The following is a 56,415-nucleotide window of genomic DNA, read 5'->3' as shown; positions in this document are numbered from 1 at the left end:
ACGGCCATCTACACTGTCGACGACCTTGCGCTGCGCGCATCGGCCGGGATGAGCATCTTCTGGGATTCTCCCTTCGGCCCGGTGCGGTTTGACCTGGCGCATGCCTTCATCAAGGAAGATTACGACCAAGGGGCGTTCTTCCGCTTCAGCACTCGAACGGGGTTCTAGACTCATGAAACGTCAGTTTTTCGCCGCCATGCGCCCGCTGCGCATGCTTTCAGCCGCGCTGGTCCTGAGCCTCGGCTTCAGCGCCGCGAGCTACGCCCAGAGCGTGCTGGTCATGAACGAACAGCGCATCCTGCGTGAAAGCGCGGTCGGTCAGCACATCGCTACCCGCCTGGAGGCCATCGGCCAGGAAATCCAGGCTGAGCTCGAGCCGCAACAGGCTGCGATCCAGTCCGAAAGCGAAGCGCTGAACGCCGAGCTCTCCGCGCTGTCTGAAGACGCGATCCGTCAGCGCCCGGACCTGGCGGCCCGCTATGAAAGCCTGCAACGCGACGCCGCGACCTTCGAGCAGACCCGCCGTCTTCGCGGTCAGGAGCTGGCGGCCACCGAGCAGCAGGCCATGCGCCCGGTGCTGCCCGTGCTGCAGGAAGTGCTGCAGGAGATCGTCAACGAGCGCAATGCGGACGTTCTGATTGACCGCTCCGCGATCGTGTACGCTCGCGACTCCGTGGACATCACCCAGTCCGCCATCGAGCGCCTGAACCAGCGCATCACCACCACGCCGGTGAACCGCGTTCGCGTGCCGACCCAGCAAGCTCAGCAACAGCAGCAATAAGGTTGGTCTGACATGGGGGCCGACCCGCGATTTTTTGAGCGGCTCGGTCCGCTCAAGGCTTCCGACATCGCCGCGCTTATCGGATCTGATCTGATAGGCGACGGCGATGTCGCTGTTTCTGACGTGTCCACGCCGGACTCCGCCGGAGAGGGCGATCTCATCTTCCTGGCGGGCAAGGCGCCGCCGGAAACACCGCCCATGGCCGGAGTGGCGATCGTGCCGGACGCCAGCTGGGCGGAGGCGCTGCCCCATTGTCAGGCTGTCCTTGTGCACCGGGTGACCCGCGCTGGATTCGCCAAGGCCGCAGCCCGCCTTCTGGCGCCCCGGTTTCATGACGGCCCGGACTTCATCCATCCGACAGCGACCATCGCAAACAGCGCGCGTCTCGCGCCCGGCGTCATCGTCGGTCCCGATGCGGTGATCGGCGAGAACGCCCGCATCGAGGCCGGCGCCATCATCGGTCCGGGCGTGGTCATCGGAGATCACGCCCGAATTGGCGTGCGCGCGAATGTCCAGTGCGCCCTGGTCGGCGCGCGCTGCGAGATTTCCGCCGGGGCGGTTGTGGGCGAAGCGGGCTTTGGTCTGGCCTATGAGAATGGCGAGGTCTTCACCTTGCCGCATCTCGGTCGCGTGATCATCGAGGATGAGGCGACGCTCGGCGCGAATGCGACCGTGGATCGCGGCATGCTCAAGGACACCCGCATCGGCAAGGGCGCGCGCATCGATAATCTGTGCCATATCGCGCATAATGTGGATGTGGGCGAGTATGCTGTCATGGCTGCTTTCGCCGGCATTTCAGGCAGCACGGTCATTGGCGCCGGCGCCCAGTTTGGCGGTCGGGTCGGCGTGGCGGACCACCTGAAGATCGGGCAGGGCGCCCGCCTTGCGGCGGACGCGGCCGTCATGAAGGACGTGCCCGCAGGTGAGACCTGGGCGGGTTCGCCGGCCCAGCCGATTCAGAGTTTCATGCGCGAAACGGCCTGGCTGCGCCGCGCAGTGAGCCGCAAATCCAAACCCGAGCGCAAAAAGGAAGACTGATGAGTGATCTTGAGACCGCGATCGGGCCCGACGAAATCCTGCGCCGCTTGCCGCACCGCTATCCCTTTCTGCTGGTGGACCGCGCTGAGCGCTATGTGCCAGGCGAGTCCATTGTCGGTTTCAAATGCGTGTCTGCCGCCGAGCCGCATTTTCAGGGGCATTTTCCTGAAAACCCGGTGATGCCGGGCGTCCTGATCATCGAGGCGATGGCCCAGACCGGCGCGATCCTGATGTCCAAGACGCTTGATGCGGATATTTCCAATACGCTGATCTATTTCATGGGTGTGGAGCAGGCGAAGTTCCGGCGCCCCGTGCGCCCTGGCGACGTGCTTGAAATGCCGGTCGAAGTCACCGCCAATCGCCGCGGCGTTTTCAAGTTCAAGGGCGAGGCGCGCGTGAATGGCGTGAGATGCGCGGACGCGACCTTCTCGGCCACGTCTGCGCCGCGCGAAGCCTGACGGAGTTCACATGACCACCAGTATTCACCCGACCGCCATCGTGGACGAGAGCGCCCGCCTGGGCGAAGGCGTCGAGATCGGTCCGTATTGCGTTGTCGGTCCGAACGTTCAGATCGGAGACCGCACGCGACTGCATTCCCATGTCAGCCTGAACGGCAATCTGGAAGTTGGCGCGGATTGCAAGATCCACCCCTTTGTCGCACTTGGCGAGCCGCCCCAGGACTTCAAGTTCAAGGGCGGCGATGTGCGTCTGATCATCGGTGACAACAACACCCTGCGCGAGCACGTGACCATGCATATGGGCACGGAAGGCGCGAAGGGGATCACCAAGGTCGGTTCAAACAACTTCTTCATGGTCGGCGCGCACGTCGCCCATGACTGCACCGTCGGCAACCATGTTGTGTTCGCCAACAACGCCACGCTGGGCGGGGATTCCTCGGTCGCCGACTATGTGATCATGGGCGGCCTCTCGGCGCTGCACCAGCAGTGCCGGATCGGCAAATACGCCTTCATCGGCGGCGGAGCGCCGGTGACAGGCGATGTCATCCCCTATGGCATGGTGGACAATCTGGGCGCGCTGGCCGGGCTGAACCTTGTGGGTCTCAAGCGCCGCGGCTTCTCGCGGGACGCCATCCACGATCTGCGCGCCGCCTATCGTCTGGTCTTCGCCAATGAAGGCGCGTTCCACGAACGGGTCGAGGATGCGGCGCGACTGTTCGAGAACCGGCCGGAAGTCATGGACATCGTCGAGTTCATCCGCACGCCGGCCAAGCGCCCGCTCTGCTCGCCGGAAGGGCGCTAGGTGTGGCGGTCTACCAGCGTCTCGGGCTGATCGCCGGGGGCGGGGATCTGCCCGTCTACGTGGCGCGTGCGGCGCAGACAGGCGATCGACTGGCCTGCGTGATCGCTCTCAAGGGGTTCGCCGATCCCACGCGCTATGACAGCCCGGTCATTCGCGGCATCGCCCAGCTGGGACAGGTGGTGAAGGATCTGCGTCAGGCCGATTGCGACGCCGTCTGCTTTGCCGGCATTGTGACGCGGCCGGATTTCTCGGCGCTGAAACCCGATCTCAAGGGCATGGCCTTCCTGCCTCAGGCGCTGGCAGCAGCGGCGCGTGGCGATGACGCTCTGTTGAGGGTGATCGTGGGCTTCTTTGAAAAAGAGGGTTTCACGGTGATTGGCGCCAATGACATCGCAGACGAGCTTCTGGTGGAGCCCGGGCTGATCGGCTCGATCAGACCTGACGCCATTGCCGAGGCTGATGCCAAGAAGGCGTTGCATGTCGCGGGCGTTACGGGCGCTGAGGATATCGGGCAAGGGGCCGTGGTCTGCAAGGGGCTGGTGCTGGCCGTTGAGGCGCAGGAAGGCACCGATCAGATGCTGGCCCGGGTCGCACGCCTGCCGGCCGAATTGCGGGGCGATGAGCTCAACCGCTCGGGAGTACTCGCCAAGCGACCCAAGCCGGGTCAGGAGCGCCGCATTGATCTGCCGGTCATCGGCGTGTCGACCGTGCAGGGCGCGGCCAGGGCCGGGCTGGCCGGCATCGTGATCCCGGCGGGCGGCGCAATGGTGCTGGGCCGCGCAGCGGTCGGTCAGGCGGCTGACGCGGCGGGCCTGGCGGTATGGGCTGTAGAGATGGATGGGCCAGCGGATGACGCAAACGCCTGAAACCCCATCAGATCTGGCGAGAGCACCGCGGATCTTCCTCGTCGCTGCAGAGCCATCCGGTGATGCGCTCGCGGGCGATCTCATGGACGCGCTGCGCGCGCTTCGACCGGATGTGGAAATCGCAGGAGTCGGAGGCCCGGAAATGGCCAGACGCGGCGCACTCTCGCCCTTTGATATTTCAGAGCTTTCGGTCTTTGGCCTGTTTGATGGGCTGAAGATCATCAACCTCGTTCATCAACGCGCGCAGGAAACCGCAGACGCCGCAAAAGCCTTTAAGGCCGACGCCGTCATTCTCATCGATTCCTGGGGGTTCATGCTACGCGCGGCCTGGAAACTGCGTGAGGTCCTGCCTGACACGCCGCTGATCAAGTACGTCGCGCCGCAGGTCTTCGCCGCCCGACGGGAGCGCGCCAAGGTGGCGGCTGACACCTTTGATCATTTGCTGGCGATCCATCCCTTTGACGCGCCCTATTTCACCGAGCACGGCATGGATGTGACCTTTGTGGGCAATCCGGCGCTGGAGCGCGATCTCAGCGGTGACGGGCCCGCCTTCCGGGCGCGCCATGGGGTTGCAGAGACGGATCCGCTTCTTCTCATTCTCTTTGGCAGCCGCAAGTCCGAGCTCACGCGTCTGTTCCCGCGCTTCGCCGACGCGGTGAAACGACTGAAAGCCGACCGCCCGGGCCTGAAATTCGTCACCCCGCTCGCATCCTCCATCGCGGCTCAGGCGCAGGAGATGATTGCAGCGGAGACGGCCTTTGCGGATCTGATCGTGGTCGAGAGTGATGAGCGGCGAGACGCCTTCCATGCCGCCGATGCGGCGCTGGCCTGCTCGGGCACCGTAACGCTGGAACTGGCGAGGTTGGGCGTGCCGACCGTGGCGGCCTACCGGCTGGGCTGGCTCGCCTGGGCGGCGGCGCGGTTCTTCCTGATGAAATCGAAATACATTTCGCTCGCCAATATTGCGGCGGATGAAATGCTGATCCCCGAACATGTCCAGACCCGGTGCCGCGGGGACGTGCTGGCGCAAAGCGTCGGCGAGTTGCTGGATGACGCTGGACGCCGGGCCGATGTGTCCAAACGGTTGCGTGAGGTCACCGAGCACATGCGCGGCGCTGGCGGCTCGCCTTCGGCCAACGCCGCTCAAGCGATACTGGGCCTCGTAACTTCCTGACTTGTTTGCCCAACTCCCATGACAGAAGCAATGCATTGCATAACGTAGCATATATGCTACGTTATGCTTTGTATTAAGGAGGAAGTCATGTCAGTACGCGGTCCCTTGCACGCCTTTCATATCGCTGATGCGGATGATGATCCGCAAAAGGCGAAGAACTGGGCGTCAGTGTCCAAGCGCCGGACGCTGGTCATTTGCATCATGGTGTTGATGGGGGTGATCGCGCTTGCGCTTGGCGTGGTGCTCGACGGCGTCGCCGGAGTGCTGACAGAGGGTGAGGGCCTGACGACCTCTGTCACCACCCTGTCGCCGCTATTGTTCGTCTTCGTGTTTCTCGCGATGCGGCTTGATCGCAACCTGTTTCTGGCGAGCCGCCCGGCCTTTTCCTTGCCCGGTGAACCCCATGACGAACGTCAGCAGGCTTTGGTGAGCATGGCCACGCGACGGGGCTTGAAGCTGGCCCTCATCGTGCTCGTGCTGATCACGGCCGTGGGTGTGAGCCCGCTGCCGGCCGCTTACGTCCTGTCCGTGGGGGTTGTCGGCGTCTCGCTCGTTATCGCCGGGCCGCAACTGATCCTGGCCTGGGCCTTGCGCCCGTCCGACTTTGACTTTGACGGTCTGGAGGACGAGGACAGTGATGGCTGAGCCTGTGAATTTCCAGAACCGTGTGAAGACCTATCGCGTGGATCGCGGTCTTTCCCGACAGGAGCTCGCCACACGGGTGCAAGTCCATCCCCAAACGATCGGGGCGATCGAGCGGGGTCAGTTCAATCCCACCATCGAAGTGGCGTTGAGGCTGTCAGAAACGCTGGGCGTGGGGCTGGACGCTCTGTTTTCCCGACAGGGTTTCGGCCCCCTGCAAAGCTGATGTTCAGACAAAAGAAAACCGGCGAAGCACTTGCTTCGCCGGTTCTTTTTGGTTCGGGCTTGAGAAGCGTCTAGCGCTTGTCGATCGCCACGAAATCGCGCTGCGTCGCGCCGGTGAAGGCCTGACGCGGACGACCGATCTTCTGGCTCGGATCCTCGATCATTTCCGACCATTGCGCGATCCAGCCGACGGTGCGGGCCAGGGCGAACAGCACGGTGAACATCTCGGTCGGGAAGCCCATCGCCTTCAGGGTGATGCCCGAATAGAAGTCGATGTTCGGATAGAGCTTCTTCTCGACGAAGTACTCGTCCTCAAGCGCGATCTTCTCCAGCTCCATGGCGACAGCCAGCAGCGGATCATTGCGCACGCCCAGCTCGTCAAGCACGGCGTGGCAGGTCTCGCGCATCACCTTGGCGCGCGGGTCATAGTTCTTGTACACGCGGTGACCAAAGCCCATCAGACGGAACGGATCGTTCTTGTCTTTGGCTTTCGCGACATATTCGGGGATATTGTCCACCGAGCCGATCTCACGCAGCATGTTCAGAGCCGCTTCGTTCGCGCCGCCATGGGCCGGGCCCCACAGCGAGGCGATGCCGGCTGCGATGCAGGCGAACGGATTGGCGCCCGAAGAGCCGGCCAGACGCACGGTCGAGGTCGACGCGTTCTGTTCGTGGTCGGCGTGCAGGGTGAAGATCTTGTCCATGGCGCGGGCGAGGGTCGGGGACACCTCGTATTTTTCCGCCGGGACAGCAAAGCACATCTGCAGGAAGTTCGACGCATAGTCGAGATCGTTCTGCGGCGCCACGAAGGGCTGGCCGATGTGGTATTTGTAGGCGCGCGCCGCGATGGTCGGCATCTTGGCGATCATGCGGTGGGACGCGATCAGGCGGGCCTGCGGGTCATTGACGTCCGTGGAGTCATGATAGAAGGCCGACAGCGCGCCAACCGTTCCGACCATGATCGCCATCGGGTGGGCGTCACGGCGGAAGCCGCGGAAGAACTGGTCGAACTGGTCATGCAGCATGGTGTGGCGGCGGATCGTCCAGTCAAACTCTTCGAGTTCCTTGGCGTTCGGCAGCTCACCGTTTTGCAGCAGATAGGCCACTTCGATGAAGCTGGCGTTGTCGGCCAGCTGATCGATCGGATAACCGCGATACAGAAGCGTGCCTTCATCGCCATCGATATAGGTGATCTGGCTTTCGCATGACGCGGTGGAGGTGAAGCCGGGGTCAAAGGTGAAAACGCCCGCATTCTTGTACAGCGCGCGGATGTCGATCACGTCCGGACCCAGCGAGCCGCCATACACAGGCAGGTCATAGGTCTCGCCATTAATCGACAGTTGCGCGGAACCTTTCGGTTGAATCTTGTTTTCCATATCTCCAACCCCTTTTGTGTGGGTCATGACGGACGCGGCCTGAATAGGGGCGCGGCCTAGTCCATCACGTCATTGAGCCGATCCAGAACCTCATCGCGTCCCAGAACAGCCAGTACGAAACTCATGTCCGGCGCTGGCGCGCCGCCGGTGAGGGCCGCTCGAAGCGGTTGACCCACCTTGCCGAAGCCAACCTCCTCAGCCTCTGCGAAAGCGTTAAGCACATCGCCCAAAGCCGCCTCGGTCCAGTCCGGCGTATCCCTTAGCACGTCCGCAAGACGCGACAGCCGCGCCCGGGCGTCATCATTGATCGCCTTGGCGGACTTGCCCGTCAGTTCGATCGGGCGCGGACGAATAAGGAAATAGGTTTGATCCTCCAGCTCTGCGAGGGTCGCCGCGCGTTCTTTCAGCACTTTCATCGCTGAAGAAACCCAGACTTTCGCCTGATCATCAAGACGCAGATCGTCGCGGCCTTGAAGGCGGTCCCAGAGCAGATCCGTCAGACGCGCATCCTCGGCGCGTTTCATATGCCAGGCGTTCACGCTCGACATCTTGTCAAAATCGAGCCGCGCCGGGGCCTTGCCCAGACCCTTGAGGTCGAAGGCCGCGGCCATCTCGGCGTCGGTGAAATATTCCTGATCGCCCTTGGACCAGCCCAGCCGCAGCAGATAATTGCGCAGGCCTTCGGGCAGATAGCCCATATCGCGATAGGCTTCGACGCCCAGTGCGCCATGGCGCTTGGACAGCTTCTTGCCATCGGGCCCATGGATCAGCGGGATGTGGGCAAAGACCGGAATCTCCCATCCCATCGCCTGATAGATCTGGGTCTGACGACCCGCATTGGTCAGGTGATCATCGCCGCGGATGATGTGGGTGACGCCCATATCGTGGTCATCGACGACCACGGCGAGATTATAGGTCGGGTTGCCGTCACCGCGCAGCAGTACGAGATCGTCAAACTCCTTGGCGCCCCAGCGCACCTGACCCTGAACCGCATCCTCGATCACGGTGTCGGTATCGGCGGCGCGGAAGCGGACGACGAAAGGCGTATCGGCGGGCGCTTCAGAGGCGTCGCGATCCCGCCAGGGCGAGCGCAGGGCGCGGCCCTCGGCGAAGGCCTGTTCGCGCAGGGCCTCGGTTTCTTCCGGGGTGCAATAGCAGCGAAAGGCGGCGCCTTTTTCGATCAGGGCGTCCACGACGTCACGGTGACGGTCGGCGCGGGCGAATTGCGAGACCGCCTCGCCATCCCATTTCAGACCCAGCCAGCTCAGCCCGTCTAGAATCGCCTGAACGGTCTCGTCGGTCGAACGCGCGCGGTCGGTATCCTCGATACGAAGCTTGAATTCGCCGCCATTCGCCTGGGCGAACAGGGCGTTGAACAGCGCCGTACGCGCGCCGCCGATATGCAGATAGCCGGTCGGTGAGGGCGCGAAACGCGTGATGATTTTCATGGTGTCTTGCAATTGCGAATTCATGCTGCAGTGCGAAGGGAGGTGCTCTTTAGCACGCCAAACCGTCTCCGTCATAGCCTCCGCCTGATGTTCACGCCATGATGAAGGTGTGAAATCGCTAAAGTTTCCACTCCTGGGGGAATTCCCGGCCTTGCGTCGAGCCGTAGCGGCTGGACTGGGCGGGCCATTGGCGCTCACTTCACCTGATCCCTATCGTCTGATCCTGTGGGCTCCGGTCGCGCTGGCGATTGGAGCGGCCGCCTATTTCTCCTGGCCCTCCGAGCCTGGATTGGCGCCTGTTCATGCCGGACTGGGCCTGAGCCTGTCGGCGGCGGCGCTATGGGGCGCGCGCCGGGACGCAGTCACCCTTTATGCGATGGTGCTGATGTTGGGCCTGACTGCCGGTTTCGCTTTGGCGCGCGAGAGGGCCCACGCCTTGGGGGCGCCGAACCTTGAGGCCTTTCAGTCCGAGCGCAGCGCTCAGATCACAGGCTGGATCGAGCGGGTTGAGCGAATGGAGGGTCGTGCGCGTCTTGTGATCCGGGTTCATACGCTGGGACATGCCGATACGCCGCCTTACAGGGTCCGCATCCGCGCCGGACTGGACGGTTTCGAGCCTGGCGACGCGATTCAGGTGCGCGCCCGGCTCGCACGGCCGTCTGCACCTGTGGCGGCGGGCGGCTATGATCCGGCGCGTGCGGCCTGGTTCGATCAGATCGGTTTGACGGGCTACGCGATTTCAGATCTGGAGCGCGCCGTGATCGGGGCGTCTGCGCCTCCTGGCCTGATCCTGGCGCGTTTCCGGTGGCGCTTGTCCGAGCACTTGCAGTCCCGCACAGACCCGCGCACCGGTGCAGTCGCCGCCGCATTGCTGACTGGCGAGCGCGCCCGGGTCAGCCGCGAGGACGCCGAAGCGCTGCGCCTGTCAGGGCTCGGCCATATTCTCGCGATCTCCGGCCTTCACATGGCGCTGTTCGCGGGCGGAGCCTATTGGTTGATCCGTCTGGGGTTTGCTATGTGGGAGCCTTGGGCGCGCGCCCATGACCCGCGAAAACCCGCCGCCCTTGGCGCGCTGATCGCGGCGAGCCTCTATCTGGTCATCTCGGGCGCCGCGGTCTCTACGCAGCGCGCCTACATCATGGCGTTCGTGGTGTTGATGGGCGTCCTGTTTGACCGTCAGGCCTTCTCCATGCGCTCACTGGCGCTGGCGGCGATTCTGATCCTGCTCATCGCGCCAGAAAGCGTTATCGAGCCGGGCTTCCAGATGAGCTTCTCGGCTGTGGCGGCCCTGATCGCTAGCTTTGACGCCTATAAGCGCTGGCGGCCCGAAGGCGGCTTCTCGACTTCGCTTATCGGCAAGGTGAAGGATGCGCTCGCCGGGCTCAGCGCCACCTCCCTCATTGCCGGGGCGGCGACAGGCGCGTTCGCCGTTTTCCATTTCCAGCGCATGGCCGCCTATGGGCTCATCGCCAATCTGCTGGCCATGCCGGTTTTCACCTTCTGGGTCATGCCCGCTGGCGGCGCGGCGCTTGTCTTCTCGCCTCTGGGACTGGAGCGGCCCTTTCTCTGGCTCATGGATCAGGGGCTGAGGCGGGTGCTCGACATCGCCTACTGGGCGTCATCTCTGGACGGCGCCGTGGTGGGGGCGAACGCTGCGGACCCGGCGCTGGTGGCGCTCTACGGGCTGGGCTTTGCGTGTCTGGTGATCGGGCTCGGATGGATGCGGGTGACCGGAGGCGCGCTGATTGCGATCGCGATCGGCCTGTTCATGGTCCAGACCCCGCCCCAGATGATGATCACCGATGGCGGCGTGGTGCTGGCGCGTTTTGAAGGCGGGGGCGAGGAGTTCGCGGTCTCGGACCGAAGGCGCGGTCGCTTTGATGCGCGCGTCTTCCTGCAGCGCGCAGGCGTCAGCAGCACACCCGAACGCGCGGCGCTCCGCTGTGACACTCTGGGCTGTACCGGTCGAACGGCCGAGGGATTGCTGCTGGCTGTCACAGGATCTGCGGAATCACTGGAGTCGGATTGTGCCTACGCGGATCTGATCGTGTTTGACGGCGAGGTCTCCGCGTGGCGCAAGCGAAGATGCCGGGCGCTGGTGCTGGATGACGCCGCCCGCGCCGAATTGGGCGGAATGGAGTTCTGGGTTCAGGACGGGCAGGTCGTGCGCATGCGCAGCGCTCAGGCGATGCGGCGGGAACGCTTGTGGGGGAGAGGTTCTGAAACCTGATCGCTAGAGCGCTTGCAGGCCGCGTTGCTCCATGCGCCAGAGCAGGGCGTCAACCCGGTCCTGGCCAAAGAAGGGTTCGCCCTCAAAGACCATCAAAGGCACGCCCCAATGGCCGGCGGCGTCCTGGTTGGCTTCATTCTCGATGATCTGCCTGTCGATGCGGTCAGACTGCGCATCGGATTCGGCATTGAGCCAGTCCGCATCCAGTCCGGCCGTGCTGGCGGCGTCATCCAGGGCGCCGTCATCGGTCCAGGGGGTGTTGAACCCGGCGCTGGTTCCGCCCCAGATCCGGCGGCTGGCGGCGGCGATATAGGCGAGCCCATCGCCGGCTTCAGCGGCGAGAACGCCCAGACGATTGAGATAGGCGATACGCGGCTGATCGGCCGCGATCTTCAGGGTCGCGAGATCCTGAACAATGGGATCGGGTGAGGGCGCAGAGATGGGCAGCCCCAGACGCTCCGCCTCGCGCGCCACGTCGATGAGGACATAATGGATCCACCGCGGATCGCGCTCTTCAAAGAAGTGCGGACTCCTGACGGCCAACGGACGAACGATGCGGACATCCACCGTGAAGGCGTACCGCTCCCGCAGCTCAAGAAGTCGTTGCGCGGCGATATAGCTGTAGGGGCTTCGGAAGGACCAGTAGAGGTCAAGGCTGAGCGGTGCGGCGTCGGTCATGAGTCTGGCGTCCTCAAAAGGGTGCGCCAGACTATCCTCGCTCGATCAGCGCGCCTAGTGATAGCGGCGGATGAGGCCCACGAGACGCCCCTGAACCTTCACCTCGTTCGGGCCGAAGATACGGGTCTCATAGGCGGGGTTCGCCGCTTCGAGCGCAATCGAGCCGCCCTTCTTGCGCAGCTTCTTCAATGTGGCTTCCTCGTCATGGACGAGGGCGACCACGATGTCGCCGGTATTGGCGGTGTCGCCGCGCTTGATGATCACAAGGTCGCCATCCAGGATTCCGGCCTCGATCATGGAATCGCCGTGCACTTCCAGCGCGAAGTGCTCGCCGCCCGAAATCATCTCGGCGGGAACGGGCAGGCGATCGGTTTCATGCTGGATCGCCTCGATGGGCACGCCCGCAGCGATCCGGCCGAGAACCGGCACTTCCACGCCATGGCTGCGCTCGTCAGAGGCGCTGGATCCGAAGTCCGCGCTGACGACGTTGGTCTTCAAGGGGGCGGGCGAATTGCCGGACCCGCCCTGGGGCAGCTTGAGCACTTCCAGCGCGCGGGCGCGATGAGCGAGGCGGCGGATGAAGCCGCGTTCCTCGAGCGCCGAGACCAGACGGTGAACGCCGGATTTGGAGGCGAGGTTCAGCGCCTCCTTCATTTCATCAAAGGAAGGCGATACGCCGTCTTCGGACAGACGCTTGTTGATGTAGAGCAAAAGCTCGTGCTGCTTTTTGGTCAGCATGATCGCCTCTTGGAACAAAATAGAAACTCTAGAAGTGTTCTATGCATGTTCCATCTTAACGTCAAGTGAAGGCCCAGCGTCAGGCGCGCCCCATGAGGGTGCGCGTCGCCAACGTCACATCCTCCTGCCGCATCAGGCTTTCGCCCACCAGCAGAGCCTTGGCGCCAGCCTCCTGCAAACGCACCGCGTCGTCACGGATGAAAATGCCGCTTTCGGCCACCAGAACGCGATCATCGCCCACAATGGGAGCAAGGGTTTCAAAGGTTTCCAGGCTGGTTTCAAAGGTGCGAAGATTGCGGTTGTTCACCCCCACGAGCGGGCTCGGCAGGGCGAGGGCGCGCTTCATTTCGTCCGCGTCGTGCACCTCGACGAGGGCATCCATGCCCCATTTGAACGCTTCCTCGATCAGGTCCGCGGCGAGGGAATCATCCACGCTCGCGAGAATCACCAGAATGCAGTCCGCACCCAGCGCCCGTGATTCGGCCACTTGCCACCGATCATAGAGAAAGTCCTTGCGCAGGACGGGCAGGTCGACCGCCGCGCGGGCGGCGATGAGATAATCGTCATGGCCCTGAAAGCTCGGCGCGTCGGTCAGCACGGACAGGCAGCTTGCGCCGCCGTCCTCATAGGCCTTGGCGAGTACCGGCGGATTGAAGTCCGCCCGGATCAGGCCTTTCGAGGGGCTGGCTTTCTTCACTTCCGCGATCAGGCCCAGACCGTTCGCGTTCGCATCGCGTTCCAGCGCCGCCTTGAAGCCGCGGACTGGGCTGGCGTCCTGCGCCCGCTCGCACACCGCTTCATAAGAGAGGCGGGCTTTGCGCTCGGCGACATCGGCGCGCTTGTAGGCTTCGATACGGGTGAGGACATCGCTCATGGGAGACTCTTCAGGCTGGGTCAGGCGTTGCTGGCGCGAACAAGCGCGTCGAGAGCGGATTGCGCGCGGCCCTCATCAATAGCGCTGGCGGCGAGCGCCGCGCCGGATTTCAGATCATCGGCGAGCCCCGCGAGTTTCAGCGCCGCCGCAGCGTTCAGAAGCACGATATCGCGATAGGGGCCTTTTGCGCCCTTGAGCAGATCGCGGATCGCCTGGGCGTTCTCTTCAGGCTCACCCCCCTTGAGATCTTCAAGACCTGCGCGGGGCAGACCGGCGTCTTCGGGTATGGTCTCGTATTCGCGGATGGCGCCATCGGGGAAGAGCTCTGCCACATGGCTGACGCCCGTGGTGGTGATCTCATCCAGCCCGTCCTCGCCGTGCACGATCATGGCCGCTTCCGCGCCGAGCCCCCGCAGGGCTTCAGCCATGGGAACCAGCCATTTGCGATCAAACACGCCCAGCAGCTGACGTTTTGCACCCGCCGGATTGGAGAGCGGACCGAGCAGGTTGAAGATCGTGCGCACGCCCAGGATCTTGCGCGCCGGCCCCACATGGCGCACCGCGCCGTGATGGGCCTGCGCGAAGAGAAAGCCCACCCGGGCTTCAGACAAGGCCGCTTCCACCTGCGCCGGGCTGGCGAACAGGTTCACGCCCAGACTTTCGAGCACTTCAGCGGAGCCGGATTTGGAGGAGGCGGCCTTGTTGCCATGCTTGGCGACAACCGCGCCTGCGCCCGCAGCGACCAGAGCGGCGGCGGTCGAGATGTTCCACGTGCCCCGCGCATCCCCGCCCGTGCCGCAGGTGTCTATGGCGGTTGCGGGCGCCTTTACGGGCGTCATGCGAGCGCGCATCGCCTTTGCGCCGATCATCAGGGCTTGCGGGCTTTCTCCAAGCGCGGTCAGCGCCAGCAGGAAGCCGCCAATCTCGACCGGATCAGCCTGACCTTCCATCAGGGCGTCAAACGCAGCCTCAAGCGCAGGCGCCTCCGGCTCCTGTCCCTGAGCGAGGGCGTGAATGGCGGGACGCATGCGGCTCATGCCGCCTGCTCCGACGCCATACCCGCCAGACGCAGGAAATTGCCGATCAGGGCATGGCCGTGTTCAGAGGCGATGGATTCGGGGTGGAACTGCACGCCATGAATGGGACGGGTCTTGTGCATCAGTCCCATGATCTCGCCATCGGCTGTATGGGCGTTGGCGACAAGCTCGGTGCCGTCGGGCAGATCAACGGCGAGCGAATGATAGCGCGTGGCGTTATAGGGCGAGGGCAGGCCCTCGAACACGCCGGTGCCGTCATGTTCGATCGGGCTGGTCTTGCCATGCATGATGGCCTTGGCTTGAACCACCTTGCCGCCAAACACCTGACCAATGGACTGGAACCCCAGGCAGACGCCGAAGATCGGCAGGTCTTTCGGGGCCGTCTTGATCAGGTCCAGACAGATGCCCGCCCGATCCGGATCACACGGGCCGGGGCTGATCAGAATGCCCTTGGGATCAAGCGCCAGCGCTTCGGCGGCGCTCATGGCGTCATTGCGGATGACGCGCGTCGGCGCCCCCAGCTCCTGGACATAGTGGACCAGGTTGAAGGTGAAGCTGTCATAATTGTCGATGATCAACAGCATGGGCGGCTCGCGCATCGGTGAAATGAGCTGTGGAACTTAAGCAAGCCCGTGCGCGCCGCCAACCGCGACTCGCTGTAAATACGCTTTGATGATGCGAACTGCTTCATATGCGCCGCACCTGGGTTCGGCTCTGGCCGCTGGCTTCATGCTGGTCGCAGCGCTCGCCTATAATCTGGGCGCGCAGTCAGGTGAGCCTGAAGCGGTCGCGTCCGAGATCGGCGTGGCGTCTGAAACCGGATCGGCATTCTGGCCCGGCGTTATCCGTGTCGAGGCGACGCAGCGGATTGAAGCGGAGGTTTCGCTTCGCGGGGAAGAACCCATCCCGGTCATCGAGTCTCCGACCCCTGTCGCAGCGCCGATGCTGACCCCGCGTCGTCCGCAACTGGCGATCATCATGGATGATGTGGGGCTGGATGTGGCGGCGGCTGAGCAATTGCTGGCGCTGGACGCACCGCTGACCCTCTCGATCCTGCCCTATGCGGAGGCCGCGCCCGTGATCGCCCGCCGAGCGGCGGATGCGGGGCGTGAAGTCTTCGTGCATCTGCCCATGGAGCCGGTTGGCGTGGAGGATCCGGGTCCGTACGCGCTGACGGAATTCCAGAGTGCGGACGAAATGTCCTCTCGCATACGCTGGGCCTTCTCGCGCGTGCCGGGAGCGACAGGCTTCAACAACCATATGGGCAGCCGTCTGACATCGGACCGCCGCGCCATGGACGCTTTGTTCACAGCGGGGGCATTTCCCTCACAGCTGATCTTTGTGGATTCCCTGACCCATCCCCGCTCGCAGGCGGCGCGCTCTGCCCGGGCTGCGGGCCTCAACGCGCTGACGCGGGATGTGTTTCTGGATCATGCGCCTGATGAAGCCTCGGTCAGCGCCCAGCTCAATCTTGCACTCGCTCTCGCGCTTCAGAACGGTCAGGCGATCGCCATTGGCCATCCAAGGCCGCAGACCCTGGCCGTGCTCGCCGACCTGACGCGTCGCGCCGAGGCGGTCGGTGTGGAGCTCGTGACCGTCCAGGCGCTGAGCGCGACCGCGTCTTCCGAAATCGAGAGCTAGACGAAACGCCAGGCTTCGGATGCGGCCCGGAACAGGGCGCGGGCCTTGTTGACCGTTTCCTGATGCTCGGACTCTGGATCGGAATCGAGCACGACCCCTGCGCCAGCCTGAACATGCATGCGCCCGTCCTTGACGATGGCGGTGCGCAAGGCGATGGCCATGTCCATATCCCCATTGGCGCCGAAATAACCCACAGCGCCCGCATAGATGCCGCGGCGATGGGGTTCGAGCTCGTCGATGATCTCCATGGCGCGCACCTTGGGGGCGCCCGACACCGTGCCTGCCGGGAAACCGGCCATCAGGGCGGAAATGGCGTCTTCGCCCTCGCCAAGCTCGCCTTCCACATTGGAGACAATGTGCATGACATGGCTGTAGCGCTCGATGATCTCGCGCTCCGTCACTCGGACCGTGCCCGCCTTGGCGACCCGGCCCACATCATTGCGCCCGAGATCGAGCAGCATCAGGTGCTCGGCGCGTTCCTTGGGATCGGCGCGCAGATCGGCCTCATGGGCCTGATCGGCTTCTTCCGAATTGCCGCGTGGACGCGTGCCTGCAATGGGGCGGACGGTGACGGTGTCGCCGCGCAGCCGCACCAGGATTTCCGGGCTCGAGCCGACAATGGCGAAGCCGGGCAGGTTGAAGAAGTAGAGGAAAGGCGAGGGGTTGGTGCGCCGCAGGGACCGGTAGAGTGACAGCGGCGTCGCCGTGTAGGGCGCGGAGAAGCGCTGGCTGGGCACGACCTGGAAAATGTCGCCTGCGCGGATGTAGTCCTTCGCCGTCTCGACATTCTGACGGTATTGCGCCGGCTCCATATTGCTGACGGGCTCTTCCAGCGTCCAGGGCGCGGCGGAACCCGCGATCGGCGCCGGCGCGTCCAGTCGTGCGAAGACCGCTTCGATCCTGCGGCGCGCAGCATCGACCTGCAGTTCGGCTTCCATGCCCGGCTTGGGACGCACTGGCGCGGCGACAAGGATTTCCTGACGCAGGGCGTCAAACACCACCATGACGCGCGGACGCAGCAGCTGTCCCTCAGGCAGGTCCAGCGGATCCGGTCCGGCATGGTTGGGCAGACGCTCGACCTGACGGATCGTGTCATAGCCGAGATAGCCAAAGAGACCCGCCGCGATCGGCGGCAGGCCGGAGGGCAGGGTGAGGCGGCTCTCGTCAATCAGTTTGCGCAGCGATTGCAAGGGCTTGTCTGCGCTGGGCTCGAATGCGCCCGGCGCAACGCCGGGGGCGGGCGCGGTGGCGATCTCGGCCACATCGCCCCGGCAACGCCAGATGAGGTCCGGATCAAGCCCGATGGCGGAGTACCGCCCCCGGAAAGCGCCGCCCTCGACGCTTTCCAGCAGGAAGGTGTTGGTGTTGTGCGACGCCAGTTTGAGATAGGCGGAAACGGGCGTTTCCAGATCATCCACGCGCGTCGCGGTCAGAAGGGCGGTCTGCCCGCGCGCGCACAGCTCTGTCGCCGTCTCGAGATCCGGGGCGAAAGCGGTCATGACGCGCCTGTTATTGTGCGGTGGTGCGTCCCAGAGCCTGATCGATCAGGTCCTGGTTCTGACGCACATCGTAGGCGTTGATCAGCGCATTGGTGACGATCTGGGTCGCATCATCGCGCAGTTCGCCCGTCATCTCGTTGCGCTGGGCCTGGGTCACCGCGCCGCCCTCGGCTGCAATCACCTCATCCACGAGCACCAGGGCGCGGGTGGTCTGGTTGTCAGCGCGGGAAACAAAGCGTCCGCCTTCGGGTTGACGGAAGGCCTGAGCGACAAGCTGGGCGTTGAACGGGCCCGCGGTTTCTTCCCGCCCGAGCACAGCCGATTCAACCCGTGCGCCAGCGCCTAGGGATGCTGCAATGGCGTCAAGGGTTTCACCGGCGTCGAGCCGGGCCTGCACGTCGTCGACCACCTCCTGAAGGCGGTTGTCGGTTTCCCGCATGACCCAGAAACGCGTAGCGTCTTCACGCACTTCGTCCAGCTCGTAGAGACGGGCGGGTTCAATCTCGTCCACGCGGACCACGAAATACCCGCCATCCTCGCCATAGCCTTCAAGATCCGTCGCAAAACCCTGCTGGGCCGCGAAAGCGGCGGACAGGATGTCCGGGTTCTGTAGCAGGGTCAGGGCCGGCTCGCGGTCGGGCGAATACCCGTTTGCGCCGACAAAATCGATGCGCTCGGCGAACAGTCCCGCCTCGCGCGCAGCCTCTTCCAGCGTCGCGCCATTGCCGCGCGCTTCCTCGAAGACTCCCAGCGCGTCCAGCATCATGCCTTCTGCGGTGTCGCGCGCCAGTTCCGTGCGAAGCTCGCTCTCAACGGCGGCGAAATCGGGCGTGTCGGGATCATTGGCGGCGTCAATGCGCAGCACGCGCCAGCCCAGCTGACTCTCCACGGCCGCCAGCTCACCCGCCTGCATCTGGAAGGCGCGTTCGGCGATCTGGGCGTCCGGGACCTGATAGGCTTCCACATCCGCCAGAGCGACTTCGTCTCCAAGGCCGAGCTCGGCGACGACAGAGGCGACGGACTCGCCGGCGCCCAGACGCGCGGCGGCGGTTTCCGCGGTTTGCTGATCCGGGGCGGGCCATTGGGTCAGGGAGCGCGTCGCCGGATCGGCCAGCTCGCCGTTTTCAAGGCGATAGTCATAGAGCGCCTGCAGGTCTTCCTCGCTCACCTCAACATCCCGCAGCAGATCTGTCGGGGTGATGCGGACCAGGGTCAGCCGACGTTGCTCGGCGCGTTCGAAAATGCGGGCGTTCTCGCCGATGAAGGCGGTCAGGGTCTCATCATCCGGGGCTTCAGGCGTTTCAACCAGAACAGGACGCAGGAAAAGCGCGCGCAGGCTGCGGCGTTCATTCTCGTAAGCCGCCCGGATTTCGGCGTAGATGTCCGGCGCGCGGACGCCGCCCAGCGCAGCAGCGACAAACTGGGCGCGGCGCAGTTCGCTGGTGATGTCGGATTCAAACTGACGCTCGGCCATGGAGCCGCGATAGCCGTTTTCGCGCAGGATGGAGGCGTAGGTGCCCGGATCGAACTGATTGGTGAACGGGTTCTGGAAGGCCGGGATCGACCGCAGGGTTTCAAACAGCGTGTCGTCAGAGATCGTCAGGCCCATCTGATCCGCCTTGGCGTCCACCGCGGTCTCGGCGATGAGGCGGCGCACCACAGAATCACCCAGGCCCATCTGGTCCGCCTGCTCACGCGTGATCTGGGGATTGTCGCGCTGGATCTGGAAGAGCTGGCGCTCATAATTGCGCTGCACCTCGGATGCGCTGACGGTCTGGGGACCGACGACGAGCGCAGACGTGCCGCCGCCGCTGAAAATGTCGCTGACGCCCCACAGCGCGAATGCGGCGATGAGAAGCGCGATGATCATGCCGCCGATAATGGGCGAACGGGCGAGCGAGCGGATAAGCGAAAGCATGGAGCGTTCCAGATCAGGCCTAGGGGCGGGTGGGTATGCGGCGGGACCGTAGCCGGGCGGGGCTTGTGCGGCAAGCAGGCCAGTGCGTTGCAGCCGGGTTCTTGCACTGCTATCCCAGCGCGCCGCTTCTTCTAAGCGGCCAAACAAGAACGCAGGACGGGGATGGCGACGATGCGGCGCAAGCTGGTGGCGGGCAACTGGAAGATGAACGGGCTCTTGGCTGACCGGGCGTTCCTGACCGAACTTTCCGCTGCGCTGTCGCAGACTCCAGACGCGGATATCCTTTTATGTCCGCCCGCAACCCTGATCCTGGCCATGGCGCAGACCAAGCCCGAATGGCTGATGCTGGGCGGGCAGGACTGCGCCATGACGCAATCGGGCGCGCATACCGGAGATGTCAGCGCGCGGATGCTGGCGGATCTGGGCTGCAGCCATGTCATTGTCGGGCATAGCGAACGTCGCGCCGATCATGGCGAGGACAATGCGATTGTGCGCGCAAAGGCGAAAGCGGCGCTGGAGGCGGGGCTCACGCCCATACTCTGTGTCGGGGAAACGCTCGAGCAACGCGAATCGGGAGACGCTGAAGCGGTCGTCATCACCCAGATGCGCGCCAGCCTTCCCGAGTGCGCCGCAGACCAGATCGTCATCGCCTATGAACCGGTCTGGGCGATCGGCACCGGGCGCACCGCCAGTCCTGAGGACGCCCAGGCCATGCACGCCGCCTTGCGCGCGGCCTGGCCGGGTTCTGATGGCGACGCGCTGCGCATTCTCTATGGCGGTTCCATGAACCCTGCGAATGCAGACGCGCTGTTGTCGCAATCTGATATTGATGGCGGCCTCATAGGCGGCGCCAGCTTAAAGCCCGAACAGTTCGCCTCAATAATCCGTACGCTCCGGTAAGGCGTTCTTCAGAGTTTTTATTTAGTCTCCCCGGTTGAATAAGGAATTGGCCTGATCAACAGGCGGGGTGGTGCATGAGCGAAATCGATTACAGCCGCGCGAGCGTGGCGCTCTACGATCCGGTGTCCGTCAACCAGCGCACAACGCGATATTCTCTCCACGAGATTGGTTTTCGCGACATTTTCCAGCTCAACACCCTGTCAGAGCTGCGCCGGATCGTGCAGGACGACGCGCCGCATCTGATCATTGCGGAAACCGCGGATCATGAGGCGGAAGTGTTCAGGCTCGTGCGTGCGATCCGCTCGGGCGAACTGTCCAACAATCCGTTTGTCGCGCTCTTGCTGACATCCTGGCGTCGCGACGCCGATCTGGTGCGCAACGCCATTGGCTGCGGCGCGGATGATCTACTGATCCGGCCGCTCTCCAACAGCTTTGTCGAAGACCGCATTCGCACCCTGATCCGGGCCCGCAAGCCGTTCATCGTGACCAGTGACTATATTGGCCCGGACCGTCGTCGCGACAAGGAACGCGGCGCGGGCGCCGTGAAGCCGATCGAGGCGCCCAACGTGCTCAAGGCGGTCGTCACCAACGACATCGAGGCGCTGCAGAAAGCTCATGCCTGGATCGATGAGGCTCAGCGCACGGTTGAGGGCGAACGCCTGCGCCGCCTGTGCATGCGCATCATTGTGGGCGCGGAAGCGGGCATGCGGGAGATGAAGGTCGGCCGCCAGCCGGCGATCGATCTGTCGGAGTTCGAAAACAGCGCGCGCGAGCTTCGGGCTCGCATGGCGAAGTTCCGCTCCAGCGAAGCCTCCCGTGTCGCCAAGGCCTTGGTCGACGTCTCTCAGGAATTGCGTGAACAGGCCGGCCTTACCCACGCCAACCTCTCGCTGGCCAAGGAGCTCTCCATGGCCGCCTATGTCGCCTATGCCGGAGATGACGGTATGGAGCGCTCCCAGGAAGAGATGGCCAAAGCGGCTGAAGCGCTCCAGAGGCGCATGGCGGCGGCGTCCAAGCGCAAGATACAGGTGGAAGGTGGCGCTCCGCCTGAAGCTGAGCTAAAACGCGCGGCCAACTAGTCCGTCGCGGTCCTCGCGCGGACGAACTCTGTTTATTCGGAAACGCCGCGCAATGACTGCTGTCCTTCTGATCATCCACGTTCTTATCGCCGCCGCGCTGACCGGCGTCATCCTGATGCAACGCTCTGAGGGCGGCGCTCTGGGCATTGGCGGCGGTGGTCCCGGCGGCATGATGAGCGGCCGCGGCGCGGCCAACCTGCTGACGCGCGTCACCATGATCCTGGGCGCGCTGTTCATCGGCAACTCCATCCTGCTCGCCATCATTTCGGGCGTCACCACGTCCTCCGGTTCGGTCCTGGACCGCGTCGGCGAGACCCAGACCAATTCCGATCTGCCCTTTGGCGATCTGGAAGGGCTTGAAACCGATGTGCCTGCGCCGACTGATGAAGCGCCTGCCGACCCTGCACCGGCTTCCGATGACGCTCCTGCGCAGGATGAGCCGGCCCAGGACCCTGATTTGCCGAACTGATAAGCGATAGGGGCGCGCGATGTTCACATTGCTCGACCCCGTGTCCGCACTGCTCTGGCCGTCAGCCGCCCATTTGGCGCTGACGGCCTTTCTGTATCTGTGGCTGACGCTTGAGCGCGCTGGCGCCGTCATGTCCCGGCGCAATCGCTATGACGATTTCACGCGGGTGGACGCCGATCAGGGGCGCGGCGCGCGCGTAGCGGCGAATCTGCGCAACCAGTTTGAAGCGCCGCCCTTCTTTCACATGCTGGTTCTGGCGCTGGTTCTCGCTGGCGAGCCTCTGTTTTTACAGCTCGTTCTGGCCTGGATCTTTGTGGCGGGGCGTCTCGCACACACGCTGGTTCAGACTATGACGGGCAATGTGGTGCTGCGCGGTGTCGTGTTCTCCATCAACTTCCTCGCGCTCTGCGCGATGTGGGTGATTTTCTTCGTCCGCATGCTCAACAGCGCTTAACCGCGATTTCCACGGTCAAGTTCAGATCGGGCGCTTTTGTCGGGGACGATTCTGCGCTAAGCAGTCCGCCCATGCCGCGATACATTTTCATAACCGGCGGCGTGGTCTCCTCCCTTGGTAAAGGCCTCGCTTCCGCCGCACTCGGCGCGCTTTTGCAAGCGCGCGGGTATAAAGTCCGTCTGCGTAAGCTCGACCCGTATCTCAATGTGGATCCGGGCACGATGTCGCCTTATCAGCATGGCGAGGTCTACGTCACCGATGACGGGGCCGAGACCGATCTCGATCTGGGCCATTACGAGCGCTTCACCGGCGTGTCCGCCCATCAGAGCGACAACATCACCACGGGCCGCATCTATTCCGAGATCATCGAGCGCGAGCGTCGCGGCGATTATCTGGGCGCGACCGTGCAGGTGATCCCGCACGTCACCGACGCCATCAAGAATTTCGTCCTGTCGGACGCCGGCGATGTGGATTTCGTCCTGTGCGAGATCGGCGGCACGGTGGGCGACATTGAAGGCCTGCCGTTCTTCGAGGCGATCCGTCAGCTTGGTCAGGAGCTGGGCCGCGACAACGCCATCTTCATCCACGTCACGCTGTTGCCTTTCATCAAGGCGGCGGGCGAGATGAAGACTAAGCCGACCCAGCACTCGGTCAAGGAATTGCGCTCCATCGGCATCCAGCCCGACATCCTGCTGTGTCGCTGCGAAATTCCGATCGACCCCAGCGACAAGCGCAAGATCGCGCTGTTCTGCAATGTGCCCGAGAACGCCGTCATCGAGGGTCGCGACGCGGCCTCGCTCTATGACGTGCCGCTCGAATATCACGGGCAGGGGCTCGACAAGGTCGTGCTCGAGCGCTTCCGCATGGAAGACGCGCCCGAGCCGGACCTGACTATCTGGAACGGCATTTCCGAGGCCGTGAACAATCCCGATGGCGAAGTCACCATTGCGGTCGTGGGCAAGTACACGGTTCTGGTGGACGCCTACAAATCGCTTCTGGAAGCCCTCAACCATGGCGGCATCGCCAATCGGGTGAAAGTGAAGGTGAAATGGCTCGACGCCAGCCAGTTCGAGAATGCGGACAACCTCATCGAGCTTGAGGACATGCACGCCATTCTGGTGCCCGGCGGCTTTGGCGAGCGCGGCGCGGAAGGCAAGATCGCGGCGGCGCGCTTCGCCCGGGAACGCAAGATCCCGTATTTCGGCATCTGTTTCGGCATGCAGATGGCGGTCATCGAGGCGGCGCGCAATCTCGCCGGTCTTGAGGGCGCGAGCTCGTCAGAATTTGGCGAACCCAAAGTGCCGCTCGTGGGCCTTCTCACCGAATGGGTGAAGGATAACGAGACCATTCGTCGACACGCCGGCGGCGATCTGGGTGGCACCATGCGTCTGGGCGCGTTTCCGGCAGCCCTGAAAGAAGGCAGCAAGGTGCGCGAGATCTACGGCCAGGCCGCGATCCATGAGCGTCACCGTCACCGCTATGAAGTGAACATCGCCTACAAGGACGAGCTGGAAAAAGCCGGTCTGGTGTTCTCCGGCCTGTCGCCGGACGGGGTTCTGCCCGAGATCGTGGAGTATGCCGACCACCCCTGGTTCATCGGCGTTCAATACCATCCCGAGTACAAGTCCCGCCCGTTTGATCCCCATCCGCTGTTCGCAAGCTTTGTGGCGGCGGCCAAGGAACATAGTCGTCTGGTGTAACAGCCCTGTTGCATCAGGCCGCGCAAACCGGTATAGCCCGCGGCTCATTCGCGCGAAGTGTTCTTTGTGCGATCCCGAGTCATTCGCGTTTGAGAACGTAAGGAGAGACCGATGGCGGTCCCTAAGCATAAAGTCACCCGCTCCAAGCGCGGCATGCGTCGCGCGCACGACGCCATCGGCACGACGGCGTACATCGAAGACAAGGATTCCGGCGAACTGCGCCGTCCGCACCACATCGATCTGAAGACCGGCATGTACCGCGGTCGTCAGATCCTGGACGGCCAGGACGACTAAGCCGGACGCCGCGCCGCATTGGCGGCGCGCAGTCTGACAGAAAAAGCCCTGCACCAGACCCGGTGCAGGGCTTTTCGCATTTGCATGCCTCGTTTATGAAGCGCGCAGCAAAAGCACCAGAGCCGGGCAGGGGATGCGCGGCTTGATCCGATCAAAAGGACCTCCGCGCCATGACCGCCATCGTTGATATCGCCGCCCGTGAAATCCTCGACAGCCGGGGCAACCCGACCGTTGAAGTGGACGTCTTCCTGGAAGACGGCTCCATGGGCCGCGCGGCCGTGCCGTCCGGCGCCTCCACGGGCGCTCACGAAGCGGTTGAAAAGCGCGATGGCGGCGACCGTTACAAGGGCAAGGGCGTGCTTGAGGCCGTCACCGCGGTCGAGACCGAGATCTTTGAAGCCATCGCCGGGATCGATGCGCGCGAGCAGCGCACGATCGACGAGATCCTGATCGGGCTGGACGGCACCGAGAACAAGGCGCGTCTGGGCGCGAATGCGCTTCTGGGCGTGTCGCTGGCGACCGCCAAGGCCGCGGCGCTGGCCTCCGGCCTGCCGCTCTATCGCTATGTGGGCGGGGCGAACGCCCGCGTCCTGCCGGCGCCGATGATGAATATCCTCAATGGCGGCGCACACGCGGACAATCCGGTCGATTTTCAGGAATTCATGATCATGCCGACCGGCCTTGCGACCTTTTCCGAGGCGCTGCGTTGCGGCGCGGAAATCTTCCACGCCCTCAAATCCCAGCTTAAAGCGGATGGCCTGAACACCAATGTGGGCGATGAGGGCGGTTTCGCACCGGACCTTAAAAGCGCCGAGGCCTGCTTGGACGCCATCATGAAGGCGATCGAGACCGCAGGATACGAGCCGGGCTCTGACGTGACCCTGGCGCTCGACGTGGCCTCCACCGAGTTCTTCAAGGACGGCAAATACGTCATGGAAGGCGCGGGCCGCACCTGCACCTCTGATGAGTTCGCCGAATATCTCAAGGAACTGGCCAGCGCCTATCCGATCATCTCCATCGAGGACGGCATGGCCGAAGACGACTGGGAAGGCTGGAAGGCCGTCACCTCCATGCTGGACGGCGATGTGCAGCTGGTGGGCGATGACCTGTTCGTGACCAATCCCGAGCGCCTGGCGCACGGCATCGAAGTGGGCGCGGCCAATGCGCTGCTGGTGAAGGTCAATCAGATCGGCACCCTGTCGGAAACCATGGATGCGGTCGAGATGGCCCTGCGTTCGGGCTATGGCGCAGTGATGAGCCACCGCTCGGGCGAAACCGAGGACACCACCATCGCTGATCTGGCCGTCGCGCTGAACTGCGGTCAGATCAAGACCGGCTCGCTGGCGCGTTCGGACCGTACGGCCAAGTACAACCAGCTCCTGCGCATCGAGGCCGAGCTGGGCGATGCGGCCATCTATGCCGGCCGGACGGCCATCGCCGCCGGCTAGCGTGCGGCCGGATATGCGTTCTACAGAACGGCCCGGAGCGATCCGGGCCGTTTTTTGTTTCCCGCAAAACGGGAACGAATCAACACTTTCTGATTCGGCCTAACGCTTCCTTTACTGAGTTTGCCTAATCTGCCAATCGAACGATCCGCAAAAGGCGGGCGGTGGATGGATGGGTCATGATGAAGGTGCTGAAGCGCTTCATCCCCTTGATTGGGCTGGCTTTGGTGATTGGCTATCTCAGCTATCACGCGCTCCATGGTGAGCAGGGCTATCTCAATCATCTGCGCATTCAGGCGCAAATCTCGGCGGCTGAAGCCGAGTTGGCTGACGTGCGCTCAACCCGGGAACAGATGGAAGATCGCGTTGCGCGCCTGAAGGCGGACGGCCCGGACGCCACGGTGGACGTGGACTATCTCGAAGAACGCGCCCGCGCCGTCCTGCGCTTTGCCCATCCCGACGAAATTGTCGTCCAGATTGACCGCGGCGCACAGCCCGATCACGGCGGCTGAACCTCCGTTCACGGTTAATTGTTCGCACGCGCAACATAATCTATGCGCTTTACGGCATATTATCATCCCTGTTAAAGGCTGACGTGACGTCAACAGGGAGTGTGAGCCAATTGGTTCGCATGTGAAATATATGGCGACGAAACGCTCTTCCAGCGCTGCGAGCAAATCCGCCTCCGCGCGCAATAACAAAAACGATGTGAGCCAGGACCAGCTGATGGGCTGGTACAAGGACATGCTCCTGATGCGCCGCTTCGAGGAGAAGGCCGGCCAGCTCTACGGCATGGGTCTGATCGCGGGCTTCTGCCACCTCTATATCGGCCAGGAAGCGGTTGTCGTCGGCGTGCAGGGCGCTCTCGAAGAGGGTGATCAGGTGATCACCGGCTATCGCGACCACGCCCACATGCTGGCCACCGGCATGGATCCGAACGGGGTGATGGCTGAACTGACCGGTCGCGAAGGCGGCTATTCCAAAGGCAAGGGCGGGAGCATGCACATGTTCTCCCGTGACAAGCAGTTCTTTGGCGGTCACGGCATTGTGGGCGCGCAGGTCGCGCTCGGCACCGGGCTCGCCTTCTCTGACAAGTACAAGAAGAACGGCAAGGTTTGCGCGACCTATTTCGGCGATGGCGCGGCCAACCAGGGCCAGGTCTATGAGAGCTTTAATATGGCCAAGCTCTGGAACCTGCCTGTCGTCTACATTATCGAGAACAACCAGTACGCTATGGGCACCGCCGTCGCGCGCGCCAGCTCTGAAACGCATCTTTACAAGCGCGGCGCGTCCTTCGGCATTCCGGGCGAGGAAGTGGACGGCATGGACGTCACCGCCGTCTATGACGCCGCCAAGCGCGCCGTCGAGCATGCGCGCTCGGGCGAGGGGCCGTTCATCCTCGAGATGAAGACCTATCGCTATCGCGGCCACTCCATGTCCGACCCGGCGAAATACCGCACCCGCGACGAGGTCAACGATATTCGTGACCACAAGGATCCCATCGATCTGGCGCGCAAGATCATCCTGGAAAAGGGCTGGTCTGACGAGGACGCGCTCAAGGATATGGACAAAGAGGTCAAGGCCATCGTCAACAAGTCGGCCGACTTCGCCAAAGAGAGCCCGGAGCCTGATCCGTCCGAGCTCTACACCGACGTTCTGATCGAGGGTTAGGCGATGACTGTAGTCAACTTCGCTTTGCTCGCCGGACTAGCGGTCGCTCAGGCCGGCACGCCTGATGATGCTGAAAGCGGTGGATTTTCTACATGTATACCAGAAACTTATGAAGACGCGCTTGATTGTCTAGCGGAGGTGCTCGACGCGGAAAACGAGGCGCGTCTACTTGGTTACCGTTTTAATGAACTGTCACTGCTCCACCATGGCTTTGGAACTGGCTTGAGGAACGCTTGGCTCTGGGGCGAACGTAGCCCGGCAGCGTCCGACATGCTTGAGCGTGGATTTGTGCATCCCGATGATATGTCGAGTGCGATCATTACCGGTTTCTGGGCGCGCGAAAATGGCTGTGATTATCCCATCGAACCGGTAATCGCTTGGTACGCCGCCTATTGGACAGCTTCCGCCCAAGAGCGGGAAAATACTCATGAGGGAGAAGCTGTCGTGACACCAAATGAAGACAACAGTTTTACGATGCCACTGCCAGTCTGTCCGTTTGATTTATCGGGGTATCCGCCTGGCCGAGAACCGACAGTTGTTGAGTATTAGAATGTTTGCCCCTCAAGCGTCATCATCGCCGGTTCAACGCCGCGCCTTTACCGTTAGACCTGGAGCAGTTTGATGCCCATCCAAGTTCTCATGCCCGCGCTCTCACCCACCATGGAAGAGGGCACTCTGGCCAAATGGCTGGTGAAACCCGGCGATCAGGTCAGTTCCGGCGATGTGATCGCCGAGATCGAGACCGACAAGGCGACGATGGAAGTCGAAGCGGTCGAAGAGGGTCGGGTCGGCAAACTCCTCGTCGATGAGGGAACCGAAGGCGTTCAGGTCAACGCGCCCATCGCCATCCTTCTCGAAGAGGGGGAAGATGACAGCGCCCTTGAGGGGTATGATCCCGAAGCCTCGGGCGAAGATTCCGCGGCGTCGGGAGATGACTCAAAGGCTGACCAGAAAGACGCGCCGAAGTCTGAAGCGAAATCAGACGACAAGGCCGACGCGCCGCAAAAACCCAAAGGCAAGACCCTCTCTGATCCTGACATCCCCGAAGGGACCAAGATGAAGGAGATCACCATTCGCGACGCCCTGCGCGACGCGATGGCGGAGGAAATGCGCGCAGACGAAGCGGTCTTCGTCATGGGTGAGGAAGTCGCGCAATACCAGGGCGCCTACAAGGTGACCCGCGAGCTTTTACAAGAGTTTGGCGACCAGCGCGTGGTGGATACCCCGATCACCGAGCACGGCTTTGCCGGTCTCGGCGTCGGTGCGGCCTTTGGCGGTCTGAAGCCGATCGTCGAGTTCATGACCTTCAACTTCGCCATGCAGGCGATTGACCACATCATCAACTCGGCGGCGAAAACTCTTTACATGTCAGGCGGTCAGATGGGCTGCCCGATTGTGTTCCGCGGCCCGAACGGCGCGGCCTCCCGCGTCGGCGCCCAGCACAGCCAGGACTATTCCAGCTGGTATGCCCATGTGCCGGGTTTGAAAGTGATCGCGCCCTATGACGCAGCGGACGCCAAGGGCTTGTTAAAAGCCGCTATTCGCGATCCGAACCCGGTCGTGTTCCTGGAGCACGAGCTGATGTATGGCGAGACGTTCGAAATTCCCGACATGGATGATTTTGTCCTGCCCATCGGCAAGGCGAAAGTGCGCCGCGAAGGCTCTGACGTCACCATCACCGCGCATTCGCGCATGGTGGGCTTTGCCCTGCAAGCGGCTGAAAAGCTGTCTGAAGAGGGCATCGAGGCCGAGGTCATCGACCTGCGCACCCTGCGTCCGCTCGACACCGACACGATCATTCAGTCCGTCAAGAAAACCAATCGCATCGTCTGCGCGGAAGAGGGCTGGGGCCAGCATGGCGTCGGCGCGGAAATCGCTGCGCGGGTCACGATGGATGCGTTCGATTATCTCGATGCGCCGCCGACCCGGGTTTTCCAGGAAGACGTGCCGCTGCCCTATGCCGCCAACCTTGAAGCCTTGTCGCTGCCGGGCGTTGAGGACATCATCAAGGCCGCCAAGCAGGTGTGCTACGTGGAGTAGGGACCACCGTCATGACCGAGGCTGATGTCATCGAACAGATGGTGGAGTACCAGGACATCCTTCTGAACGGAGTCCAGGTCTTCTTCACGGTGGTGTCGGCCTATGTGGTCGCGGTCTGGGTCTTCCTGCGTCATGCCGGCTTCGGGCTCAGGCTCTTCTCCTTCTTCTTTCTCACCCTGGTGCTCGCCTTTCTCGGGCGCGTCGCCTACGGCTCGCAACGCATTCATGACGGCTTTGTCCAGACCCTGATCGAGCTTGATCAGACAGTCGGCCTCTCGCCCACCGGGCAGGCGGCGCTGGACAATGCCCTTACTGGCATTGACGAGCTGATCCAGAATTCGATGAACGGGGCCTTGGTAGTCGTCTACATCGCGCTGTTCTTCTTGACCTTTTTCGCCCGCTCGACACTGCGCTCGAAAGCGCAGACCAGCGGATCTGCCTGACGGAGCCTTCTGATGCCCATCGAAATCCTGATGCCCGCCCTGTCGCCCACGATGGAAGAGGGCACGCTGTCCAAATGGACGGTGAAAGAAGGCGATACGGTCAATTCCGGCGATGTGATCGCCGAGATCGAGACCGACAAGGCGACGATGGAAGTCGAAGCCGTCGATGAAGGCGTGATCGGCAAGATCCTGGTCGACGAAGGCACCGAAGGCGTGAAGGTCAATGCGCCTATCGGCCTGCTGCTCGAAGACGGCGAGGACAAGAGCGCACTGGAGGGCTATGAGCCCAAGGGCGCCGAAGGCGCGTCTTCGGGCGATGCTGACGCCAAGTCGTCTGACAAGACGTCCAAAAGCGAAGGCGAGGCGTCCGAGAGCAAGTCCGAACCCGCTTCAAGCTCTAAATCCGAAGCCCCGGCCGCCCCGTCCGATGACGATGGCGAGCGCATCAAGGCGTCACCATTGGCGCGTCGCATGGCGAAGGATGCCGGGCTTGATCTCAAGGCGCTCGATGGTTCGGGTCCCAAGGGCCGAATCGTCAAACGCGATATCGAAGAAGCCAGGGAGCAAGGCGTCGGCAAGGCGGACGACAAAACCGCCGCGAAATCCGAGGCGCCGAAATCCCAGCCCTCCAAACCGGTCGATGAGAACGAACCGCTGGCCCAGTACGGCATCAGCGCGGACCGCTATGAGATCAAGAAGGCGGACAATATCACCAAGATCTCGGCCAAACGTTTGTCCGAGAGCTTCCGCGATATCCCGCACTTCCCGCTCAATGTGGATTGTCGCCTCGATGCGCTGCTGAAATTCCGCAAGGAGATCAACGCCAAGACGCCTGAAGGCGTGAAGGTGTCGGTCAATGACATCCTGATCAAGGCGTCCGGTCTGGCGCTGAAGAAAGTGCCGCAAGCGAACGCCAGCTGGATCGAGGATGGCCGCATCGCGATGCACAAGCATGCCGACGTATCCGTCGCCGTGGCGATCGAGGGCGGTCTGATCACCCCGATCATCAAGGACGCCGACCAGAAGGGCCTGGCGCAGATTTCCACCGAGATGAAGGACCTTGCGACCCGCGCGCGCGACCGCAAGCTCAAGCCCGAGGAATATCAGGGCGGCACCTTCTCGCTCTCCAATCTCGGGATGTTCGGAATTTCGTCCTTCTCCTCCATCATCAACCCGCCCCAGGGCATGATCCTGAGCGTGGGGGCTGGTGAGGAGCGTCCGGTCATCACCGATGGCGCACTGGCCAAAGCCACCGTGATGACGGTGACGCTGACCTGTGACCACCGTGTAGTGGACGGCGCGAACGGCGCACGCTGGCTGTCCGCCTTCAAGGGCTTCATCGAAGATCCGATGACCATGCTGATGTAAGCGCTGCGGCGCGCCTGTCATTGTCTGCACCCAATCGCAGGCGCGCCTGCATCCTTGGAAGAGACGAAAACTCCAAAGGATAGAAGATCATGCGCTTGTCCCATCTCTGCCTCGCCAGTTCGCTCACGCTTCTCGCTGCGGGCTGCGCCACGACCTCCGCTCCCATGCCTGCGCCGACGGGCGAGGAGATGGCGTTTGCGCGCTGTGAGGATGCCTCTGATTTCGCTGAGCTGTCGGGCAGCTTGTGCGCAATGGTTGAGGCGCCGCTTCATCCTGGAATACCGGGCGCGGGCCATGTTGATCTCTTCGTGCGCAAGTTTCCGGCTCTGGGCGAGCGTGTGGGCGAGATCTGGATGCTGGCGGGCGGGCCGGGCGAGACCGGGCAGAGCTATTACACCGAGATTGCGGGCTTCCGCACGGCGTTCCCCGGCTATGACGTCTTCATTCCCGACCACCGCGGCACGGGACAATCAACACGGCTTTGTTCCGGAGAAACACCCGATAGCCCTGCCGGAACCGCGCTTGCGGGCGAGGAGTTCGGACCATGCTTTGGCGAGATTTGGCGGAATTCCGAGCGCAGCGCAGCGTTTTCCATGACCAATGGCGCCCAGGATCTGGATCATCTGATCGACGTGCTTGGCGGCGAGGGGAGGCGCTATGTCTATGGCGTCTCCTACGGCACAGGCTTGGCCATGCGGTTCACTCAGCTGCGCACGGTCTCTGTGGACGGGATCGTGCTCGATTCGCTCGTGCCCGCACTGGATGATGCTGAGCTCGATCTAAGCCATCGCTCTCACACCTATGATGCAGTGGGCCGAGAGGTGATTGCGCGCTGCGCGGCGGATGCCGCCTGCAATGCCCGGTTTGAGGGCGGGGTCGAGGCGGCGTTTGCTCAGCTGATCACCGAGATTGATGCGGGCGAGCGTGAAGACCTGGCTGAATATGTTCCCGGCGGCAATCTCAAGCACGCGCTCGGCATGATGCTCGATACGCCGGAAAGTCGCGCGCTGATCGCCGACGCTCTGGTGCTGGCGATCGAGACGCCTGAAGCCTTGCCGGGTTTCTTCGAGACCGAGGTGACGCCCGCCTTTGATCTGTTCGCGGCCGTGGCGGAGTATCCTGACACCGCCTTCTCGATCACGCTTGCAGGTCTGATCGGGGAATCCGAAACCAATCGCCGTCCCGACATGACCGCAGAAGACGTGGCGCGCGAGGAGGCCGGGATGGGTTTTACGTCCAGCCTGACCACCGTTCAGACCTTTACCCAGATGCCGCTTTACGAGCGCGACGCCTATTTTGACGCGCCCTATGAAAACCTGCCGCCGATCCTCGTGCTGCACGGCGACCTGGATCCCAAAACCCATATCGAGGGTGCGCGTCGCCATATCGCTGACATGCGTGAAGCCGGCGGCGATGTACATCTCACCGTGGTCGAAGATGCGCCGCATGCGGTGTGGTTCTTCGCCCAGAATTGCGTGCAGCAGAGCCTCCACGCCTTTTTCATTGCCCAGTCGCCCGCCGCGAGCTGTTCGCTCGATCCGGCGATGCGCCCCTCATAGTTCCGGGAGAGCCCCATGTCGGAAAACAGCTTTGATGTCATCGTGATCGGCTCGGGTCCGGGCGGCTATGTGGCCGCGATCCGGGCCGCGCAGCTGGGGCTCAAGACCGCTATTGTCGAGCGCGAGCATCTCGGGGGCATCTGCCTGAACTGGGGCTGTATTCCGACCAAGGCGCTTTTGCGTTCGGCGGAAATCCTCGATCACGCCAACCACGCCAAAGCCTATGGCCTGGTGCTCGACGGGCAGATGAAGCCGGATGTGGATGCGGTCGTGGACCGATCCCGCAAGGTGTCTGCGCGTCTCAACGGCGGCGTCGGCATGCTGATGAAGAAGAACAAGATCAGCGTCATCTGGGGCGAGGCGAAGCTGACCAAGCCGGGCGAGATCAAGGTGTCGAAACCCTCCAGGCCCGCCGTGGAGCCTCAGCATCCCGCGCCCAAGAACACGCTGGGCGAGGGGACGTATTCCGCCAAGCATATCATCTTGGCCACGGGCGCGCGTCCGCGGGCCTTGCCGGGGATCGAGCCCGATGGCGAGCTGATCTGGACCTATTTTGAGGCCATGAAGCCCAAGTCCTTGCCCGAATCCCTCGTGGTGATGGGCTCGGGCGCGATCGGCATCGAGTTCGCGAGCTTTTATCTCTCCATGGGCGTGGATGTGACCGTGGTCGAGCTGATGGACCAGATCATGCCGGTCGAGGATGCGGAGGTTTCCAAGATCGCTCGCAAGGCGCTCGAAAAGCGTGGGCTGAAGATCATCACCGGCGCCAAGATCTCCAAGGTCGACAAGCACAAGGACGCTGTCACCGCCCATGTGGAGACCAAGGACGGCAAAACCGAAACGATCAAGGCGGATCGCCTGATCTCGGCGGTGGGCGTTCAGGGCAATATAGAAAATCTGGGCCTTGAGGATCTCGGCGTGAAGACCGATCGGGGCTGTGTGGTGATCGACGGCTATGGACGCACCAATGTGGACGGCCTGTATGCGATCGGCGATGTGGCCGGTCCGCCCATGCTGGCGCACAAGGCCGAGCATGAAGGCGTGATCTGCGTGGAGAAGATCGCCGGCGTGGAAGGCGTCCACCCGATGAACAGGAATCACATTCCGGGCTGCACCTATTGCAATCCGCAAGTCGCCTCGGTGGGCCTGACCGAAGCCCGGGCCAAGGAGGCGGGCTATGACATCCGCGTCGGGCGCTACAACTTCGCCGCCAATGGCAAGGCCATTGCGCTGGGCGAGGATACAGGTCTGGTCAAAACCATCTTTGACAAGAAGACCGGCGAGCTTCTGGGGGCGCACATGGTGGGCGCGGAAGTGACCGAGCTGATTCAGGGGTTTGTGGTGGCGATGGGGCTTGAGACCACCGAGGAAGAGCTGATGCACACCGTCTTCCCGCATCCGACCCTGAGTGAAATGATGAAGGAAAGCGTGCTGGATGCGTATGGACGCGTCTTGAACAGCTAGGACTGCGCACCTTGCATCCGAAACCGTATCCGGCGGCATCTAGGGTGTGAGACCGCCCTTTCGGGCGGCGACGGATATGGGAGACACATGATGATGCGGACGGGTTTGGGCGCTGTTTTGAGCGTGATGATGCTGACGGGATGCGTGCAGGCGTCTGATGGACCGACCACCACATTCGATGGTCTGGCGGGGCGCCGGTCCGTCGATACGGACGGCAATGTCGAAATGAATGGCGCCGCCATCACCCTCGAAGGCCGGGTCGGCGGCTGGGTTGAGATGAACGGAGCCTCCGTGGATGTCCGCGCTGACATTGGCGGTGATCTGGAAGCGAACGGCGCCAGCGTGGAAATCGACGGTCAGGTCACGGGCGCCAGCGAGATCAACGCCGGATCGGCTCACCTGAGCGGCGTCTATCTGGGGCCGGTTGAAGTGAATGCCGGCAATGCCCGTCTTGAGGGGCGATATGCCCAGACCCTGCGCGCCAATGCCGGCGCCATGACCCTGGAGGGAGACCATGCCGCGCCGGTCTATTTCGCCGGCGCCGGTCGGGACCGAAACTTTCTGGGGCGGGAGCGTTCGGATCGCTCACGTCTGGTGATTGACGGGCATCTGGCTGCAGGTGGTGATGTCTGCGCTCACGAAGTGATCATAGAGAGGGGCGCCACTCTGGGCGATGTCCTGCGCGTGCGCGCTGATGCCCGGCCCGACCTGCCTTCGGGGCTGTCGCCGGAGATGATCGAGTACACGCCGCGCGACGGCGAACGCTGCCGCGAATACTGATTACTCCAACGAACTGACGGTGAGGGGCGGTCCGCGAAGCGGGCCGCCTTTTTCTTTATGGGCTTAAGTTTTGAGCGCCTTGATCAAAAAATTTATCGTTTTTCGAAAAATTCCGCTTCCTTATCGAGTTTCGATATGATATCGAGTTTCGATAAGGTTGGTCATATAAGAAATATCGGGGAACCCGAAATGACACGTCTCCTTCTCACCACTGCGGTCGCCAGCGTCCTGGCGCTGACCGGCTGCATCGACGTTACGGTCAGGACGCCTGCCTACGCCACCAGCGGCCAACAGAGCCTGCAGGGCGGGGATTTCACTGCGGTTCTGAACGAAGAGGGCGATTTCCGTCTGACGGGCGCAGATGTGCGCGTGTCCGGCGAGGTCGCCGGTCGGCTGCGGGTCAGCGCCGCCGAGTTCGTAGCGCGCGAGCTGCATGCCGGAGCGCTGTCCGTCACCGCCGCAGACATTGCCTTTTCCGGTGATGTGGATGGACCGGTCAGTCTGACGGCCTCGGATGTGAGCTGGCGCGGCAGTGCTGGCGAGAACATGCAGATCCGCGCCGCCGACCTGCATTTTGACGGTCGCGTGAGCGGTCATCTGGGCGCCCAGGTGGCGGATGCGGTCTTGTCCGGAGACTTTGCGGATATCGAGATTTCCGCCGCCGATCTGGAAATTGATCGTCATGCCCGCATCCAGGGATCATTGATCGCCAATGCGGCCGATTTCGAGCTTGAGGGCGTGGTCTCCGGCCCGCTTGATCTCAGCGCCCGGACGGCGCGGATCAATGGCGCATTGCAGGCGCCGATGATCCTGAATGTGGATCCGGGCCGTGGCCGGTTGTCCTCCCGGGATGGCCTGGTCGAACTCAACAGCGACTCGGTCGGCGGATTCATCTGCGCGCGTCGTGTCGTCATCCGCGGTCAGGTCGATGGCCAGCTTGATGTGATGGCTGACTCGCCCCCCGAACTGCTCAATGGCGCACAGGCGCACGACATCCGTTTCACGGCCCGTAATGGCCAGCGTTGCGAACGCAACTCGTAAAGGAGAGGTTTGATGCTCAAGTCTCTGAAAAAATACATGGGGTCGCTGCTGGTGGCAGGTCTGCTCTGCGGCGCGGCCAGTGGCGCGGCCCAGGCCGGTCAGTATATCGGCGGCGATCTCAATCTGTCGCTGGATGAGAACGATGATGTTCTGGTGCTTGCCGCCGATGTGGTGGGCGAAGGCCGGGTCGGCGGAGATCTGACGGTGTTTGCGGCGGATGTGCGCATGAACCTCACCGTGGAAGGCGAGGTCCAGATCGTTGCGGCTGATATCGAGATTGACGGCGCCATTGACGGCGAGGTCGGGATTGCTGGCGCGGACATCCGCATCGGCGCAGACATCTTCAATGATCTGGATGCGGCGGGCGCCGACCTGACGCTGAGCGGTACGGTCGCCGGCGACGCGGCGCTGGCGGGCGCGACAGTGATCATCACGCCGGACGCCATCGTCTCAGGCCGGACCGAGATCGGTGCGCGCGAGCTCTACATGGAAGGCCGTCTGGAGCAGGGCGCGGAGATTCATGCCCGTGACGTGGTGATCTCCGGAACCATCGAGGGCCCGGTCGATATCCGCGCCCGCGACGTGGTGATCGAGAGCGGCGCCGTGCTCACCGGTCCGGTGACGATCCGGTCGCCCAAGCCGCCGTCCGTGGCTGAAGGCGCGCAAGTCGGCGATCTGGATTATCAGCAATACGACTTTGACGAGGATTCCGACTTCGATCATCCCAATGTGAATATCGGCATCGACGATTTCGGGTTCGCTCCGTCGCCCTGGGCTTTTGGCGGCGTGTTCACCGCCAGCGCGTTCCTGCTGGGTCTTCTGGTGTCCCTGGCCAGCCCGAAAGGCGTTGCGGGCATTGCGAGCGCCTTCCGTCGCCAGCCCTGGCTGTCGGGCCTTCTGGGCCTCGTGGTTCTGGCGGTTCTGCCGGTGCTGACGCTGACGCTCTTCGTCTTGTTGCTGGCGACCGTGATCGGCATTCCGCTTGCTTTCCTGCTGATCTTCGCCCTGCCGATCGTGCTGTTCCTGTCCTATGTCTTTGGCGGCATCGTGATCGGGGATCTGGTGATGAACCGTTCCGGCGAACCAGCGCGCTTCGGACTGCGGGCCGGCTCCATGCTCGCGGCTCTGCTGGTGATCGGTCTTCTGTCCGTGATCCCGCTGCTGGGTTGGCTGATCAGCACCATCGTGTTCTGCATCGGTCTGGGCGCCTGGACTATCGCCCTGTTCTCGCGCACGAAACCGGCCCAGAACATGGACGCAGTGTAATGAAATAAGTACAGCGTTACCCTGTTACGATCCCGGTCGACCTTGTAGGTTGGCCGGGATTTTTTGTTCGTAAGCGGTCATAGAGCCGCAGACATGCTTCAATCGGGGGAGCGCTCATGTCCTTGATCAAAGTCGCCCTGGCGGCTGGCGTCGCACTGGTGATCAGTGCGCCCAGCTTTGCTGATCCTATCCGTCAAACCACCAACAACTGGCGCGACGCCTTCCGCCAGCTGGAGGATGAAGATTGGCCGACGCCCAATCGTGAACGTCGCGCCACGGGCGCGCCGGGTCCGGATTACTGGCAGCAACAGGTCGATTACGACATCGACGTCGCGTTCGACGAAAACTCCAAGGTGCTGACCGGTTCGGCCACGGTGACCTACACCAACAATGCGCCGGACACGCTCGATTACCTCTGGTTCCTGATGGACCAGAATCGCTTCCGTCCGGATTCCATCGCGGTGATGACGGAAACCGTGGGCGGCGCCTCTCGCGCCAATGCGCGGACCGGGGCTGCAGCCTCTGTGGACGGCGTTTCGGCGAGCACGCTGCATCGCGCACGCCGACTTGAGGAAGACGGTCTGGGCTTCAACGTTCAGTCTGTCACGCTCGAAGACGGTACGGCGCTGGATTACACGATCGTCGACACGCTGATGCGGATCGACCTGCCGGAAACGCTGGAGACCGGTGATTCGGTCACCTTCACCATCAACTGGGATCATGTGCTGATCGAGACCGCGGTGATTGGCGGCCGCTCCGGCTGGGAATGCTTTGACGAGGACGGCGAGGGCGGCGACTGCATCTATCAGATGGCGCAGTGGTTCCCGCGTGCAGCCGCTTTCACCGATTACGAAGGCTGGCATAACAAGGCCTTCCTGGGGCGTGGCGAATTCACGCTCGAGTTCGGCGACTATGACGTCTCCATCACCGTGCCGCAGGATTTCGTGGTCGCCTCGACGGGTGAACTGCAGAATCCCGAGGAGGTGCTGACCGAAGCCCAGCGCGAGCGCCTCGAAGAGGCCGCGACCGCGGAAGAGCCGGTCTTCATCATCACGCCGGACGAGGCGCGCGCCAATGAACGCCGGGGCACCCGCTCCACAGCGACCTGGGAATTCCATGCCGAGAATGTGCGTGATTTTGCCTGGGCGACGTCGCGCAAATTCATCTGGGACGCCGTGGGCGTTGAGCAGGATGGCGCTGGTCAGGCCCCGGATCGCGTCATGGCGATGAGCTTCTACCCCAATGAGGCGGAGCCGCTGTGGTCGACCTATTCGACCCGCGCCATCGAGCACACGATCGACGTCTACAACGAATTCTCCTTCCCCTATCCGTATCCGACGGCACAGTCGATTTCCGGTCCGCAAGGCGGGATGGAATACCCGATGATCACCTTCAACGGCGCGAGCTATGGCCGTCCGGTGATCGGGGACGATGGCGAGCTGACCTATTCTCGCCGCGCCAAGTTCGGCCTGATCGGCGTGATCATCCATGAGATCGGCCACATCTATTTCCCGATGACGGTGAACTCCGACGAGCGCCAATGGACCTGGATGGATGAGGGCCTGAACACCTTCCTGCAATTCCAGGCCGAGCGCCGCTGGTCCGAGGACTATCCGGTGCGCCGCGGTGATCCGGACCTGATCGCCAACTACATGGTCTCCACCAACCAGGTGCCGATCATGACTCAGTCTGATTCCATCCCGCAATTCGGCAACAATGCCTATGGCAAGCCGGCGACCGCCCTTGTGGTGCTGCGCGAGACGGTTCTGGGCCGCGAGCTCTTTGATCGCGCTTTCCGCGAATACGCCCAGCGCTGGCGCTTCAAGCGTCCGACGCCGTATGACTTCTTCCGCACCATGGAGGAAAGCTCGGGCGTGGATCTCGACTGGTTCTGGCGCGGCTGGTTCTATTCCACCGACCATGTGGATATCGCCATCACCTCGGTGACCGAAGGCACGGTGAACACCGAGAACCCGGAAATCGAGAATCCGCTGGATCGTCAGCGGGAGGCGGATGGCGCCAACTCGACCACGCTGCAGAACAATATCGATGAGGGCCTTGCTTTCTATGAAGCCGAGAATCCCGAGGTTCAGGATTTCTACTCGGCCAATGACCCTCATGTGATCACCAACCGTCAGCGCGAAGCCTATGAAGAGCTGCGCAATGGCGATCTGCCCCAGCATGAAGCTGATGCGCTGGATTATGACGGCTATGTCTACTTCGTGAACCTGGAGAACCAGGGCGGCGTCGTGATGCCGGTGATCCTCGAATTCACCTTCGCGGACGGCAGCACGGACGAAGTCCGGATCCCGGCGGAAATCTGGCGCTTCAATCCGGATTCCGCGATCTGGCGCTATATCAGCGACAAACAGGTCGTGTCCGTGGAGCTCGATCCGCATCTGGAAACGGCCGATGCGGATCGCACGGACAATTACTATCCGGCGCAAATACAGCCGAGCCGTCTTGAGGTCTATCGCGACACCTCGCGGTCTTCCTCGCTGATGGATGACATGGATCTGCGTGTCGAGCGCGACAGCATCCGGACACGGGACCAGTAATGGGTCGCGGCGTCCTCCGCCTTCTGGTTCTGGCCGTTGCGCTCTGCGCAGCGGCCGGTTCCGCTTACGCCCACAGGCTTCACGCCGGACTGACGGACATATCGGTCAATGACGTCACGGGCGAGCTGGAAGTCGTGCATCGGCTTTTCATGCACGACCTCTATCCGGCGATCGATTTCAACGCCATCGACGACACCGAATTGTATGAAACCCGTCAGGGCCTGCTGCGCCTGGGCGCGTATGCGGCGGCGCGGTTCTCCATGCGGGTTGAAGGCGAGGGGCCCTTGCCGCTGCGCTTTGTCGGCGCCGAGCCCGATGGTGAGTTCACCTTCTTCTATTTTGTGGCTGAAGCGCCTGAACCGGGCAGTTCGGTGATCATCGACAATCGCTTGCTGGTCGATTTCCTGCCCAGCCAGTCCAATCTGACGAATGTTCGTCTGGGCGAGGATGTCCAGTCCCTGACCCAGGGACCGGACAACCGTGCGCCGGGCCGGGCGCGCTTCTAGCGTTCCGCGCCGAAGCGGGCGTTGATCCAGTCCGCGATGATCGCCATGGCCTCAGGGTCCATGGTCTCCTCGATCTGGGCGTATTCCGCGATCAGGCCCGTGCCGGCCTTCTGGAAGAGGTGATTGCGTCCTTCCAGAACGACGATCCGGGCATCGTCGTGATCGCCCAGAGCCGCCTCAAGGCCGGACACATTGGGCTCGGCGACGATCTGAAGATCGAGCGTGCCTTGCAGGGCCAGAACCGGTTGATCCATCTGTGACAGCCAGTGCGCCGGATCGTGCTCCAGAAGGGCACGATACCAGTCCCGGGTTTGCTGCTGAATGAACATTGCCTTCTGATCGGCGGTGATTTCGAGGGTCGCCAGCCGGTCATCCGTCAGCAGGCCTTCGAGCGCCGTCCGGGCCTGCTCTGCCGAAGCGGCGTTCCTGACGGCGTCGGTCACGCTCTGCAGGACCTGCGTCCGGGCCGCGATCACGGACGGATCCACATCCATGGCGACATTGTTGGCGACCATCTGATCGACCACGAACTGATGGCCCGGCGTGCCCGGACCCGCCAGAAGCACGATAAAGGCGGTTGCCGGATCCTCGACCGCGACAACAGGTGCGATCAGTCCGCCCTCGCTATGGCCGATCAGGCCCACAGAACGGATATCGGCCTGCTCACGCATGAAGGCGGCGACAGCTTCAGCGTCCGAGGCGAAGTCATAGGAGGTGGCGCTGGCGAAATCCCCTGAGGATTGCTCAAAGCCGCGATCGTCATAGCGCAGCACGGCTATGCCCTCACGGGTCAGGTAGTCGGCGAGCACAGCAAAGGGCTGATGCGTCCAGACGGTTTCATTGCGGTCTTGCGGGCCAGACCCCGAGATCAGCACCACGCCGGGAAACGGACCTTCGCCCTGGGGCACGGTCAGCGTGCCGGCCAGCGTCACCCCCTCCGCATCGGGGTTGTCGATGCGCACATCGAGTTCTGTATAGGGAAAGGGGGGCAGCGGGGTTTGCGGGCGGTTCGGCCCGGTTATCTCGCTGGCGATGCGTACAAAGGATACATCAACATCCTCAAAGCCCGGGCGACGCCATTGCCCGTTGAGCGTGTCGGCATCCCGTTCAAAGGTGTAGGTGACATTCGCGGCCGGGATCGTGAACTCGATGAACGATCCTGTCCGGGCGAGACCGGTGACGGGGATGCCATAGACGCCCTGGGTGATGGAGTTCAGTGCGAGTTGCGTGCCGGCCTCCCCGGTTTGAACCTCGAGCGTGAACTCGAGCCGGGTATCGTCGCGATCAAGATGGCCCTCCCACATTCCATCCAGCTCAGGCATGAAAACGGCCTGTGATTGAGCAGGGCGCGCAAAGCGGGTCGGGATCTGCATGCCCTGGCTGAAGACGCCGTCATAGCTTTGAGTCTGCGCATTCCATTCGCCATCAAACCGCGCGCCGATCTGCTGGATGGAGAAGCTGAAGCGGTCCGCATCAAGGGTGACCGTGCTGACCGGGATATCCTGACCGGGGGCCTGGTCCAGGCTTTCCAGAACCGCGGTTTGCTCGCCGTTCTCGTTCAGGGAGACCGTTACCTGCAGGCGCAAATCGCCGCCGGGAGTCTCCAGGGTCGCGCGCCAGGGTCCCAACCGATCGTCAGGCGTCTGGGCGGAGGCGAGGCAGGTGACGAGAAGGATCAGAAATCCTCCGGCCAGGATCGTGAAGGGAGTTGAAGGTCTTGGGGGCATGTCGGGATTGTCCTCTATGTCGGATTCTGGACACGGCTTTCCCGTTCGGCGACTCGCGCCGTTCAGAATCCGGTTTGTCCTTAGGGAAGAAGAATGGGGGGCTTGCGCCCCCGGATCAGGCGCGGGGCCGGGCGAGAAGCACCATGCGCAGCATCATGAGAGCGACGCCGAGAAACAGGGCGCCCAGCGAGAGCGGCTTGGCGAGGTCGAGTGGCGCGAACACCCAGACAAGCCCGTACAGAAGGCCCGAGACCACCATGAAGACGCCGGTGGTGCGCATCTGCGCCTGACGCTGGGTGCTCGCACTCGGATCATCGGAGAGCGGGACGGGAGTCTTGGGCATGATATTGCCCACGACGATCAAGAGCATGGCGAACACGATCCCGGTCGAGCGTTGCTCGAACTGATCGGTGACCCACGCAAGGCCCGAGGTGTAGATGACGGTCATGCCGAGAGCGACGGCGATCATCAGGGCCGCAAGGCCGATGGAACGACGGATCAGGGCGCGTTCCTCAAGCCCCTTTTCGCTCAGCGGATATGCAAACCGGAGCTTCTCGATCAGGATCCAGCAGCCTGGCAGGAAGATCGCCGCCAGCCCGAACATCCAGGCGAGGCCGGGTTCACGGACAATCATGATCAGGGCGAGCGCCAGAACGGCGATCACGATCATGAGGGGAAACATCAAGGTGTTCTTAGCGGGAGCATCGCTCATTTAGGCTCCTCCTTGTCAGTCGCGGTCGGGCCTGCGCCCAGTCCGAAGGCTTTCGCGAAACCCAGAAGCGCGTCCTCAAGCACGCTGAGCTTGATGCGATAGGTGATGGTCTTTCCCGATTTTGTGGCTTCGACCAGATCGGCCTCCTTGAGCACAGCAAAGTGCGCCGACATGGTCGGCTTGGAGACGTCGAACTCGGCCGCGAGGTCGCCCGCGGTCATGGGCCGCTCTCGCAAGAGCTCCAGGACGCGCCGACGAGTCGGGTCTGAAAGGGCTTTGAATATCGTGCTCATGAATAGACGATTAGCTAATCGTCGAAATGATGGCAAGCGAATAATTAGCAATCTGTCTAACTATAACCCCGGATGTGCTGTCACGACGCTTGATGCAGGGGGCGGGGGGGCTTATTTGGGGCCTATGGTCAATCTGATTACATCCCGCTCCGCCGCGCTCGACGCTCGCGCCGCGCGCCATCCGGAAAAGCAAAAGCGCCCGGATACGCCCGTTCTGCGAAAGCCGGACTGGATTCGCGTCAAGGCGCCCGCCGGCGGCGTGTTCTCCGAGACCCGCAATGTGGTCAAGGAGAACAACCTCGTCACGGTGTGCGAAGAGGCGGGATGCCCCAATATCGGTGAGTGCTGGTCGCAAAAGCACGCGACCTTCATGATCATGGGCGAGACCTGCACCCGCGCCTGCAGCTTCTGCAATGTGAAGACGGGTCTGCCCGACGCGCTGGATGCTGATGAACCGCGCCGGGTGGCGGAAGCCACCGCCACGATGGGTCTCAAGCACGTCGTGATCACCTCGGTCGACCGTGACGACCTGTCAGATGGCGGCGCCGAACATTTCGCCCAGGTGATCCGGGCGATCCGTGAGGCCGCGCCGGGCACGACGATCGAGATCCTGACGCCGGACTTCCTGCGCAAGCCGGGTGCGGCGGAAGTGGTGATTGACGCCAAACCGGACGTGTTCAATCACAATCTGGAAACCGTGCCGCGGCTCTATCTGAGCATCCGTCCGGGAGCGCGTTATTACCATTCGCTGCGCCTTCTGGAACGGGTGAAGGAGCGCGACCCCAGCCAGTTCACCAAGTCGGGCATCATGGTCGGCCTTGGAGAGACCAAGGAAGAAGTGATGCAGGTGATGGACGATATGCGGTCCGCCGGCATCGATTTTCTGACCATTGGCCAGTATCTGCAGCCGACCCGCAAGCACGCGGCTGTCGACCGTTACGTCACGCCGGAAGAGTTCAAGAGCTATGAGACCATCGCCCGCGCCAAGGGGTTCTTGATGGTTTCCGCCAGCCCGCTCACCCGCTCCAGCTATCACGCCGGAGATGATTTCGAGCGCATGCGCGCCGCGCGTGAAGCCGCGCTGGCGTCGGGCAAATCCGTCTAGAGAGTTCCATGAGCGCCGAACACGTCGAACGGATGCGCTTGCGCTACCGGCCCGATGATCTCTTCGAGCTGGTGAGCGATGTCCGCCGCTATCCTGATTTCATCAAGCCGATCACCGCCATGCGCATCACGCAGGATGACGTCAGGGACGGTGTCGGAGAGCTCGTCGCCGAGGCTCGGATACGCTTCAAGTTCGTGCGCGAGGGCTTCACCACGCGTGTGACGCTGGACAAGTCCGCGCGTACGATCGACGTGACCTATCTGACCGGTCCGTTTCATGATCTGGCCAATCACTGGCGCTTTCATGAGCTGGAAGACGGCTCGACGCTGGTGGATTTCTGGATCCGCTACGGCTTCAAGAACCCCGTCCTTCAGATGTTGCTCGATGGCAATCGCAGCCGGGCGATCCGGTATCTGATCAGCGCCTTTGAGGATGAAGCCGCCAACCGCTATCAGCAGGTGGGCGCACAGGAGTTTGATCTGGGGCCGGCATTGGCCGCCCTGCCGGAACCGTCAGGGGCGTCAGCCTAGGGCGTCGATCAACAGCCTGAGCGCCTGCTCTACGGTGAGGGCGCGCACCCGGTCCCGCCCCACATCTCCGAATTTGCGGCTGAGGGTCCGCGTCGGTTTTCCCGCCTGGGCAAGGCCGAACCAGACAAGGCCAACAGGTTTGTCTGCGCTCCCGCCGCCAGGGCCTGCAATGCCCGTCACCGAGACCGTGAGGCTGGCCTGACTGTGCGCGAGCGCGCCTTCCGCCATTTGCTGAGCCGTTTGCGAGGACACAGCGCCATGGGCCTGCAATGTCTCTGGCGAGACCTCGAGCATCTCCATCTTGGCGCTGTTTGAATAGGTGACGAAGCCGCGATCGACGACGGCTGAAGACCCTGCAATGTCGGTCAGTGCGCCGGCGATTAGTCCGCCCGTGCATGATTCCGCCGTGGCGATCTTCACGCCGCGGGTTCGCGCCAGCTCGATCACTTGCTTTGCATAACTGTTGGCCGGGCTCATGACGCGAGCCCTGTCACCACGGCTTCCGCCGCGAGACCTTCGCCGCGGCCCGTAAAACCCAGCTTCTCGGTGGTGGTCGCCTTGATGTTCACCCGTTTGGGATCAAGACCCATGATCTCGGCGACGCGAGCCTTCATGGCTGCCTTGTGAGGCCCGATCTTGGGGCGTTCGCAAATCAGCGTCACATCCACATGCACGGGTCGTACGCCTGCCTGGGCGGCGATTTTCACGGCGTGGGCGAGGAATATGGCCGAATCCGCGCCCTTCCATTGGTCGTCTGAAGGCGGAAAGTGATCGCCGATATCGCCCAGACCCGCCGCGCCCAGCAGTGCGTCCGTTACCGCATGCAGCCCCGCATCCGCGTCGGAGTGACCGATCAGGCGATAGGGGCAGTCGATGAAGACGCCGCACAGATGGACCCCGTCTCCCGCCGTCATCCGGTGCACGTCATACCCTGAACCGGTGACCGAGACCGATGGCGCGCCCCCTGGCGCAGCCTGAGCGAGAGACTGTTCGGCGCGTTTGAAATCCTCCGGGTAGGTCACCTTGAAATTCGCTTCCTCGCCCTGTGTCAGAGCGACGTCCAGACCAAAGGCTCGCGCCAGCGAGACCTCGTCAGGATAATCGGATTGGGCGCGGGTGAAAGCCTCACGCAGGCTTTGTGTTCTGAAAGCCTGCGGCGTCTGCATCCGGTAGAGCAGATCCCGGCTCACCGCCTGCACGCCGCTATCGTCTGATCGCACGAGCGCGTCTGTGACGGGCAGGGCCGGCGCCGCGCCGTGATGGGTGTCGAGCACTTCGATCAGACGGTCGATGACGGCCTGAGAGAGCATGGGGCGCGCCGCATCATGGATCAGCACACGGCTCGCGCGGGCGAGGGCCAGGGCGTTGCGCACGGAGCCTGTCCGGGTGTCTCCGCCTTCGACCAGTTCAGCGTTGACGCCGTCCAGACAGGCCTGGACCTGATCAGCCTGGCCTGGCGCATGCGCAATGATGATCTGCGCGCAGGCAGGGTCGGCGGCGAACCGCTTCACGCTCCATCCGAGCATGGGATGTCCAGCCAGTTGTCGGAACTGCTTGGGCGCGCCGCCGCCAGCGCGTTCTCCGCGACCGGCGGCGACAATGCATGCTGTGTAGGCCATGGCGTGGCGCTTATTCCCTTGATTTCACCATGGCAGCGATAGGCAATTCAGACCATTCCGTCTAGCTGGCGTTCAGTCCGGGCGAACCGGCGCAAGCCAGCAAGACAGTCCGGTCAGGGGTTCAGCGGGCAGTAATCGCTGAAGACGTCATAGATGATGCCGTTATGAAAGATGCGGACGCTCCAGAAGCCAGCCACTTCGGTGCAGGAGAGGACCACAGCATCTTCAGGGATGGTGTCGGCATGAGCGGCCGGCGTCGCCAGCAGGGCGGATGCGCCGAGCGCGACAGCGCCAAGCATGAAACGAATGGATGGCATGACTTTACTCCTTCAAATGGATACGGAATTCAACCGTGAGAACGCATCGGCCTGGAGTCAATCCCGTTATGGGAGAAATTTGATCCGGTGCTAACCCAGCCGTGTCCCGGATCGGGCGTTAATTCATTCGGTCTCTGGAAGAGGAGCAGCAGACACGGTATTTCAGAGGAATGACGCGCGCTCAGACCCTCCTGTCCGGCTTTGACATCGGACCCATTCATGTGAAGCGTCCAGTCCTGCTGGCGCCCATGTCCGGCGTGACCGACTGGCCCATCCGAAAGCAGGCCCACCGGTTTGGGGCGGGGCTGGTTGTGAGCGAGATGGTGGCCTGTGAAACGCTGGCTCAGGGGCGGGAAGACGTCATCCGGCGTATGCGGGCGGATGGAGATTGCGGTCCTCATGTGATTCAGCTTGCAGGGCGTGAAGCGCACTGGATGGATGTGGGAGCCCGTCTCGCCGAAGAAGCGGGCGCTGACATCATCGACATCAATATGGGCTGCCCGGCGCGGCAAGTGACGCGCGGGTTGAGCGGTTCGGCCCTGATGCGCGATCTTGATCATGCTCTGACGCTTGTTGAAGCCACGGTGAAAGCCGTGTCCGTCCCGGTGACTCTGAAGATGAGACTGGGGTGGGACCATGACAGCCTGAATGCTCCGGAACTGGCGCGTCGCGCGGAAGCGGCCGGCGTGCAGATGGTCACGGTCCATGGACGCACGCGGCAGCAATTTTACAAGGACAAGGCCGACTGGTCGGCTGTTGCGCGCGTCAAGGACGCCGTTTCTATACCGCTTGTGGTCAATGGCGATATCCAGACCCCGCAGCAGGCGCGCGAGGCCTTGCGGCTTTCGGGCGCAGACGGCGTGATGGTGGGGCGCGCGTCTCAGGGGCGGCCCTGGCTGCCCGGAGCGATTGCGGATGTGCTGTGTGACGGCGCAGCCTTCAAGGAGCCCTCATTGAGGGTGGGAGCGGACGCCCTCTGTCAGGCTTTGGCGGACAGTGTAACGCTCTACGGCGAACATCTGGGCGTGCGCACAATGCGCAAACACTTCGCCAGCTTCGTGGACTGGGCGATCCCTGAACCGGAGGCGGCGCGTGAATGGCGCGGGCGACTGTGCCGTGCTCAGAACCGGCTCGAAGCGGAGGCTGCGCTGATGGCGTTCGCCTCCAGTGCGCAAGAGAGCGCAGCGTGAGCGGGACGACGACGTCATTCTCGGAGCGGGCGGCCGAAGCCGCGCCGGTGGCGCTCATTCTTCTTGATGATGCCGGTGAAATCATCTTCGCCAACCTGCGGGCGGAAACCCTGTTCGGGCAATCACGCAAACGTCTCCTGGGAAAGCGGCTGGACGAGGCCGGCCCGGTTGGTCAGGCGGCGTCGGAACTGGCGCGCCGGGCGCTTGAGGAAAGCCGTTCGGTCTATGCGCATGACCTGCCTGTAGGTGTCGAGGACCGCGCCCTGCGCATATCCGTGGATGCGTCTCCGGATGAGAGCGGTGTGTGCGTCTGTTTGCGCCCCTGGCCGGAATCGGGCGGCGGGGCGCGCAGTGAGATTGCGGCGAATGCTGCGGCCGGGTTCGGCATGCTGCTCTCACACGAACTCAAGAATCCTATGGCCGGCGCCCGGGGCGCGGCGCAGCTGATTGCGCAAGGTGAGGATGAGGAGAGCCGGGAGCTGGCCGGGCTGATCATCACCGAGCTTGATCGGGCGCGGCGCATTGCGGAACGCTGGAGTCGGGTTGGCGATATCGGCCCGCCGCGTCTGGGGCGCGTCAATCTTCACGCGCTCGTGCGTGAAGCGGTGCGTTCGGCCCGGGCCTCGGCGGCCCCTGAAGTGGTCTGGCTGGAATATTTTGACCCCTCCCTGCCGGATGCGCGCGCTGACCGGGACCTGGTGTCCCAGGCTGTGCTCAATCTTCTGATCAATGCCGGAGAGGCCGCCAGCCAGGGCGGCGGGCGCGTCAAGGTCTACACACGCTATCGCCAGCCGCGTCCTGGCGGTCCCGCGCCGGACGCCAGACTCGAGATCGCAATCGAGGATGACGGCCCGGGGGTGGACGATGCGTTGCGAGACGCGATTTTCAATCCTTTCGTCACAGGCAAGCCCGCAGGCGAAGGGCTGGGGCTCGCGCTTGTCAGCCGGGTGGCGGATCTTCTCAATGGCGGGGTCGAGTTTGATACGCGTCCAGGACGGACCGTGTTTCACTTCTATCTGCCCATAGAGCGTAAGGACGGCTGATGGCCCACCGGGTCCTGATACTTGAAGATGATGAATCCCTGCGGCTGGTGATCGCAAAAGCCTTGTCGCGGGCCGGATTTGAAGTGCGTGCGACCGCCTCGACTGACGCAGCGCTAGAGCGCTTGGTCCGACGGGAAGTGGATGTGCTGCTGGCGGATGTCCTGCTCGGCCGCGAGAGTTTCCTGGATCGACTGGACGAGGTCACGCGTGTGCGCCCCGATATCCCGGTGATCATCATGAGCGCCCAGACCACGGCGCGCACCGCCATCGAGGCCGGCAAGGCAGGCGTCTTCGAATATCTGCCAAAGCCATTTGATCTTAATGATATGGTGGCGGTTATTAAACGTTCGCTAGAGGATGTGGGGCCGTCCCTCCCGTCATCCGCCGCTCCCGGTTTCGGCGGTCTTGTCGGACGCTCGCCCGCCATGCAGGAAGCTTTTCGCGCTCTGGGGCGACTGGCGCGCACGGCCTCTCCGGTCCTGTTTACAGGACCCGAGGGAAGCGGTCGGGCGCATTGCGCCCGTGTGCTCGTTTCCGAGACAGGCGTGGTCGGCCCTGTGATTGAAGCCGGTCCGGCCCGCATGCGGCGTGAGGGCGCGGGCTTGCTGGAAACGGCGGCGGGGGGCGCGCTCGTCCTTCGCCGCGCCGACGCCTGGGATGATGAAACTCAGGACTGGGTTCAGGAAGCCCTTGAGAATCCAAGGGGGGATTCACCGAGGATCCTTGCCACAGCCACGCCTGAAATCGCCCGGCACATGCGGCCAGCCTTGCTGTCTCATCTGGCGATCGGTCGTGTCCAGCTGCCCCCGCTCAGGGAACGTGGAGAAGACCGGGCGCTTCTGTTTGCGCATTTTCTGGCTGAACAATCGCCGGCGCGCGAAATGGATGAAGAAGTCCGTCAATACATCAATGCGCAAGTCTGGGCGGATGAGGTTCTGGGGATGAAACGCGTTGCGCTTCATCTCAGCATGCAAGGCGCGCGCGGGCCCTTGCGCGTCGCCGAGATCGAAGCCGCGATCCAGGAATTCTCGGGACGTGATCCCGCCGCTGACCTGACGGAGGCGGCGGCGCGATTCTTCGGCGCGAGTCTGGCGCAGGGAGAGACCGAAATCAGCGAGAAGGCGCAATTGGCCGTGGATCGCGGATTGTTCGCCGCGGCCCTCGACGCCACTCAGGGTGTCAGGCAGGACGCAGCCAAGCTGTTGGGCCTAAACAGAAACACGCTGACACGGCGCCTGGCGGCGCTGGAATCCGACGCGCATGAGGCCTAGAAGTCACACCCGTTGAATTTCCGTCACATCTGGGCCAATCTGTTCGCCGAGGGGATGTGAGGAGACGCGCAGCTTGCCGAGGTTTGCGGGCAATCCAGCTTGGAGACAATCGACGCTGTTCCTGCTTGGCTTCGCAATCGCGACGCTGGGCGTGGTTCTGCTCGGCCTCCTCGCCGTTTTCAATGAAGGCCGGTTCGGGCCGGGGGGATGGGGATTCATCACCCTCATGGCTCTGATCGCGGCGCTTCTCGGCGTGCTGGCGATCGCCGTCTATTTGCGGGTCATGGAGCAGTTGCGCGGCGCCAAGAACGGCGCTTCCGCGACCCCGCGACTGCAGGTGCGCTTCATCACCCTGTTCGCCGTTGCGGCTGTGGTGCCGGCCGTTCTCATGGCGGGATTTCAGGCGCTTGTGCTCAATCGGGGTGTGGAATTCTGGTTTGCCGAGCGGATCAACACCCTGGTCGAGACCACGGCGGATCTGGGCAATGAATGGCCTCAGGTCGCATTGCAGGGCACGGGTTCGCACATGCGGGGCATGCGGCAGGACCTGTCCTATCCCGATGCCGTGCAATCACTGCAGGACCAAAGGATCCGCTACAATGAGTATCTGACCACGCAGGCGCGCGTGCGCAACCTGCCGGTCGTCTATGTCATCGACTCCCAGGCGACGATCCTGGCGCGAAGCGAGGAAGCGCCTGACACCCCGCCGTTCAGCGCGCCTTCCCAGCAGATGCTGGAAATCGCCAATGAAGGCGATATCAGCGTTTCCGCGCCTGTCCTGCGAGAGGATGGTCCGGATTATGTCCGCCTTCTGCTGCGCATGTCCGAGTATGATGACGCCTATCTCTACTCGCTGGTCTATGTGGATTTCTCCCTTCTGGTCGCTGCGCAGGAAGCCACCCATTCCTTCCGGGATGCGGTCGCCAGCGAGCAGCAGATGCGCATCAGCTTCTTCTTCGTCTATGCGCTGGCTGCGCTTCTGGTCTTCCTGGGCGCGGTCTGGCTGGCGCTCAGCGCGGCCGCGCAGGTGGTTTCGCCGGTCAGTCGTCTGGTGGCGGCGGCCGAGCTGGTGCGTCGTGGCGAATTGAGCGCCCGGGTTCAGGTGGCGCGCGACAATGACGAGATCGCGGCTCTGAGCCGCGCCTTCAACCGGATGACGCGTCAGCTGGAAAGCCAGCGGAGCGCCCTGCTGGAGGCGAACGCGGAATCCGAACGCCGTCGCGCCTTCATCGAGGCGGTGCTGACCGGGGTCAGCGCCGGCGTCATCGGTCTCGAGCCGGACGGCCGGATATCGCTGGTGAACCGCTCGGCCTCCCAGCTTCTGGGGCGTGAGCCTTCGGTCCTGGTCGGAGAAATGATTGATCAGGTCCTGCCTGTCTTCGCCGAGGTGTTCCTCGCCGTCCACCGTCGCCCGGACGAGATCGCCGAGCGTCAGCTGGATATCACGGAAGAGGGCGTCTCGACGGTCAATCTCAGTGTCCGGGCCGCCCAGGATGACGATGGCGGCGTGGTGATCACCTTTGACGATGTCTCCCGCCTGGTCGCGGCCCAGCGCAGCGCCGCCTGGCGCGATGTCGCGCGCCGCATTGCTCACGAGATCAAGAACCCGCTCACGCCGATCCAGCTCTCGGCGGAGCGCTTGAAGCGTCGTTATCGCAAGCAGATCGACGAAGAGGGCCTTGAGACATTCGACAAGTGCGTCGACACCATCGTGCGTCAGGTCAGCGATATTGGCCGGATGGTGGACGAGTTCTCGGCCTTTGCCCGCATGCCCGCGCCGAAGATGGAAGTTTCCGACCTTGTGGACATCGCCAATTCCTGCGTGTTCGCCCAGCGGGTGGCGTCGCCGGATCTGCAGGTGCTGCTGACCATTCAGGGCGGACCGATCACCATCGAGTGCGATTCCCGACTGGTGGGACAGGCGCTCGCCAATGTGCTCAAGAACGCCGCTGAAAGCGTTTCGGCGCGCATGGAGGAGGACGGCTCGAAGGCGGGCGGCCGGATCGCCGTCTCCGTGGGCGCGGACTCCAGCCAGGCGATCATTGAGATCAACGATAACGGCCTGGGCTGGCCTGTGCATGACCGGGCCCGGCTGACGGAACCCTATATGACCACGCGCGCAAAGGGGACGGGTCTCGGTCTCGCCATTGTGCGGCGGATCATGGAAGACCATGGCGGTCGACTGGAGCTCGACGATCGTCCCGATCTGGAGCGCGGCGCCGTCGTGCGGTTGGTCTTTCCCTTGCTTGAACCCGAGACGGACGCGCCGGACAATCCGGCGCAGGCGGAGGCTTGAACGCAATGTCGCTCGACATCCTGATTGTTGATGATGAAGCCGATATCCGGGAGCTCATCGGCGGACTTCTTGAAGATGAAGGCTATGAGCCGCGTTATGCGGGCGATTCAGACACGGCGCTCGAGGCGGTGCGGCATCGCAAACCCGCTTTGGCGGTTCTGGATGTCTGGCTTCAGGGCAGCCGACTGGATGGAATTGAGCTTCTCACCGAGATCAAGCGCGTGGCGCCGGACCTTCCGGTCGTGGTGATTTCTGGGCACGGCACGATTGAAACTGCGGTTGCTGCGATCCGCAAAGGGGCTTACGACTTTATCGAAAAGCCGTTTAAGTCCGATAAGTTGCTCCTGACTGTTGAGAGGGCGCTTGAAGCCAGCCGCTTGCGTCGCGAGAATGCCGAGTTGCGCGCCAAGTCTGAAATCCACAACGATCTGATCGGAGAATCCGCCGCTGCGGTTCAATTGCGTCAGACCGTGGATCGGGTGGCGCCGACCAATTCCCGTGTCCTCATCTCCGGGCCTTCGGGATCCGGCAAGGAACTGATCGCCCGTCTCATCCATGCCCAGTCCGGCCGGTCAGACGGACCGTTCGTTCCGGTCTCCGCCGCCATGATGTCGCCAGAGCGCGTCGAGGCCGAATTGTTCGGCGCCGAGACCGAGAGCGGCGTGGACCGGGTGGGGCTGCTCGAACAGGCCCATGGCGGGACGCTTTTCCTAGATGAAGTGGGCGACATGCCCGTGGCGACCCAGGCCAAGCTCCTGCGCATGCTGGTCGAGCAACGGTTTCGTCGGATTGGCGGCGCTCAGGATGTGCAGGTGAATGTCCGCGTCCTGTCCTCCACAGCCCGGGACCTGCAGGGCATGATCTCTCAGGGATTGTTCCGCGAGGATCTCTATCACCGTCTCGCGGTCGTTCCGCTGGACGTTCCGTCGCTCTCTCAGCGGCGCGAGGATATCCCGCTGCTCGTCAATCACTTCCTCGAGCGCCTGACCGCCATGTCCGGTCTGCCCATGCGACGGATCGGAGATGACGCCATGGCGGCGCTTCAGGCGCATGACTGGCCGGGCAATGTCCGACAGCTGCGCAATAATGTTGAGCGCCTGCTGATCCTGGCGACCGGATCTCCGGATGAGCCGGTGACCCTGGACTCGCTGCCGTCCGAAGTCGCAGGGCGTTCGGCCAGCACCGAGACCGGGCTGGATGCAGAGCGCATGATCGCCTTGCCCTTGCGGGATGCGCGTGAGAATTTCGAACGGGAATATCTCAAGGCCCAGATCAACCGGTTCGGGGGCAATATCTCGCGTACGGCCAATTTTATCGGCATGGAGCGTTCCGCGCTTCACCGGAAACTCAAAACCCTTGGCGTCGGCAGCCTGAACCGCAAGGGCGATGACATCGATACAGAGGACGCCGGCTAGGCCCGGCTGAAATCATCCTATGAAAGCTGTTGTGTGCGGGGCAGGGCGTGTGGGTTACGGCATCGCCCGGGAGCTCGCCTCTGAAGGCAACGCGGTGACGGTCGTGGACTGGTCGCGCGAGCTCATCGACAAGGTGACCACCGATCTCGATGTGCGCGGCGTGGTGGGGCATGGCTCCCATCCGGACGTTCTGGATCGAGCGGGGATCCGGGACGCGGACCTTCTTGTGGCCGTGACCTATTCGGATGAGACCAACATGGTCGCGTGTCAGGTCGCCCACTCGCTCTTCAATACGCCCACGCGCATCGCCCGGGTCCGCGCCCAGAGCTATCTCGACAAACGCTGGGGAGATCTTTTCTCTTCAGGCGCGCTCCCCATCGATGTGACGATCTCGCCCGAGCTTGAAGTGAGCCGTTCGATCCTCCAGCGACTGGAGACGCCCGGCGCCTTTGCCACCGCTCCCTTCGCCAATAGTCGGGTGCAGGTGCTCGGTCTGAGGGTGGATGAGCAGTCTCCGGTCGCCGCGAGCACCCGTGCGCAGATGGCCGAGTTGTTCCCTGATCTCGGTTTCGACATTGTGGGCGTGCAGCGCGACCAGACCCTGTTCATCCCCCAGGACGATGATCCGCTCATGCCGGGAGATGATATCTATGTCAGCTTGGCGGCGGGTCATGTGAAGCGGGCTCTGGACGTGTTTGGCCGCTCGGCGCCGCGCGCCCGACGTGTCGTGATCATCGGCGCGGGCAATATCGGGCTTTACGTCGCCAAGGCTCTGGAACGCGTTGGCGGCGTGCGTGTGCGTCTGATTGAGAGCGACAAGGCCCAGGCCGAGCATGCGGCGGACGCCCTGCGGCGGACCGTGGTTCTGCACGGGGATGGTCTGGACCGGGACGTGCTGCGTGAAGCCGGGGTCGAGGACGCTGAACTGGCGCTCTGCCTGACCAATGATGACAAGGTCAATCTGCTCAGCGGCGTAATGGCCAAGAAAGAGGGCGCAGCGCGGTCTCTCTGCCTTGTGAACAATCAGGCTTTCCATCCGGTTCAGGAAGCGCTGGATGTGGATGTCATGATCGACCCGCGGGCCGTGACGGTCTCCACAATTCTCCAGCATATCAGGCGGGGTCGCATTACCGGCCTGCAGACCATGGGCGACGGCATGGCTGAAGCGCTCGAGGGCGTGACGCTGTCCACATCCCCGCTTGTGGGGCAGAACCTGAGCACGCTCGAACCGCCAGAAGGCGTCGCGATCTGCGCCATGGTGCGTGGGGAGCATGTCTATTTCCGAGGCGATTCGGTGGTCATCCAGGAAAATGACCGGGTCATTTTCTTTGCGCTGAAGGCCTCGGTGCCCAAGGTCGAACAGCTGTTCCGCGTCAGTCTCGAGTACTTCTAGACCCATGAAGTGGTCGCCCCGGTTCTTTCGGGCCCTGGCCTGGTGCGCTCTGTTCATTAGTGCGGCGGCCGCCCCTTTCATTCTGTTCGCAGGGCTGGAAGGTCGGGCCGACATTGCACGCGGTTTCACGGTCACGGTGGTGCTGGGGGTTTTCCTGGGCGGGGTCACGCTGGCGGGGACGCGCAAGGTGCACAGCCCGGCCGGAGCGAGTGCGGCCCTGCGTCTCGCCCTGTTTGGCTGGTTGCTGTCGCCGCTGCTGGCGGCGCCGCCCCTTGTCGCGGCGACGGGTTCCTTGCCTCGCGGCGTGTTCGAGGCCTTCTCGGCGCTGACGACCACTGGCGCAATCACGCTGAGCCCGGAAGCGGCTGGCGTGTCCATTACCTTGTGGCGCTGCGTGCTGGCCTGGCTGGGCGGTCTTGGAAGTCTGGTTCTGGCGGCGACCGTCTTTGCGGCGCTGGACCGACGCGGCGTGGGCTTGCGACGAACCTATCTGCTGACCGTGGAGCACGCCGATCTCTTCACCAATTTCGGACGGGCGCTGCGTCGGTTCGGCGCGATCTATATGGGCCTGACGCTGACAGGGTTCATGCTGCTGCTGCTGCTGGGCACGCCGCCCTATGACAGCCTGTGCCTGGCCTTGTCGGGGCTTGCGACTGCGGGCCTGACGCCGCGGTCCGAAGCGCTTGATTTGTGGATGTCGCCCCTGGCCCAGTGCGTCTTGGCTTTGATCTGCCTGTCTGGCGCCTGGAACATGGCGGTGCAGTATGATCTCGCATCCCGCAGGCGCATCAGCCGGGGGAGCGGGGAGTTGCGCGCCATCCTAGTGCTCGGGCTCGGCGCGGCGCTCTATCTGGCGGTGAGCGGTCACCCGGGGCAGGCGCTTTCCGGGGCGCTCGACATGGTGTTCGCCGTGACCACAGCCGGGTTCCAGACCCAGGCCGCACCGGTTCTGCCCCTGACCCTGCTTGTGCTGATCGCCATGGCGGGCGGGTCGACGATTTCCACCTCCCGCGGCATCAAGATGCCGCGCCTCCTGCTCCTG

Annotated in this window: 55 protein-coding genes (1 of these 55 only partly in view); 40 read left to right on the top strand and 15 right to left on the bottom strand. The window is 63.1% G+C overall.

Annotated elements, in window-relative coordinates:
- The 9 genes from bamA to B2Z70_RS06100 all read left to right on the top strand — a co-directional run.
- Nucleotides 1-168, top strand: the end of a protein-coding gene (bamA, locus tag B2Z70_RS06140) for an outer membrane protein assembly factor BamA (protein ID WP_009800951.1). It extends 2,238 nt beyond the left edge of the window; 168 of the gene's 2,406 nt are visible here — the last part of the coding sequence; the start codon falls outside the window, past its left edge; the stop codon is at nt 166-168.
- A 4-nt stretch (nt 169-172) separates the two neighbouring features.
- The gene (locus B2Z70_RS06135) at nt 173-781 is read left to right on the top strand and encodes an OmpH/Skp family outer membrane protein (RefSeq protein ID WP_009800950.1); all 609 of its coding nucleotides are present in this window, start codon (nt 173-175) and stop codon (nt 779-781) included.
- Between the two features lie 12 nt (nt 782-793).
- Nucleotides 794-1,819: a UDP-3-O-(3-hydroxymyristoyl)glucosamine N-acyltransferase gene (gene lpxD, locus B2Z70_RS06130; RefSeq protein WP_292982005.1), complete on the top strand. Its 1,026-nt coding sequence runs from the start codon at nt 794-796 to the stop codon at nt 1,817-1,819.
- A complete protein-coding gene (fabZ, locus tag B2Z70_RS06125) occupies nt 1,819-2,277 on the top strand; it encodes a 3-hydroxyacyl-ACP dehydratase FabZ (RefSeq protein WP_009800948.1) in 459 nt (152 codons plus the stop codon). The genes lpxD and fabZ overlap by 1 nt, the downstream gene beginning before the upstream one ends.
- A gap of 10 nt (nt 2,278-2,287) precedes the next feature.
- Nucleotides 2,288-3,079, top strand: a complete 792-nt coding sequence (gene lpxA / locus B2Z70_RS06120; protein ID WP_009800947.1) for an acyl-ACP--UDP-N-acetylglucosamine O-acyltransferase — start codon at nt 2,288-2,290, stop codon at nt 3,077-3,079.
- Between the two features lie 2 nt (nt 3,080-3,081).
- Nucleotides 3,082-3,945, top strand: a complete 864-nt coding sequence (locus B2Z70_RS06115; protein WP_292982004.1) for an LpxI family protein — start codon at nt 3,082-3,084, stop codon at nt 3,943-3,945.
- On the top strand, nt 3,929-5,119 hold the full coding sequence (lpxB, locus tag B2Z70_RS06110; RefSeq protein WP_292982003.1) for a lipid-A-disaccharide synthase: 1,191 nt from the start codon (nt 3,929-3,931) through the stop codon (nt 5,117-5,119). The genes B2Z70_RS06115 and lpxB overlap by 17 nt, the downstream gene beginning before the upstream one ends.
- A gap of 87 nt (nt 5,120-5,206) precedes the next feature.
- Nucleotides 5,207-5,764: a hypothetical protein gene (locus B2Z70_RS06105; protein ID WP_292982002.1), complete on the top strand. Its 558-nt coding sequence runs from the start codon at nt 5,207-5,209 to the stop codon at nt 5,762-5,764.
- A complete protein-coding gene (locus B2Z70_RS06100; protein ID WP_292982001.1) occupies nt 5,757-5,987 on the top strand; it encodes a helix-turn-helix transcriptional regulator in 231 nt (76 codons plus the stop codon). The genes B2Z70_RS06105 and B2Z70_RS06100 overlap by 8 nt, the downstream gene beginning before the upstream one ends.
- 70 nt (nt 5,988-6,057) lie before the next feature.
- Here B2Z70_RS06100 and gltA read toward each other — a convergent pair whose 3' ends face one another.
- Both gltA and gltX read right to left on the bottom strand, forming a co-directional pair.
- Entirely contained in the window at nt 6,058-7,362 is a 1,305-nt protein-coding gene (gltA, locus tag B2Z70_RS06095) for a citrate synthase (RefSeq protein ID WP_009800942.1), read from the bottom strand.
- A gap of 56 nt (nt 7,363-7,418) precedes the next feature.
- Nucleotides 7,419-8,834: a glutamate--tRNA ligase gene (gene gltX, locus B2Z70_RS06090; RefSeq protein ID WP_414690862.1), complete on the bottom strand. Its 1,416-nt coding sequence runs from the start codon at nt 8,832-8,834 to the stop codon at nt 7,419-7,421.
- Nucleotides 8,835-8,997: 163 nt separating this feature from the next.
- Between gltX and B2Z70_RS06085 the strand changes: the two genes are divergently transcribed.
- Complete coding sequence (locus B2Z70_RS06085; protein WP_292981999.1) at nt 8,998-11,040, top strand: ComEC/Rec2 family competence protein; 2,043 nt, start codon at nt 8,998-9,000, stop codon at nt 11,038-11,040.
- Nucleotides 11,041-11,043: 3 nt separating this feature from the next.
- Here B2Z70_RS06085 and B2Z70_RS06080 read toward each other — a convergent pair whose 3' ends face one another.
- From B2Z70_RS06080 to B2Z70_RS06060, 5 genes are all read right to left on the bottom strand, one after another.
- On the bottom strand, nt 11,044-11,718 hold the full coding sequence (locus B2Z70_RS06080; protein WP_292981998.1) for a 2-hydroxychromene-2-carboxylate isomerase: 675 nt from the start codon (nt 11,716-11,718) through the stop codon (nt 11,044-11,046).
- A gap of 54 nt (nt 11,719-11,772) precedes the next feature.
- The gene (lexA, locus tag B2Z70_RS06075) at nt 11,773-12,456 is read right to left on the bottom strand and encodes a transcriptional repressor LexA (RefSeq protein WP_292981997.1); all 684 of its coding nucleotides are present in this window, start codon (nt 12,454-12,456) and stop codon (nt 11,773-11,775) included.
- A 79-nt stretch (nt 12,457-12,535) separates the two neighbouring features.
- Complete coding sequence (trpC, locus tag B2Z70_RS06070; RefSeq protein ID WP_292981996.1) at nt 12,536-13,330, bottom strand: indole-3-glycerol phosphate synthase TrpC; 795 nt, start codon at nt 13,328-13,330, stop codon at nt 12,536-12,538.
- A 20-nt stretch (nt 13,331-13,350) separates the two neighbouring features.
- The gene (gene trpD, locus B2Z70_RS06065) at nt 13,351-14,367 is read right to left on the bottom strand and encodes an anthranilate phosphoribosyltransferase (RefSeq protein ID WP_292981995.1); all 1,017 of its coding nucleotides are present in this window, start codon (nt 14,365-14,367) and stop codon (nt 13,351-13,353) included.
- Nucleotides 14,364-14,951, bottom strand: a complete 588-nt coding sequence (locus B2Z70_RS06060) for an anthranilate synthase component II (RefSeq protein ID WP_040612974.1) — start codon at nt 14,949-14,951, stop codon at nt 14,364-14,366. The genes trpD and B2Z70_RS06060 overlap by 4 nt, the downstream gene beginning before the upstream one ends.
- A gap of 88 nt (nt 14,952-15,039) precedes the next feature.
- On the opposite strand from B2Z70_RS06060, the gene B2Z70_RS06055 reads away from it, so the two are divergent.
- Entirely contained in the window at nt 15,040-16,008 is a 969-nt protein-coding gene (locus B2Z70_RS06055; protein ID WP_009800934.1) for a divergent polysaccharide deacetylase family protein, read from the top strand.
- On the opposite strand, the gene trpE is transcribed toward B2Z70_RS06055, so the two are convergent.
- Together trpE and B2Z70_RS06045 are read right to left on the bottom strand one after the other, a co-directional pair.
- A complete protein-coding gene (trpE, locus tag B2Z70_RS06050; protein ID WP_292981994.1) occupies nt 16,005-17,507 on the bottom strand; it encodes an anthranilate synthase component I in 1,503 nt (500 codons plus the stop codon). The genes B2Z70_RS06055 and trpE overlap by 4 nt on opposite strands.
- Before the next feature lie 10 nt (nt 17,508-17,517).
- Nucleotides 17,518-19,425 carry a peptidylprolyl isomerase gene (locus B2Z70_RS06045; RefSeq protein ID WP_292981993.1) on the bottom strand — a complete coding sequence of 636 codons (1,908 nt, stop codon included), beginning with the start codon at nt 19,423-19,425 and terminating at the stop codon, nt 17,518-17,520.
- Nucleotides 19,426-19,587: 162 nt separating this feature from the next.
- Between B2Z70_RS06045 and tpiA the strand changes: the two genes are divergently transcribed.
- The 20 genes from tpiA (at nt 19,588) to B2Z70_RS05945 (ending at nt 40,462) form a co-directional block, all read left to right on the top strand.
- Nucleotides 19,588-20,325: a triose-phosphate isomerase gene (gene tpiA / locus B2Z70_RS06040; protein ID WP_009800931.1), complete on the top strand. Its 738-nt coding sequence runs from the start codon at nt 19,588-19,590 to the stop codon at nt 20,323-20,325.
- A 74-nt stretch (nt 20,326-20,399) separates the two neighbouring features.
- Nucleotides 20,400-21,404 carry a response regulator gene (locus tag B2Z70_RS06035; RefSeq protein WP_009800930.1) on the top strand — a complete coding sequence of 335 codons (1,005 nt, stop codon included), beginning with the start codon at nt 20,400-20,402 and terminating at the stop codon, nt 21,402-21,404.
- A 52-nt stretch (nt 21,405-21,456) separates the two neighbouring features.
- A complete protein-coding gene (secG, locus tag B2Z70_RS06030) occupies nt 21,457-21,873 on the top strand; it encodes a preprotein translocase subunit SecG (RefSeq protein ID WP_009800929.1) in 417 nt (138 codons plus the stop codon).
- A gap of 19 nt (nt 21,874-21,892) precedes the next feature.
- Complete coding sequence (locus B2Z70_RS06025) at nt 21,893-22,327, top strand: MAPEG family protein (RefSeq protein ID WP_292981992.1); 435 nt, start codon at nt 21,893-21,895, stop codon at nt 22,325-22,327.
- Nucleotides 22,328-22,398: 71 nt separating this feature from the next.
- Nucleotides 22,399-24,027, top strand: coding sequence for a CTP synthase (gene pyrG, locus B2Z70_RS06020; RefSeq protein ID WP_009800927.1), 1,629 nt, complete (start codon nt 22,399-22,401; stop codon nt 24,025-24,027).
- Between the two features lie 111 nt (nt 24,028-24,138).
- Entirely contained in the window at nt 24,139-24,321 is a 183-nt protein-coding gene (gene rpmF, locus B2Z70_RS06015) for a 50S ribosomal protein L32 (protein ID WP_009800926.1), read from the top strand.
- A gap of 170 nt (nt 24,322-24,491) precedes the next feature.
- Nucleotides 24,492-25,769, top strand: a complete 1,278-nt coding sequence (gene eno, locus B2Z70_RS06010; protein WP_292981991.1) for a phosphopyruvate hydratase — start codon at nt 24,492-24,494, stop codon at nt 25,767-25,769.
- Nucleotides 25,770-25,945: 176 nt separating this feature from the next.
- Nucleotides 25,946-26,278: an FtsB family cell division protein gene (locus B2Z70_RS06005; RefSeq protein ID WP_292981990.1), complete on the top strand. Its 333-nt coding sequence runs from the start codon at nt 25,946-25,948 to the stop codon at nt 26,276-26,278.
- A 214-nt stretch (nt 26,279-26,492) separates the two neighbouring features.
- The gene (gene pdhA, locus B2Z70_RS06000) at nt 26,493-27,437 is read left to right on the top strand and encodes a pyruvate dehydrogenase (acetyl-transferring) E1 component subunit alpha (protein WP_414690863.1); all 945 of its coding nucleotides are present in this window, start codon (nt 26,493-26,495) and stop codon (nt 27,435-27,437) included.
- Nucleotides 27,438-27,440: 3 nt separating this feature from the next.
- Nucleotides 27,441-27,986 (top strand): DUF6794 domain-containing protein, encoded by a 546-nt coding sequence (locus tag B2Z70_RS05995; RefSeq protein ID WP_292981988.1) that lies wholly within the window; start codon nt 27,441-27,443, stop codon nt 27,984-27,986.
- 72 nt (nt 27,987-28,058) lie between these two features.
- A complete protein-coding gene (locus tag B2Z70_RS05990) occupies nt 28,059-29,477 on the top strand; it encodes a pyruvate dehydrogenase complex E1 component subunit beta (protein ID WP_292981987.1) in 1,419 nt (472 codons plus the stop codon).
- 11 nt (nt 29,478-29,488) lie between these two features.
- Nucleotides 29,489-29,920, top strand: a complete 432-nt coding sequence (locus B2Z70_RS05985) for a hypothetical protein (RefSeq protein ID WP_009800921.1) — start codon at nt 29,489-29,491, stop codon at nt 29,918-29,920.
- A gap of 12 nt (nt 29,921-29,932) precedes the next feature.
- Complete coding sequence (locus B2Z70_RS05980) at nt 29,933-31,288, top strand: pyruvate dehydrogenase complex dihydrolipoamide acetyltransferase (protein WP_292981986.1); 1,356 nt, start codon at nt 29,933-29,935, stop codon at nt 31,286-31,288.
- Between the two features lie 89 nt (nt 31,289-31,377).
- Nucleotides 31,378-32,847 (top strand): alpha/beta fold hydrolase, encoded by a 1,470-nt coding sequence (locus tag B2Z70_RS05975; RefSeq protein WP_292981985.1) that lies wholly within the window; start codon nt 31,378-31,380, stop codon nt 32,845-32,847.
- A 15-nt stretch (nt 32,848-32,862) separates the two neighbouring features.
- Complete coding sequence (gene lpdA, locus B2Z70_RS05970) at nt 32,863-34,311, top strand: dihydrolipoyl dehydrogenase (protein ID WP_292981984.1); 1,449 nt, start codon at nt 32,863-32,865, stop codon at nt 34,309-34,311.
- A gap of 87 nt (nt 34,312-34,398) precedes the next feature.
- The gene (locus B2Z70_RS05965) at nt 34,399-35,091 is read left to right on the top strand and encodes a hypothetical protein (RefSeq protein ID WP_292981983.1); all 693 of its coding nucleotides are present in this window, start codon (nt 34,399-34,401) and stop codon (nt 35,089-35,091) included.
- Between the two features lie 189 nt (nt 35,092-35,280).
- Nucleotides 35,281-36,132 carry a hypothetical protein gene (locus tag B2Z70_RS05960; protein ID WP_009800914.1) on the top strand — a complete coding sequence of 284 codons (852 nt, stop codon included), beginning with the start codon at nt 35,281-35,283 and terminating at the stop codon, nt 36,130-36,132.
- A 12-nt stretch (nt 36,133-36,144) separates the two neighbouring features.
- Complete coding sequence (locus B2Z70_RS05955; protein ID WP_009800913.1) at nt 36,145-37,398, top strand: polymer-forming cytoskeletal protein; 1,254 nt, start codon at nt 36,145-36,147, stop codon at nt 37,396-37,398.
- Between the two features lie 116 nt (nt 37,399-37,514).
- Nucleotides 37,515-39,956 (top strand): M1 family metallopeptidase, encoded by a 2,442-nt coding sequence (locus B2Z70_RS05950; RefSeq protein ID WP_009800912.1) that lies wholly within the window; start codon nt 37,515-37,517, stop codon nt 39,954-39,956.
- Entirely contained in the window at nt 39,956-40,462 is a 507-nt protein-coding gene (locus tag B2Z70_RS05945; protein WP_292981982.1) for a DUF6702 family protein, read from the top strand. The genes B2Z70_RS05950 and B2Z70_RS05945 overlap by 1 nt, the downstream gene beginning before the upstream one ends.
- On the opposite strand, the gene B2Z70_RS05940 is transcribed toward B2Z70_RS05945, so the two are convergent.
- From B2Z70_RS05940 to B2Z70_RS05930, 3 genes are all read right to left on the bottom strand, one after another.
- A complete protein-coding gene (locus tag B2Z70_RS05940; RefSeq protein WP_292981981.1) occupies nt 40,459-42,189 on the bottom strand; it encodes an alpha/beta hydrolase family protein in 1,731 nt (576 codons plus the stop codon). The two genes, B2Z70_RS05945 and B2Z70_RS05940, sit on opposite strands and share 4 nt — an antisense overlap.
- A gap of 115 nt (nt 42,190-42,304) precedes the next feature.
- Nucleotides 42,305-42,901: a hypothetical protein gene (locus B2Z70_RS05935; protein WP_292981980.1), complete on the bottom strand. Its 597-nt coding sequence runs from the start codon at nt 42,899-42,901 to the stop codon at nt 42,305-42,307.
- On the bottom strand, nt 42,898-43,194 hold the full coding sequence (locus B2Z70_RS05930) for an autorepressor SdpR family transcription factor (protein WP_040612384.1): 297 nt from the start codon (nt 43,192-43,194) through the stop codon (nt 42,898-42,900). Before B2Z70_RS05930 ends, B2Z70_RS05935 begins: the two co-directional genes overlap by 4 nt.
- Nucleotides 43,195-43,318: 124 nt before the next feature.
- On the opposite strand from B2Z70_RS05930, the gene lipA reads away from it, so the two are divergent.
- The gene (lipA, locus tag B2Z70_RS05925) at nt 43,319-44,299 is read left to right on the top strand and encodes a lipoyl synthase (protein WP_292981979.1); all 981 of its coding nucleotides are present in this window, start codon (nt 43,319-43,321) and stop codon (nt 44,297-44,299) included.
- Between the two features lie 8 nt (nt 44,300-44,307).
- Nucleotides 44,308-44,829, top strand: a complete 522-nt coding sequence (locus tag B2Z70_RS05920) for a type II toxin-antitoxin system RatA family toxin (protein ID WP_292981978.1) — start codon at nt 44,308-44,310, stop codon at nt 44,827-44,829.
- Here B2Z70_RS05920 and B2Z70_RS05915 read toward each other — a convergent pair.
- The 3 genes from B2Z70_RS05915 to B2Z70_RS05905 all read right to left on the bottom strand — a co-directional run bounded on the left by B2Z70_RS05915 (nt 44,821) and on the right by B2Z70_RS05905 (nt 46,765).
- The gene (locus B2Z70_RS05915; RefSeq protein ID WP_292981977.1) at nt 44,821-45,306 is read right to left on the bottom strand and encodes a CinA family protein; all 486 of its coding nucleotides are present in this window, start codon (nt 45,304-45,306) and stop codon (nt 44,821-44,823) included. The two genes, B2Z70_RS05920 and B2Z70_RS05915, sit on opposite strands and share 9 nt — an antisense overlap.
- Nucleotides 45,303-46,448 (bottom strand): bifunctional 2-C-methyl-D-erythritol 4-phosphate cytidylyltransferase/2-C-methyl-D-erythritol 2,4-cyclodiphosphate synthase, encoded by a 1,146-nt coding sequence (locus B2Z70_RS05910; RefSeq protein WP_292981976.1) that lies wholly within the window; start codon nt 46,446-46,448, stop codon nt 45,303-45,305. Before B2Z70_RS05910 ends, B2Z70_RS05915 begins: the two co-directional genes overlap by 4 nt.
- A gap of 113 nt (nt 46,449-46,561) precedes the next feature.
- Nucleotides 46,562-46,765: a hypothetical protein gene (locus B2Z70_RS05905; RefSeq protein WP_009800902.1), complete on the bottom strand. Its 204-nt coding sequence runs from the start codon at nt 46,763-46,765 to the stop codon at nt 46,562-46,564.
- Between the two features lie 170 nt (nt 46,766-46,935).
- Between B2Z70_RS05905 and dusB the strand changes: the two genes are divergently transcribed.
- The 7 genes from dusB to B2Z70_RS05870 all read left to right on the top strand — a co-directional run.
- Nucleotides 46,936-47,955, top strand: coding sequence for a tRNA dihydrouridine synthase DusB (dusB, locus tag B2Z70_RS05900; RefSeq protein WP_292981975.1), 1,020 nt, complete (start codon nt 46,936-46,938; stop codon nt 47,953-47,955).
- Complete coding sequence (locus B2Z70_RS05895; RefSeq protein WP_292981974.1) at nt 47,952-48,998, top strand: two-component system sensor histidine kinase NtrB; 1,047 nt, start codon at nt 47,952-47,954, stop codon at nt 48,996-48,998. The genes dusB and B2Z70_RS05895 overlap by 4 nt, the downstream gene beginning before the upstream one ends.
- Nucleotides 48,998-50,269 (top strand): response regulator, encoded by a 1,272-nt coding sequence (locus B2Z70_RS05890; protein ID WP_292981973.1) that lies wholly within the window; start codon nt 48,998-49,000, stop codon nt 50,267-50,269. Before B2Z70_RS05895 ends, B2Z70_RS05890 begins: the two co-directional genes overlap by 1 nt.
- 73 nt (nt 50,270-50,342) lie before the next feature.
- Nucleotides 50,343-52,565, top strand: a complete 2,223-nt coding sequence (locus tag B2Z70_RS05885; RefSeq protein ID WP_292981972.1) for a sensor histidine kinase — start codon at nt 50,343-50,345, stop codon at nt 52,563-52,565.
- Nucleotides 52,566-52,570: 5 nt separating this feature from the next.
- Nucleotides 52,571-53,980 (top strand): nitrogen assimilation response regulator NtrX, encoded by a 1,410-nt coding sequence (gene ntrX, locus B2Z70_RS05880; RefSeq protein ID WP_292981971.1) that lies wholly within the window; start codon nt 52,571-52,573, stop codon nt 53,978-53,980.
- A gap of 19 nt (nt 53,981-53,999) precedes the next feature.
- A complete protein-coding gene (gene trkA / locus B2Z70_RS05875; protein ID WP_009800896.1) occupies nt 54,000-55,373 on the top strand; it encodes a Trk system potassium transporter TrkA in 1,374 nt (457 codons plus the stop codon).
- 4 nt (nt 55,374-55,377) lie between these two features.
- Nucleotides 55,378-56,415 (top strand): potassium transporter TrkG (locus B2Z70_RS05870; protein WP_292981970.1); only part of this gene is annotated, 1,038 nt, incomplete at its 3' end.

The sequence above is a fragment of the Oceanicaulis sp. UBA6590 genome, from assembly GCF_002433705.1.
GTDB lineage: Bacteria > Pseudomonadota > Alphaproteobacteria > Caulobacterales > Maricaulaceae > Oceanicaulis.
This window is presented reverse-complemented; position numbering and strand designations above follow the sequence as displayed.

Bases quoted from the DNA above. Each gene is read 5' to 3' on its own strand.
- pdhA (WP_414690863.1), top strand. From the start codon at position 26,493: ATGGGCTGGTACAAGGACATGCTCCTGATGCGCCGCTTCGAGGAGAAG.
- eno (WP_292981991.1), top strand. From the start codon at position 24,492: ATGACCGCCATCGTTGATATCGCCGCCCGTGAAATCCTCGACAGCCGG.
- B2Z70_RS05960 (WP_009800914.1), top strand. From the start codon at position 35,281: ATGACACGTCTCCTTCTCACCACTGCGGTCGCCAGCGTCCTGGCGCTG.
- B2Z70_RS05910 (WP_292981976.1), bottom strand. From the start codon at position 46,448: ATGGCCTACACAGCATGCATTGTCGCCGCCGGTCGCGGAGAACGCGCT.
- B2Z70_RS05945 (WP_292981982.1), top strand. From the start codon at position 39,956: ATGGGTCGCGGCGTCCTCCGCCTTCTGGTTCTGGCCGTTGCGCTCTGC.
- B2Z70_RS06135 (WP_009800950.1), top strand. From the start codon at position 173: ATGAAACGTCAGTTTTTCGCCGCCATGCGCCCGCTGCGCATGCTTTCA.
- lpdA (WP_292981984.1), top strand. From the start codon at position 32,863: ATGTCGGAAAACAGCTTTGATGTCATCGTGATCGGCTCGGGTCCGGGC.
- lexA (WP_292981997.1), bottom strand. From the start codon at position 12,456: ATGCTGACCAAAAAGCAGCACGAGCTTTTGCTCTACATCAACAAGCGT.
- B2Z70_RS05915 (WP_292981977.1), bottom strand. From the start codon at position 45,306: ATGAGCCCGGCCAACAGTTATGCAAAGCAAGTGATCGAGCTGGCGCGA.
- B2Z70_RS05930 (WP_040612384.1), bottom strand. From the start codon at position 43,194: ATGAGCACGATATTCAAAGCCCTTTCAGACCCGACTCGTCGGCGCGTC.
- lpxA (WP_009800947.1), top strand. From the start codon at position 2,288: ATGACCACCAGTATTCACCCGACCGCCATCGTGGACGAGAGCGCCCGC.
- B2Z70_RS05935 (WP_292981980.1), bottom strand. From the start codon at position 42,901: ATGAGCGATGCTCCCGCTAAGAACACCTTGATGTTTCCCCTCATGATC.
- B2Z70_RS06100 (WP_292982001.1), top strand. From the start codon at position 5,757: ATGGCTGAGCCTGTGAATTTCCAGAACCGTGTGAAGACCTATCGCGTG.
- lpxB (WP_292982003.1), top strand. From the start codon at position 3,929: ATGACGCAAACGCCTGAAACCCCATCAGATCTGGCGAGAGCACCGCGG.
- B2Z70_RS05905 (WP_009800902.1), bottom strand. From the start codon at position 46,765: ATGCCATCCATTCGTTTCATGCTTGGCGCTGTCGCGCTCGGCGCATCC.
- trpC (WP_292981996.1), bottom strand. From the start codon at position 13,330: ATGAGCGATGTCCTCACCCGTATCGAAGCCTACAAGCGCGCCGATGTC.
- B2Z70_RS06005 (WP_292981990.1), top strand. From the start codon at position 25,946: ATGATGAAGGTGCTGAAGCGCTTCATCCCCTTGATTGGGCTGGCTTTG.
- B2Z70_RS05920 (WP_292981978.1), top strand. From the start codon at position 44,308: ATGAGCGCCGAACACGTCGAACGGATGCGCTTGCGCTACCGGCCCGAT.
- B2Z70_RS05985 (WP_009800921.1), top strand. From the start codon at position 29,489: ATGACCGAGGCTGATGTCATCGAACAGATGGTGGAGTACCAGGACATC.
- B2Z70_RS06045 (WP_292981993.1), bottom strand. From the start codon at position 19,425: ATGCTTTCGCTTATCCGCTCGCTCGCCCGTTCGCCCATTATCGGCGGC.
- B2Z70_RS05980 (WP_292981986.1), top strand. From the start codon at position 29,933: ATGCCCATCGAAATCCTGATGCCCGCCCTGTCGCCCACGATGGAAGAG.
- B2Z70_RS05995 (WP_292981988.1), top strand. From the start codon at position 27,441: ATGACTGTAGTCAACTTCGCTTTGCTCGCCGGACTAGCGGTCGCTCAG.
- tpiA (WP_009800931.1), top strand. From the start codon at position 19,588: ATGGCGACGATGCGGCGCAAGCTGGTGGCGGGCAACTGGAAGATGAAC.
- B2Z70_RS06055 (WP_009800934.1), top strand. From the start codon at position 15,040: ATGATGCGAACTGCTTCATATGCGCCGCACCTGGGTTCGGCTCTGGCC.
- dusB (WP_292981975.1), top strand. From the start codon at position 46,936: ATGACGCGCGCTCAGACCCTCCTGTCCGGCTTTGACATCGGACCCATT.
- trkA (WP_009800896.1), top strand. From the start codon at position 54,000: ATGAAAGCTGTTGTGTGCGGGGCAGGGCGTGTGGGTTACGGCATCGCC.
- B2Z70_RS05890 (WP_292981973.1), top strand. From the start codon at position 48,998: ATGGCCCACCGGGTCCTGATACTTGAAGATGATGAATCCCTGCGGCTG.
- pyrG (WP_009800927.1), top strand. From the start codon at position 22,399: ATGCCGCGATACATTTTCATAACCGGCGGCGTGGTCTCCTCCCTTGGT.
- B2Z70_RS05950 (WP_009800912.1), top strand. From the start codon at position 37,515: ATGTCCTTGATCAAAGTCGCCCTGGCGGCTGGCGTCGCACTGGTGATC.
- trpD (WP_292981995.1), bottom strand. From the start codon at position 14,367: ATGAGCCGCATGCGTCCCGCCATTCACGCCCTCGCTCAGGGACAGGAG.
- gltA (WP_009800942.1), bottom strand. From the start codon at position 7,362: ATGGAAAACAAGATTCAACCGAAAGGTTCCGCGCAACTGTCGATTAAT.
- B2Z70_RS05940 (WP_292981981.1), bottom strand. From the start codon at position 42,189: ATGCCCCCAAGACCTTCAACTCCCTTCACGATCCTGGCCGGAGGATTT.
- fabZ (WP_009800948.1), top strand. From the start codon at position 1,819: ATGAGTGATCTTGAGACCGCGATCGGGCCCGACGAAATCCTGCGCCGC.
- B2Z70_RS05990 (WP_292981987.1), top strand. From the start codon at position 28,059: ATGCCCATCCAAGTTCTCATGCCCGCGCTCTCACCCACCATGGAAGAG.
- lpxD (WP_292982005.1), top strand. From the start codon at position 794: ATGGGGGCCGACCCGCGATTTTTTGAGCGGCTCGGTCCGCTCAAGGCT.
- B2Z70_RS06025 (WP_292981992.1), top strand. From the start codon at position 21,893: ATGTTCACATTGCTCGACCCCGTGTCCGCACTGCTCTGGCCGTCAGCC.
- B2Z70_RS06035 (WP_009800930.1), top strand. From the start codon at position 20,400: ATGAGCGAAATCGATTACAGCCGCGCGAGCGTGGCGCTCTACGATCCG.
- secG (WP_009800929.1), top strand. From the start codon at position 21,457: ATGACTGCTGTCCTTCTGATCATCCACGTTCTTATCGCCGCCGCGCTG.
- B2Z70_RS05965 (WP_292981983.1), top strand. From the start codon at position 34,399: ATGATGATGCGGACGGGTTTGGGCGCTGTTTTGAGCGTGATGATGCTG.
- trpE (WP_292981994.1), bottom strand. From the start codon at position 17,507: ATGACCGCTTTCGCCCCGGATCTCGAGACGGCGACAGAGCTGTGCGCG.
- B2Z70_RS06105 (WP_292982002.1), top strand. From the start codon at position 5,207: ATGTCAGTACGCGGTCCCTTGCACGCCTTTCATATCGCTGATGCGGAT.
- B2Z70_RS05955 (WP_009800913.1), top strand. From the start codon at position 36,145: ATGCTCAAGTCTCTGAAAAAATACATGGGGTCGCTGCTGGTGGCAGGT.
- ntrX (WP_292981971.1), top strand. From the start codon at position 52,571: ATGTCGCTCGACATCCTGATTGTTGATGATGAAGCCGATATCCGGGAG.
- B2Z70_RS06060 (WP_040612974.1), bottom strand. From the start codon at position 14,951: ATGCTGTTGATCATCGACAATTATGACAGCTTCACCTTCAACCTGGTC.
- B2Z70_RS06080 (WP_292981998.1), bottom strand. From the start codon at position 11,718: ATGACCGACGCCGCACCGCTCAGCCTTGACCTCTACTGGTCCTTCCGA.
- rpmF (WP_009800926.1), top strand. From the start codon at position 24,139: ATGGCGGTCCCTAAGCATAAAGTCACCCGCTCCAAGCGCGGCATGCGT.
- gltX (WP_414690862.1), bottom strand. From the start codon at position 8,834: ATGAATTCGCAATTGCAAGACACCATGAAAATCATCACGCGTTTCGCG.
- B2Z70_RS05975 (WP_292981985.1), top strand. From the start codon at position 31,378: ATGCGCTTGTCCCATCTCTGCCTCGCCAGTTCGCTCACGCTTCTCGCT.
- lipA (WP_292981979.1), top strand. From the start codon at position 43,319: ATGGTCAATCTGATTACATCCCGCTCCGCCGCGCTCGACGCTCGCGCC.